At 33.3% G+C, this 48480-nt stretch carries 62 protein-coding genes, 2 tRNA genes and 2 pseudogenes (1 of these 66 running past the window's edge); 36 read left to right on the forward strand and 30 right to left on the reverse strand.

Annotated features, from left to right (window positions below; translation table 11 throughout):
- The 5 genes from ACFE3K_RS07305 to ACFE3K_RS07325 all read left to right on the forward strand — a co-directional run.
- Window positions 1-60 carry the final stretch of an Rrf2 family transcriptional regulator gene (locus tag ACFE3K_RS07305; protein WP_342271091.1) on the forward strand. The gene continues 357 nt to the left of window position 1, outside the view, so the window shows 60 of its 417 coding nt (coding positions 358-417); its start codon lies beyond the left edge, outside the window; it ends in the stop codon at window positions 58-60.
- 65 nt (window positions 61-125) lie between these two features.
- Window positions 126-1238: a cysteine desulfurase family protein gene (locus ACFE3K_RS07310; RefSeq protein WP_375358815.1), complete on the forward strand. Its 1113-nt coding sequence runs from the start codon at window positions 126-128 to the stop codon at window positions 1236-1238.
- The gene (locus ACFE3K_RS07315) at window positions 1231-2487 is read left to right on the forward strand and encodes an IscS subfamily cysteine desulfurase (protein WP_375358816.1); all 1257 of its coding nucleotides are present in this window, start codon (window positions 1231-1233) and stop codon (window positions 2485-2487) included. Before ACFE3K_RS07310 ends, ACFE3K_RS07315 begins: the two co-directional genes overlap by 8 nt.
- A 118-nt stretch (window positions 2488-2605) precedes the next feature.
- Window positions 2606-2986, forward strand: a complete 381-nt coding sequence (gene iscU, locus ACFE3K_RS07320; protein WP_341748354.1) for a Fe-S cluster assembly scaffold IscU — start codon at window positions 2606-2608, stop codon at window positions 2984-2986.
- A 9-nt stretch (window positions 2987-2995) separates the two neighbouring features.
- The gene (locus tag ACFE3K_RS07325; RefSeq protein WP_342259904.1) at window positions 2996-3328 is read left to right on the forward strand and encodes a HesB/IscA family protein; all 333 of its coding nucleotides are present in this window, start codon (window positions 2996-2998) and stop codon (window positions 3326-3328) included.
- A gap of 101 nt (window positions 3329-3429) precedes the next feature.
- Here the strand turns inward: ACFE3K_RS07325 and ACFE3K_RS07650 are convergent.
- Together ACFE3K_RS07650 and ACFE3K_RS07340 are read right to left on the reverse strand one after the other, a co-directional pair.
- Window positions 3430-3882, reverse strand: a pseudogene (locus ACFE3K_RS07650) (transposase); the annotation flags it as partial.
- Between the two features lie 43 nt (window positions 3883-3925).
- Window positions 3926-4240 carry a helix-turn-helix domain-containing protein gene (locus ACFE3K_RS07340; protein ID WP_375358818.1) on the reverse strand — a complete coding sequence of 105 codons (315 nt, stop codon included), beginning with the start codon at window positions 4238-4240 and terminating at the stop codon, window positions 3926-3928.
- Window positions 4241-4694: 454 nt separating this feature from the next.
- Here ACFE3K_RS07340 and ACFE3K_RS07345 point away from each other — a divergent pair.
- Window positions 4695-4771: transfer RNA gene (locus tag ACFE3K_RS07345), tRNA-Arg, on the forward strand.
- On the opposite strand, the gene ACFE3K_RS07350 is transcribed toward ACFE3K_RS07345, so the two are convergent.
- Genes ACFE3K_RS07350 through ACFE3K_RS07375 form a run of 6 tightly spaced genes read right to left on the reverse strand, consistent with a single transcriptional unit; the run spans window position 4742 to window position 6580 of the window.
- Window positions 4742-5275, reverse strand: a complete 534-nt coding sequence (locus ACFE3K_RS07350; RefSeq protein ID WP_375358819.1) for a hypothetical protein — start codon at window positions 5273-5275, stop codon at window positions 4742-4744. The genes ACFE3K_RS07345 and ACFE3K_RS07350 overlap by 30 nt on opposite strands.
- Window positions 5276-5313: 38 nt before the next feature.
- Entirely contained in the window at window positions 5314-5535 is a 222-nt protein-coding gene (locus ACFE3K_RS07355; protein ID WP_375358820.1) for a hypothetical protein, read from the reverse strand.
- Window positions 5520-5702 carry a hypothetical protein gene (locus ACFE3K_RS07360; RefSeq protein WP_375359541.1) on the reverse strand — a complete coding sequence of 61 codons (183 nt, stop codon included), beginning with the start codon at window positions 5700-5702 and terminating at the stop codon, window positions 5520-5522. The genes ACFE3K_RS07355 and ACFE3K_RS07360 overlap by 16 nt, the downstream gene beginning before the upstream one ends.
- A complete protein-coding gene (locus ACFE3K_RS07365; protein WP_375358821.1) occupies window positions 5632-6090 on the reverse strand; it encodes an IS630 family transposase in 459 nt (152 codons plus the stop codon). The genes ACFE3K_RS07360 and ACFE3K_RS07365 overlap by 71 nt, the downstream gene beginning before the upstream one ends.
- Window positions 6084-6239, reverse strand: coding sequence for a helix-turn-helix domain-containing protein (locus ACFE3K_RS07370; protein WP_375358822.1), 156 nt, complete (start codon window positions 6237-6239; stop codon window positions 6084-6086). Before ACFE3K_RS07370 ends, ACFE3K_RS07365 begins: the two co-directional genes overlap by 7 nt.
- Before the next feature lie 20 nt (window positions 6240-6259).
- The gene (locus ACFE3K_RS07375) at window positions 6260-6580 is read right to left on the reverse strand and encodes a helix-turn-helix domain-containing protein (RefSeq protein ID WP_375358823.1); all 321 of its coding nucleotides are present in this window, start codon (window positions 6578-6580) and stop codon (window positions 6260-6262) included.
- Window positions 6581-6657: 77 nt separating this feature from the next.
- Between ACFE3K_RS07375 and ACFE3K_RS07380 the strand changes: the two genes are divergently transcribed.
- The 5 genes from ACFE3K_RS07380 to ACFE3K_RS07400 all read left to right on the forward strand — a co-directional run bounded on the left by ACFE3K_RS07380 (window position 6658) and on the right by ACFE3K_RS07400 (window position 8912).
- Window positions 6658-7056: a transposase gene (locus tag ACFE3K_RS07380; protein ID WP_375359522.1), complete on the forward strand. Its 399-nt coding sequence runs from the start codon at window positions 6658-6660 to the stop codon at window positions 7054-7056.
- 151 nt (window positions 7057-7207) lie between these two features.
- Entirely contained in the window at window positions 7208-8011 is an 804-nt protein-coding gene (locus tag ACFE3K_RS07385) for a reverse transcriptase domain-containing protein (RefSeq protein ID WP_375358824.1), read from the forward strand.
- Window positions 7962-8300, forward strand: a complete 339-nt coding sequence (locus ACFE3K_RS07390) for a hypothetical protein (protein WP_375358825.1) — start codon at window positions 7962-7964, stop codon at window positions 8298-8300. The genes ACFE3K_RS07385 and ACFE3K_RS07390 overlap by 50 nt, the downstream gene beginning before the upstream one ends.
- Before the next feature lie 22 nt (window positions 8301-8322).
- Window positions 8323-8628: a transposase gene (locus tag ACFE3K_RS07395; protein WP_375359523.1), complete on the forward strand. Its 306-nt coding sequence runs from the start codon at window positions 8323-8325 to the stop codon at window positions 8626-8628.
- Window positions 8629-8633: 5 nt separating this feature from the next.
- Entirely contained in the window at window positions 8634-8912 is a 279-nt protein-coding gene (locus tag ACFE3K_RS07400; RefSeq protein WP_375358826.1) for a hypothetical protein, read from the forward strand.
- A 53-nt stretch (window positions 8913-8965) separates the two neighbouring features.
- Here the strand turns inward: ACFE3K_RS07400 and ACFE3K_RS07405 are convergent, their stop codons facing one another.
- The 5 genes from ACFE3K_RS07405 to ACFE3K_RS07425 all read right to left on the reverse strand — a co-directional run bounded on the left by ACFE3K_RS07405 (window position 8966) and on the right by ACFE3K_RS07425 (window position 12219).
- Window positions 8966-9565, reverse strand: a complete 600-nt coding sequence (locus ACFE3K_RS07405; RefSeq protein WP_375358827.1) for a phosphatidylglycerophosphatase A — start codon at window positions 9563-9565, stop codon at window positions 8966-8968.
- An 8-nt stretch (window positions 9566-9573) separates the two neighbouring features.
- Window positions 9574-10794 (reverse strand): aspartate kinase, encoded by a 1221-nt coding sequence (locus ACFE3K_RS07410; protein ID WP_375358828.1) that lies wholly within the window; start codon window positions 10792-10794, stop codon window positions 9574-9576.
- Between the two features lie 158 nt (window positions 10795-10952).
- A complete protein-coding gene (rpmA, locus tag ACFE3K_RS07415; protein WP_341755317.1) occupies window positions 10953-11201 on the reverse strand; it encodes a 50S ribosomal protein L27 in 249 nt (82 codons plus the stop codon).
- 24 nt (window positions 11202-11225) lie between these two features.
- Window positions 11226-11543: a 50S ribosomal protein L21 gene (gene rplU, locus ACFE3K_RS07420; RefSeq protein ID WP_375358829.1), complete on the reverse strand. Its 318-nt coding sequence runs from the start codon at window positions 11541-11543 to the stop codon at window positions 11226-11228.
- A 328-nt stretch (window positions 11544-11871) separates the two neighbouring features.
- Window positions 11872-12219: a hypothetical protein gene (locus tag ACFE3K_RS07425; RefSeq protein ID WP_375358830.1), complete on the reverse strand. Its 348-nt coding sequence runs from the start codon at window positions 12217-12219 to the stop codon at window positions 11872-11874.
- Between the two features lie 530 nt (window positions 12220-12749).
- On the opposite strand from ACFE3K_RS07425, the gene ACFE3K_RS07430 reads away from it, so the two are divergent.
- The gene (locus tag ACFE3K_RS07430) at window positions 12750-13169 is read left to right on the forward strand and encodes a helix-turn-helix transcriptional regulator (protein ID WP_341755318.1); all 420 of its coding nucleotides are present in this window, start codon (window positions 12750-12752) and stop codon (window positions 13167-13169) included.
- Window positions 13170-13246: 77 nt separating this feature from the next.
- On the opposite strand, the gene ACFE3K_RS07435 is transcribed toward ACFE3K_RS07430, so the two are convergent.
- The 3 genes from ACFE3K_RS07435 to ACFE3K_RS07445 all read right to left on the reverse strand — a co-directional run bounded on the left by ACFE3K_RS07435 (window position 13247) and on the right by ACFE3K_RS07445 (window position 14540).
- Entirely contained in the window at window positions 13247-13657 is a 411-nt protein-coding gene (locus ACFE3K_RS07435; protein WP_375358831.1) for a hypothetical protein, read from the reverse strand.
- Between the two features lie 146 nt (window positions 13658-13803).
- The gene (locus ACFE3K_RS07440) at window positions 13804-14382 is read right to left on the reverse strand and encodes an IS630 family transposase (RefSeq protein ID WP_375358393.1); all 579 of its coding nucleotides are present in this window, start codon (window positions 14380-14382) and stop codon (window positions 13804-13806) included.
- Complete coding sequence (locus ACFE3K_RS07445) at window positions 14376-14540, reverse strand: winged helix-turn-helix domain-containing protein (RefSeq protein WP_375358832.1); 165 nt, start codon at window positions 14538-14540, stop codon at window positions 14376-14378. The genes ACFE3K_RS07440 and ACFE3K_RS07445 overlap by 7 nt, the downstream gene beginning before the upstream one ends.
- Window positions 14541-14643: 103 nt before the next feature.
- Here ACFE3K_RS07445 and ACFE3K_RS07450 point away from each other — a divergent pair, with 103 nt between their 5' ends.
- From ACFE3K_RS07450 to ACFE3K_RS07460, 3 genes are all read left to right on the forward strand, one after another.
- Window positions 14644-14817, forward strand: a complete 174-nt coding sequence (locus tag ACFE3K_RS07450; RefSeq protein WP_375358833.1) for a hypothetical protein — start codon at window positions 14644-14646, stop codon at window positions 14815-14817.
- Window positions 14818-14913: 96 nt separating this feature from the next.
- Complete coding sequence (locus ACFE3K_RS07455) at window positions 14914-15093, forward strand: helix-turn-helix domain-containing protein (RefSeq protein WP_375359472.1); 180 nt, start codon at window positions 14914-14916, stop codon at window positions 15091-15093.
- Window positions 15087-15647: an IS630 family transposase gene (locus ACFE3K_RS07460; RefSeq protein ID WP_375358342.1), complete on the forward strand. Its 561-nt coding sequence runs from the start codon at window positions 15087-15089 to the stop codon at window positions 15645-15647. The genes ACFE3K_RS07455 and ACFE3K_RS07460 overlap by 7 nt, the downstream gene beginning before the upstream one ends.
- Here the strand turns inward: ACFE3K_RS07460 and ACFE3K_RS07465 are convergent, their stop codons facing one another.
- Window positions 15648-15962 (reverse strand): helix-turn-helix domain-containing protein, encoded by a 315-nt coding sequence (locus ACFE3K_RS07465; RefSeq protein ID WP_375358834.1) that lies wholly within the window; start codon window positions 15960-15962, stop codon window positions 15648-15650. It lies immediately after the preceding gene.
- A 103-nt stretch (window positions 15963-16065) separates the two neighbouring features.
- On the opposite strand from ACFE3K_RS07465, the gene ACFE3K_RS07470 reads away from it, so the two are divergent.
- The 10 genes from ACFE3K_RS07470 to ACFE3K_RS07515 all read left to right on the forward strand — a co-directional run bounded on the left by ACFE3K_RS07470 (window position 16066) and on the right by ACFE3K_RS07515 (window position 23093).
- Window positions 16066-16230 carry a winged helix-turn-helix domain-containing protein gene (locus ACFE3K_RS07470; protein ID WP_375358835.1) on the forward strand — a complete coding sequence of 55 codons (165 nt, stop codon included), beginning with the start codon at window positions 16066-16068 and terminating at the stop codon, window positions 16228-16230.
- Entirely contained in the window at window positions 16224-16784 is a 561-nt protein-coding gene (locus ACFE3K_RS07475; RefSeq protein ID WP_375358342.1) for an IS630 family transposase, read from the forward strand. The genes ACFE3K_RS07470 and ACFE3K_RS07475 overlap by 7 nt, the downstream gene beginning before the upstream one ends.
- 362 nt (window positions 16785-17146) lie before the next feature.
- Window positions 17147-17275 (forward strand): DUF1674 domain-containing protein, encoded by a 129-nt coding sequence (locus ACFE3K_RS07480; RefSeq protein WP_375358836.1) that lies wholly within the window; start codon window positions 17147-17149, stop codon window positions 17273-17275.
- A gap of 7 nt (window positions 17276-17282) precedes the next feature.
- On the forward strand, window positions 17283-17750 hold the full coding sequence (locus ACFE3K_RS07485; RefSeq protein ID WP_375358837.1) for a type II toxin-antitoxin system RatA family toxin: 468 nt from the start codon (window positions 17283-17285) through the stop codon (window positions 17748-17750).
- A 174-nt stretch (window positions 17751-17924) separates the two neighbouring features.
- Window positions 17925-18644, forward strand: a complete 720-nt coding sequence (gene pyrH, locus ACFE3K_RS07490; protein ID WP_375358838.1) for a UMP kinase — start codon at window positions 17925-17927, stop codon at window positions 18642-18644.
- 3 nt (window positions 18645-18647) lie between these two features.
- On the forward strand, window positions 18648-19208 hold the full coding sequence (gene frr, locus ACFE3K_RS07495) for a ribosome recycling factor (RefSeq protein WP_375358839.1): 561 nt from the start codon (window positions 18648-18650) through the stop codon (window positions 19206-19208).
- A 132-nt stretch (window positions 19209-19340) separates the two neighbouring features.
- A complete protein-coding gene (gene gatC / locus ACFE3K_RS07500) occupies window positions 19341-19643 on the forward strand; it encodes an Asp-tRNA(Asn)/Glu-tRNA(Gln) amidotransferase subunit GatC (RefSeq protein WP_375358840.1) in 303 nt (100 codons plus the stop codon).
- A gap of 3 nt (window positions 19644-19646) precedes the next feature.
- Window positions 19647-21134, forward strand: coding sequence for an Asp-tRNA(Asn)/Glu-tRNA(Gln) amidotransferase subunit GatA (gatA, locus tag ACFE3K_RS07505; protein WP_375358841.1), 1488 nt, complete (start codon window positions 19647-19649; stop codon window positions 21132-21134).
- Window positions 21135-21169: 35 nt separating this feature from the next.
- Window positions 21170-22681 carry an NADH-quinone oxidoreductase subunit M gene (locus tag ACFE3K_RS07510; protein ID WP_375358842.1) on the forward strand — a complete coding sequence of 504 codons (1512 nt, stop codon included), beginning with the start codon at window positions 21170-21172 and terminating at the stop codon, window positions 22679-22681.
- Window positions 22682-22835: 154 nt separating this feature from the next.
- Complete coding sequence (locus ACFE3K_RS07515) at window positions 22836-23093, forward strand: hypothetical protein (RefSeq protein WP_375358843.1); 258 nt, start codon at window positions 22836-22838, stop codon at window positions 23091-23093.
- A gap of 451 nt (window positions 23094-23544) precedes the next feature.
- Here ACFE3K_RS07515 and ACFE3K_RS07520 read toward each other — a convergent pair whose 3' ends face one another.
- Window positions 23545-24105 carry an IS630 family transposase gene (locus ACFE3K_RS07520; RefSeq protein ID WP_375358342.1) on the reverse strand — a complete coding sequence of 187 codons (561 nt, stop codon included), beginning with the start codon at window positions 24103-24105 and terminating at the stop codon, window positions 23545-23547.
- Window positions 24099-24500 carry a helix-turn-helix domain-containing protein gene (locus ACFE3K_RS07525; protein WP_375358844.1) on the reverse strand — a complete coding sequence of 134 codons (402 nt, stop codon included), beginning with the start codon at window positions 24498-24500 and terminating at the stop codon, window positions 24099-24101. The genes ACFE3K_RS07520 and ACFE3K_RS07525 overlap by 7 nt, the downstream gene beginning before the upstream one ends.
- Before the next feature lie 761 nt (window positions 24501-25261).
- Between ACFE3K_RS07525 and ACFE3K_RS07530 the strand changes: the two genes are divergently transcribed.
- The 3 genes from ACFE3K_RS07530 to ACFE3K_RS07540 are packed head-to-tail and all read left to right on the forward strand — an operon-like array spanning window position 25262 to window position 27220.
- The gene (locus ACFE3K_RS07530; RefSeq protein WP_375358845.1) at window positions 25262-25711 is read left to right on the forward strand and encodes a helix-turn-helix domain-containing protein; all 450 of its coding nucleotides are present in this window, start codon (window positions 25262-25264) and stop codon (window positions 25709-25711) included.
- Window positions 25705-26283, forward strand: a complete 579-nt coding sequence (locus tag ACFE3K_RS07535; RefSeq protein ID WP_375358393.1) for an IS630 family transposase — start codon at window positions 25705-25707, stop codon at window positions 26281-26283. The genes ACFE3K_RS07530 and ACFE3K_RS07535 overlap by 7 nt, the downstream gene beginning before the upstream one ends.
- A 16-nt stretch (window positions 26284-26299) precedes the next feature.
- Complete coding sequence (locus ACFE3K_RS07540) at window positions 26300-27220, forward strand: hypothetical protein (protein ID WP_375358846.1); 921 nt, start codon at window positions 26300-26302, stop codon at window positions 27218-27220.
- A 72-nt stretch (window positions 27221-27292) separates the two neighbouring features.
- On the opposite strand, the gene ACFE3K_RS07545 is transcribed toward ACFE3K_RS07540, so the two are convergent.
- Together ACFE3K_RS07545 and rodA are read right to left on the reverse strand one after the other, a co-directional pair.
- Window positions 27293-27367: transfer RNA gene (locus ACFE3K_RS07545), tRNA-Asn, on the reverse strand.
- Window positions 27368-27611: 244 nt separating this feature from the next.
- Complete coding sequence (rodA, locus tag ACFE3K_RS07550) at window positions 27612-28712, reverse strand: rod shape-determining protein RodA (RefSeq protein WP_375359524.1); 1101 nt, start codon at window positions 28710-28712, stop codon at window positions 27612-27614.
- A gap of 53 nt (window positions 28713-28765) precedes the next feature.
- Between rodA and cysS the strand changes: the two genes are divergently transcribed.
- From cysS to ACFE3K_RS07585, 7 genes are all read left to right on the forward strand, one after another.
- Window positions 28766-30148, forward strand: a complete 1383-nt coding sequence (cysS, locus tag ACFE3K_RS07555; RefSeq protein ID WP_375358847.1) for a cysteine--tRNA ligase — start codon at window positions 28766-28768, stop codon at window positions 30146-30148.
- A gap of 192 nt (window positions 30149-30340) precedes the next feature.
- Window positions 30341-31228: a 30S ribosomal protein S2 gene (gene rpsB / locus ACFE3K_RS07560; RefSeq protein ID WP_375358848.1), complete on the forward strand. Its 888-nt coding sequence runs from the start codon at window positions 30341-30343 to the stop codon at window positions 31226-31228.
- Window positions 31229-31514: 286 nt separating this feature from the next.
- A complete protein-coding gene (tsf, locus tag ACFE3K_RS07565) occupies window positions 31515-32432 on the forward strand; it encodes a translation elongation factor Ts (protein ID WP_375358849.1) in 918 nt (305 codons plus the stop codon).
- A 27-nt stretch (window positions 32433-32459) separates the two neighbouring features.
- A complete protein-coding gene (locus ACFE3K_RS07570; RefSeq protein WP_375358850.1) occupies window positions 32460-33830 on the forward strand; it encodes a UDP-N-acetylmuramoyl-tripeptide--D-alanyl-D-alanine ligase in 1371 nt (456 codons plus the stop codon).
- On the forward strand, window positions 33827-34912 hold the full coding sequence (gene mraY / locus ACFE3K_RS07575) for a phospho-N-acetylmuramoyl-pentapeptide-transferase (RefSeq protein ID WP_375358851.1): 1086 nt from the start codon (window positions 33827-33829) through the stop codon (window positions 34910-34912). Before ACFE3K_RS07570 ends, mraY begins: the two co-directional genes overlap by 4 nt.
- A gap of 344 nt (window positions 34913-35256) precedes the next feature.
- Window positions 35257-36159: a HEPN domain-containing protein gene (locus ACFE3K_RS07580; RefSeq protein ID WP_375358852.1), complete on the forward strand. Its 903-nt coding sequence runs from the start codon at window positions 35257-35259 to the stop codon at window positions 36157-36159.
- A gap of 115 nt (window positions 36160-36274) precedes the next feature.
- Window positions 36275-39082: a 2-oxoglutarate dehydrogenase E1 component gene (locus tag ACFE3K_RS07585; RefSeq protein WP_375358853.1), complete on the forward strand. Its 2808-nt coding sequence runs from the start codon at window positions 36275-36277 to the stop codon at window positions 39080-39082.
- 24 nt (window positions 39083-39106) lie between these two features.
- On the opposite strand, the gene ubiA is transcribed toward ACFE3K_RS07585, so the two are convergent.
- Entirely contained in the window at window positions 39107-39964 is an 858-nt protein-coding gene (gene ubiA / locus ACFE3K_RS07590) for a 4-hydroxybenzoate octaprenyltransferase (protein WP_375359525.1), read from the reverse strand.
- Window positions 39965-40435: 471 nt separating this feature from the next.
- Between ubiA and ACFE3K_RS07595 the strand changes: the two genes are divergently transcribed.
- Window positions 40436-42925 carry a valine--tRNA ligase gene (locus ACFE3K_RS07595; protein ID WP_375358854.1) on the forward strand — a complete coding sequence of 830 codons (2490 nt, stop codon included), beginning with the start codon at window positions 40436-40438 and terminating at the stop codon, window positions 42923-42925.
- A 632-nt stretch (window positions 42926-43557) separates the two neighbouring features.
- Here the strand turns inward: ACFE3K_RS07595 and ACFE3K_RS07600 are convergent.
- The 8 genes and pseudogenes from ACFE3K_RS07600 to ACFE3K_RS07635 form a co-directional block, all read right to left on the reverse strand.
- A complete protein-coding gene (locus ACFE3K_RS07600; protein ID WP_375358855.1) occupies window positions 43558-43761 on the reverse strand; it encodes a hypothetical protein in 204 nt (67 codons plus the stop codon).
- Window positions 43755-44162, reverse strand: coding sequence for a helix-turn-helix domain-containing protein (locus tag ACFE3K_RS07605; protein ID WP_375358856.1), 408 nt, complete (start codon window positions 44160-44162; stop codon window positions 43755-43757). Before ACFE3K_RS07605 ends, ACFE3K_RS07600 begins: the two co-directional genes overlap by 7 nt.
- 385 nt (window positions 44163-44547) lie before the next feature.
- A pseudogene (locus ACFE3K_RS07610) lies at window positions 44548-46104 on the reverse strand (methyltransferase regulatory domain-containing protein); the annotation flags it as partial.
- Between the two features lie 145 nt (window positions 46105-46249).
- Entirely contained in the window at window positions 46250-46981 is a 732-nt protein-coding gene (locus ACFE3K_RS07615; protein WP_375358857.1) for an outer membrane beta-barrel protein, read from the reverse strand.
- Between the two features lie 152 nt (window positions 46982-47133).
- The gene (locus tag ACFE3K_RS07620; protein WP_375358858.1) at window positions 47134-47394 is read right to left on the reverse strand and encodes a transposase; all 261 of its coding nucleotides are present in this window, start codon (window positions 47392-47394) and stop codon (window positions 47134-47136) included.
- Between the two features lie 73 nt (window positions 47395-47467).
- Window positions 47468-47623: a hypothetical protein gene (locus tag ACFE3K_RS07625; protein WP_375358859.1), complete on the reverse strand. Its 156-nt coding sequence runs from the start codon at window positions 47621-47623 to the stop codon at window positions 47468-47470.
- Window positions 47553-48011 carry an IS630 family transposase gene (locus tag ACFE3K_RS07630; RefSeq protein WP_375358860.1) on the reverse strand — a complete coding sequence of 153 codons (459 nt, stop codon included), beginning with the start codon at window positions 48009-48011 and terminating at the stop codon, window positions 47553-47555. The genes ACFE3K_RS07625 and ACFE3K_RS07630 overlap by 71 nt, the downstream gene beginning before the upstream one ends.
- A complete protein-coding gene (locus ACFE3K_RS07635; protein ID WP_375358861.1) occupies window positions 48005-48454 on the reverse strand; it encodes a helix-turn-helix domain-containing protein in 450 nt (149 codons plus the stop codon). Before ACFE3K_RS07635 ends, ACFE3K_RS07630 begins: the two co-directional genes overlap by 7 nt.
- Window positions 48455-48480 lie beyond the last annotated feature (26 nt).

Raw genomic sequence — 48480 nt, forward strand, 5'->3', positions numbered from 1 at the left:
ATAAGGAACTATTTTGACACCATCTCTGTAGCTGACATGCTAGCTGATACACTAGATTAGCTCTAAAAGTTTTTGAAAATTATTTTAACTTATGTATTAGTGGACGAATAAATTATGTTATATATATGTTATATTTAGACCATAATTCTACTACTAACGTTCATCCTAAGGTTAAGGAACTTATGAAGAATTTGCTCGAAGAAGCATATAATCCGTCTTCTATTCATACCAAAGGGCGTTATGCTAGGAGTTTAGTAGAAATAGCTAGGGAGCAAGTTGCAAGATCTGTAGGCATTGACATAAATTCTAGAGAATATCAGGTTATTTTTACTTCCTCTGGCACAGAAAGTAATAATTTGTTGATGAATAGTTATTATGACGGAGAAATTTTTGTTTCTGGCATAGAGCATTTATCGATTTTTGATCACACTAAATATCGAGATAATATTAAAATTATCCGTGTTGATAGTGATGGCATTGTTGATATTGACCATTTAGAGCAATTATTATTGGCAAGTCTAGCTAGTAAAAAACTAGTTTCTGTGATGTTGGCTAATAATGAAAGTGGTGTTGTACAAAATATACAAGGACTGGTTAAAATTGCCCAAAAATATGGGGCAGTATTTCATAGTGATTGTGTTCAAGCAGTTGGCAAAATATCGGTCAATATTAAAGAATTAGCAGTTGATTTTGCTACTATATCAAGTCATAAATTAGGAGGAGTGCAGGGAAGTAGTGCGTTGATTGCTAAAGCAGAACATACGCTTAAAGCAATGATGATTGGTGGAGGGCAAGAGAGAAACATTCGCTCAGGTACAGAAAATGTACTAGCGATTGCTTCGTTCGGTCTTGTGTCATCAATAGCGACTGCAGAGATAGAAGATAGATACAAAAAAATGAAGAAATTACAGACATATTTGGAACAAAATTTGTGCAACTATAAAAATGTTAAAATAGTGTCGAAAGATGTTGAAAGATTACCAAATACCACGTTGATAATCGTACCTAACACTGATGCACAAACTAAATTGATAGCTTTCGATTTACGGGGTATAGAGGTTAGTTCCGGTTCTGCCTGTTCATCAGGGAAAGTTGGTAAGTCACATGTTTTATCGAGTATGGGGTTTAGTGAGGATGACACTAGGTCTTCGATTAGAGTCAGCTTTGATTATCAACAAACTATTGAAGATGTTGTGACATTTGTTAAAGCGTTTGAAGAAGTATACTCAAATGGATGAATTAGAAGAATTAAGACAAAAAGTAAAATTAAGTGATAAATCACTACCGATTTATATGGATTATCAATCGACAACTCCTATGGATTCAAGGGTCTTGGAATGTATGTTGCCATATTTTACCACTAAGTTTGGTAATCCACACTCTAGGAGTCATTCTTTTGGCTGGGAAGCCGAAGAGGCTGTGGAAAAGTCAAGAGAACAAATAGCAAAGCTTATTGGTACTGATCCTAAAGAAATTATTTTTACTTCTGGAGCTACGGAGTCTAATAATTTAGCAATAAAAGGTATTGCTAAATTCTATGGTAGTAAAAAAAATCACATAGTGACAGTGATAAGTGAACATAAATGCGTTTTAGATGCTTGTCGGCATTTAGAAAATGAAGGTTTTAAGGTAACATATTTGCCAATTCAGCCAAGTGGTTTGATTGATTTACAACAATTAAGAGATGCCATAACTGACCAAACTATGTTGGTATCAGTGATGGCAGTAAATAATGAAATAGGTGTCATCCAACCAATTAAAGAAATTGGTAAAATTTGTCGGGAATTAGGGGTATTTTTTCATTCAGATATCGCCCAAGGATATGGTAAAATTCCTATAGATGTTAATGATTGTAACATTGATCTGGCAAGTATTTCCGGGCATAAAATTTATGGTCCCAAAGGTATTGGAGCTTTATATGTAAGGAAAAAACCTAGAGTACGATTGATGCCAATTTTAAATGGTGGTGGGCAGGAAAGAGGCATGCGTTCTGGAACTCTACCAACCCCTTTAATTGTTGGACTAGGTAGTGCTAGCGAATTGGCTCTATCTGAAATGGCAAAAGATGCTAAACATGTAGAAGGGCTTTTTGATAGATTTTATAATAATATTACTAAACAAATTGCTGATGTCTATCTAAACGGTGATATCAATAGGAGATATAAGGGAAATCTAAATCTCAGTTTTGCTTATGTGGAAGGTGAGTCTATGATACTATCTATTAAAGATTTAGCCGTTTCATCTGGTTCGGCTTGTACCTCATCTTCGCTAGAACCGTCATACGTGTTAAGAGCTATGGGGGTTGATGAAGAAATGGCACATACATCGATTAGGTTTGGTATTGGTAGATTTACCACTAAAGAAGAAATAGATTATGCTGTAGAGTTAATAAAGTCAAAAATTAACAAGTTAAGAGAACTAAGCCCTCTTTGGGAGATGGTTCAAGAAGGAGTGAATTTAAAGCAGATTAAATGGGCGACACATTGATGTGTCATTGTTGTGCAGTGTTTCAACGAGAACGATGTCATTCCCGTGTAGGTGGAAATGACACTGATGTTGCTTAGATACTTATCACTTAATTATTATAATACAGATAGGAAATAAAATGGCATATAGTCTAAAAGTACTAGATCACTATGAAAATCCGCGTAACGTGGGGTCATTAGACAAAAATAACGCATATGTTGGTACAGGTCTCGTGGGAGCTCCTGCCTGTGGTGATGTAATGAAGCTACAAATTGAAGTTAGTGAGGATGGAATTATTACAGATGCAAAATTTAAAACATTTGGTTGTGGTTCTGCTATTGCTTCAAGCTCTTTAGTAACTGAATGGGTTAAGGGTAAATCTCTTGATGAGGCTGGTAGTATAAAAAATACTGAAATAGCTAAGGAATTATCTTTGCCACCAGTAAAACTCCATTGTTCTTTATTGGCAGAAGATGCCATAAAAGCGGCAATAGCTGATTATAGAACTAAAAAACCATAAGTAGCTATTATGAAAAATGTTATGTCATTGACTGATGCAGCAGCCCAGCAAATAAAGAGACTGATAGACAAACGTAATAGACCGTCTTTTGGTATTAGGATTGGCGTAAAGTCTGGTGGTTGTTCCGGTCTATCTTATTATGTAGAATATGCGGATGTCAAAAATAAGTTTGATGAGGTGATAGAAGATAAAGGTGTACGAATATTAATTGACCCAAAAGCTCTAATGTATCTTCTAGCCAGTGAAATGGATTATGTAGAAGATAAGTTTAAATCCGGGTTTACTTTTAATAACCCAAACGAAAAAGGTAGTTGTGGATGTGGAAAATCGTTTAATATATAAGAAAATATTTCTGTTTTTATAAAAAATGCCGTAAAACCCCATATGTCTTTAGCGTGTAGAATGTAAGACGTTACTCACCTTGAGTTTCATCTTTCGAAACTCTACTTCTGCTGGTGATTTGGACAATGATGCGGTACTCGAATCCGTAGCGGAATTAGAGTACGCTGCGGTTCGAGGTAAAGCGTCTCCTTCAAATCCCTCAGCATAAGCGAGTTTCGAAAGAGGTCTAATACCAATTGCAATAATGAACACGGTGTATTTATCCAATCTCTATACATAATTGATTTTACTAAATCTACATTATGAGCAAGTTGATTCCAAGCGTAACAAGCCATAGTAACGATATCTTCATATACACCATAACACTGGTTAGACAAGAAATGATTTTTAATCCATTCCCAAACTTGTTCCATTACATTAAGTTCCGGTGCATAGGGCGGAAGCGGTATCAAAGTGATATTGCTTGGCACAGTTAGTTTTTTGGCTGTGTGCCAACCTGCATTATCCGTTAGTAAAGCTATATGTCGGTTGCCTTGAATACTGCGAGAAAGCTCTTCTAAGAATTTATACTAATTGCAATAATTAACACGGTGTTAATTATTGCAATTGGTATAACATGATATGTAGCTCCTTTCCAGTTATATACCCACCAGTTTTACTTTCACTGAGCGTATTGATTTTATCAAAAATAGCAGACTCTTGTATACTGTTAATCTTCCTAGGGGCACCGCTTCTTTGTGATTCAAATAATCCTTCAAAACCATGATTCCTAAATCTTCTGAGCGATGATTGCACAGTTTTCCAGTGTGACTTCACTATTTCAGATATGGCTTTAAAAGATTTGCCTAATTGAAGGTGATACATCGCCAATAAACGTATACGATTTCGACCATGCGGCTCATGTTTCATCATTTTTATAAAATCATGACCTTCAAAACCTTGCGGTAATATTAACCTAGCTATTTGAGTACCTATTTATCAGTTAAAAACCCATTTTTTAACACCGTGTTCATTATTGCAATTAGTATTATCTCCTAGCTTGCAGTATCTTTTAGTTCTTTTATTCCTGTTCTAAACATTTGCACCTTTTTTCTATTTACAGTTGTGATCTTTAAACTGCTCTGTTCTAGGTTTGGAAACTTATTATCTTGACATAATAGGAGTTTAGGGATATAGTATACTCTTTGTAAAAATTTTCAATTTTAAGATGTGTTATAAAAATGAACACACTATGCTATCTAGGATTCAAGTATACTCGAATGGTCTTACGAATTGAAAATGAATTAGGAACGCACTCAGCGTACTTTGGTACGTGAATCCAATAATATCTCAAAAAGCAATTCTTTAAAACAGAAGAGTATATATAGCACCCGTAGCTCAATTGGATAGAGTATATGACTACGGATCATAAGGTTAGGGGTTCGACTCCTCTCGGGTGCGCCATTCTCCGATTTCAGTGCATTTTACGAATGCGTCAAACGGTGGACGTAGCATAAAGTCTAGCTTTCCGTCTTTTAATTCTAGGTTCGCAAATACTAAATTCATCAATTTACGTTTTCCTTCCGTAGTCGAACCTTTAAAGGTTTCTAACGCTCCGGAAGCCAGTTCTACTAGGTTAACCAAGCATTCTAAAAATTTATCATCAGCATAATTATGGTTTTCTATTTCTCTCACGATATCTTCACGTTTTTGTATTAATCTCTGACGCTTTTCTTCATGATATTCCTTGCTAATATCACCATCTAAAAATAAATCAGTTAACCTATCCATACGATTTTTGATCTTAGTATGCTCAGTATGTAGCTCTCCTATACGCATTTTATGAAAACCTTGCTCTATTTTTACTGAGCTTTTAATATAACTAATTACTTCAGAATGCAATTCAGGCTCTAAATGGAGTGTTGTTAATACTTTTTCTACTTTTTGTAGTATTATTTTTTCTTTCACTTATATCCTCCTATCAGGTTTATTTGAGTCGCAAGTTCTTAAATATATCCATATATCCATTCTTCAGTTTGACCATTAACATAGGTCTTCTTTTTGGTTTCAGCAGTAACAACTCGACCAGTGGCAGCACATTTTATCAATCCTCTAAATATATATTCTTTTTCTCCATATTTAAACGGTTTTTTATTCCAGTTAACACGTACCCTTTGGCAAGTATCAAATAGTTCTTTACTAATTATACCAATTATAATAATGAACACGGTGTATTTATCCAATCTCTATACATAATTGATTTTACTAAATCTACATTATGAGCAAGTTGATTCCAAGCGTAACAAGCCATAGTAACGATATCTTCATATACACCATAACAATTGGTTAGACAAGAAATGATTTTTAATCCATTCCCAAACTTGTTCCATTGCATTAAGTTCCGGTGCATAGGGTGGAAGCGGTATCAAAGTGATATTGCTTGGCACAGTGAGTTTTTTGGCTGTGTGCCAACCTGCATTATCCGTTAGTAAAGCTATATGTCGGTTGCCTTGAATACTGCGAGAAAGCTCTTCTAAGAATTTATTCATTGCCTGTGTGTTTGCATATGGTAAAATTAATGCACAAGCTTCTCCTGTCTCATGGCAAGCAGCTCCGTAAATATATGTTGAAATAAATTGCTGTTGCCGAACTTTACGGGGTCTAGTGCCACGCTTAGCCCATATACGAGTTAAGCTACCTTGTTGCCCAACTCTAGTTTCATCCTGAGACCATATATCAACTTTACATCTATCGATATTTTTTGCTAATAATTTTGTTAACATGTCTGGAAAGTTTTTTTATATCTATTTTGAGTCTCTTGATTTGATTTTGGATGCATTGAACGAGAAGTAATCCAGCTAAAACCAAGGCGGTGCATAGTATTGTAGACTGTTTTTAAAGCACATTTAGCACCATATTCCTCAAGTAACATGATATGTAGCTCTTTTCCAGTTATATACCCACCAGTTTTACTTTCACTGAGCGTATTGATTTTATCAAAAATAGCAGACTCTTGTTGTTAATCTTCCTAGGGGCACCGCTTCTTTGTGATTCAAATAATCCTTCAAAACCATGATGCCTAAATCTTCTGAGCGATGATTGCACAGTTTTCCAGTGTGACTTCACTATTTCAGATATGGCTTTAAAAGATTTGCCTAATTGAAGGTGATACATCGCCAATAAACGTATACGATTTCGACCATGCGGCTCATGTTTCATCATTTTTATAAAATCATGACCTTCAAAACCTTGTGGTAATATTAACCTAGCCATTTGAGTACCTTTTATCAGTTAAAAACCCATCTTAGACCACTGCGTTAATTATTGCAATTGGTATTATTTCAACATATATTTACGGAGCTGCTTGCCATGAGACAGGAGAAGCTTGTGCATTAATTTTACCATATGCAAACACACAGGCAATGAATAAATTCTTAGAAGAGCTTTCTCGCAGTATTCAAGGCAACCGACATATAGCTTTACTAACGGATAATGCAGGTTGGCACACAGCCAAAAAACTAACTGTGCCAAGCAATATCACTTTGATACCGCTTCCACCCTATGCACCGGAACTTAATGCAATGGAACAAGTTTGGGAATGGATTAAAAATCATTTCTTGTCTAACCAATGTTATGGTGTATATGAAGATATCGTTACTATGGCTTGTTACGCTTGGAATCAACTTGCTCATAATGTAGATTTAGTAAAATCAATTATGTATAGAGATTTGATAAATACACCGTGTTAATTATTGCAATTGGTATAAGGTATCTAGAAAGGGATAAAGATAGTAAGAAAGAGTTGTAATGAATAGTTGTAAAATGTAAAAGTTTGTATAAAATACTCCGTTAATAGATTTATAACTTAAAATAACAGAGCTATTTATAATCATAATTACATTGCAATTAGCAGTAAAGAAATTGTTAGAAGCAATATATGAGCAAGATTTTCTAAAATGCTCTTACGGATTTCGACCTAACTTAAGCTGTCATTCAGCAATAAAAGCCTTAAATGAAGTGGTAATGAAAAAGCCAATTAATTATGTTGTAGAAGTAGATATTAGGAAATTTTTCGATAACATAAATCATTATTGGTTGCAAAGGTGTTTAGAAGAAAGAATATTAGACAAGAATTTTATGTGGCTAATAAGAAGACTTTTAAAAGCTGGAGCAACTAAGGATGGTGTTGTTAGTAGCAGTGATCAAGGTATACTGCAAGGCTCAGTAGCAAGTCCAATACTTGCAAATATTTACTTACATTATGTCTTAGATCTATGGTTTGAGAAAGTCTTTAAGTCAAAAGCTAAAGGCTATGTTGAGTTAATAAGATACTGTGATGATTATGTGGTGTGTTGTGAAAGTGCTAAAGATGCAGAAGAATTTTTAAACTTACTACAAGATAGGCTAAAAGGTTTTGGATTAAGCATATCAGAAGAGAAAACAAGGAAGGTTAAGTTTGGTAGACGACCTTGGCAACTAGCAAGTAAAAGGAAAGAGAAAGTGGAGACATTTAACTTTCTTGGTTTTACTCACTATTGTGGAAAAAGTAGGCAAGGATACTTTGTAATGGGTCATAAGACAATGAAGAGTAGCTTTGCAAGAAAACTAAAAGAAACTCAAGAATGGTTAAAAGTCAATAAGATCGCAAATAGCTTTGAAAGAATGGTGGCCAACACTAAAATCAAAACTAACAGGACATTATAATTATGTTGGTATTAGCGGTAATTTTCAATCGATCTCTAAGTTTTACTATAGAACTGTACAAATGGTACATAAGTGGATAAACCGAAGAGGTAGTAGAAAAGTAAGCTATAAATGGTTTAAAAACTATTTGCAGTGGAATCCGCTACCAATGCCAAAAATAAAGTTTTCTTTATATGGTACTACTTCAAAGCAGAATAGCTATATTGAAGAGCCGTGTGTGGGAAAACCACAAGCACGGTTCTGTGAGGGCTATCATAGCAATGAAACTTTATTAATTAAAGGATGGTAAGAGCTATGATTTCTACTCGGCTATAACTCAAGCGGGAAATCTTACTCAAGATGTTCAGAATACGACTGTGATAGCCGATAAAGGATACGATAGTAGTGCATTTGTAGAAAGTTTAGAAAATAAGGGGTGTGAGATTGTTATACCACCAAAATCTAACCGTAAAGTACAACGTGAATATGATAAACATACTTATAAGGAACGATATTTAATTGAGTGCTTATTTGGTAAAATCAAACATTTTAGGCGTATATTTTCTAGATTTGATAAGGCTCCAGCCACTTTCTTAGCTTTTTTAAATTTTGTTGGAACTTTAATATGGTTACGTTAAAATTTTTGTCAACAGAACCTAGCTTAGAGAAAAAGTTTAGTCCAGAAGAATTGTTAAAATTTAACAGAAGTCATTGGTCATGCGAAAATAATTTAAACTGGATAAAAGATAAGGTTTTTGAAGAAGATAAGTCAAATATTAGTACTGGAAAGGCACCGTTAATAATGTCATTATTGAGGACAATAACTCTTGCTATAATAGCTATATTTTCAAATAAAATTACTGAAATTAGAGAAAATTTTAACAATTATAGACATAGGTTATTTAAATTATTCTCAACTTAAAGTTAGGTTTTTTAAACTGCCCTGAACCTAGAACAGCCTAATTAAAATATTATTTAGCCGAACCAATTTATTAAAGTAAAAGTGATAGCATAATGCATGACTGAAGCAAAGATTGCTGCTGCAATGTCATCTACCATAATACCAACACCCCCTTTGATATTAGCATCGAGCCAATTTATTGGCCATGGTTTTATTATATCAAAAAATCTAAATAACACTAAGGGCAAAGCAAATAAAAAGATAAAATTTATTAGTTGTGAACTTAAATATTTTGTAAGTCCTGAGTAGTTTACGAAAACCACAGAAAAACAACTTAGTATTATTGTTAGCATTTGACCAACTACCTCATCAATCACCACTTCTTTTGGATCGTCCTGTGTATCATACTGTATGTATATTGAAGAGAAGTACGTGCCTAATATACATAACAATAGGCAAATCAAAAGAGTAATAATAAAGAGAGTAATAAGTTGTGCTTGTAAAGTTGTGAAATTAGTAAATGAAAAAATTAGTTGATTAGTTATAGAAAGATATAAGATCAAGTAGCACAAAGGGAAAGCAGCTAAAGACCCAAATGTACCAGGACAATATTTTATTCTACCTATATAGAAAAAAGTTACAAAAAGTTCTACAAATTTTTTTCTTTTAGACATAATTCTGCTTAATTTTCTGATAATTCAAATAATTGATGCAAACAACGTATTGTTTTCTCGGTATCTAGGTCTTTTATTAGGATAGAAATTCTAATTTCTGAGATTTGTATCTTTTTCACTGATATATTTTCTTTTTCTAGTTCATTTAATACCATACCAAGTAGGGTCTGATCATTTTTAATACCATAACCAATAATTGATACTATAGAAATTTGACTATCAATGATAAAATTATTTATTTGATTAGTATTTTTTAGATCATCTAGTAAATGTTGTAATTTATTTTTATCGGATAGTTGGATAATGAAACTATATTGTATATTTGTCTTCATATTTTCCATTAATTCTAGGTGAATATTATGGTCAGCGATGAGTTTGCATATCTTAGAAAAACTCAATTGGGAGGATACCAGTAATTGTAATAACTTTTTGTTGGAAGTAATACCAGTAATTTGCCTATTTTCCATAATTTTATCTCTAGATGTTATTAGTGTACCATTTTTTTCGTGGTATAATGGGAATAAAAACGACGATAAAACGCGTATGGGTACATTATATCTAATAGCAACCTCTAAGGAACGTGGATGCAGCACTTTAGCTCCACAAGATGTAAATTCTAGCATTTCTTCAAAACTAATCTGTGATAATTTTGTTGCTCCCGGGACAATGCGAGGATCGGCAGTAAACACTCCTTCCACATCAGTGTATATATCACATCTATCAGCTTTCATAGCAGCTGCAATTAAAGAGGCGGTAGTATCTGATCCTCCTCGACCAAGCGTTGTCAACCTATTATTATTGGTAACACCTTGGAATCCAGCAACTATTGGAATGATGTTTTGCTTAATACATTCTATTAACAAACTAGTAGAGAGCTGTTCAACCAAAGCTTTGCTATAATTATCATTGGTTAGAATCGGTAATTGCCATGCCAGCACAGATCTTGCACTCATGCCTTGTTCTTGTAGTTTAAGGGCTAGTAAAGATGCTGTTACCATCTCCCCGCTACAAAGAGCGGCATCATATTCTGCAAGTTCTGAATTGGTCTTAAGACTAGAGACTTCATTACATAGAGTAACTAGTTGGTTGGTAACCCCGGTCATAGCTGAAACGACAATTATTACTTGATTGCCATGCTGCTTTTCAAGCTTAATTATTGGAATAATTTCTTTTATTCTTGCAATGTTAGCAACGGAAGTTCCACCAAATTTTTGAACTATTATTGACATAAATCTGCAAGCGTAATTTTCGATGTTATTCCTACGTAGGTAGCAGAACCTAAAACAATAGACCAAGAGGGTTTGTTAAACTTTTTTAGACCCCTGTCTACGCAGGGGTAACATTGTGTGGTGAATAGGGATGACATCTGCAGGCAGCAATAGCATCATCACTGTACAATATTGACTATTTTATAGTCTCTCTTACTAGAAAATTCTACTTTGCCTGCAATCAATGCAAATAACGTATGATCTCTACCAAGTCCAACATTTTTACCTGGGTAAAATTTAGTACCACGTTGTCTAACAATAATGTTACCTGGTATCACATATTGTCCATCATATTTTTTAACACCCAACCTACGACCGATCGAGTCTCTGCCGTTTCTAGAACTACCACCAGCTTTTTTAGTTGCCATTTATATATCCTTAAATAAATCCTATTATAGTTTAGTAATGTCTAATATTTTCAGTTCGGTCAATTCTTGCCTATGACCAGTCTTGCGACGATAATTCTGACGACGTTTTTTCTTAAAGACAATAACCTTACTATCTTTCAACTGGTTAGTAATTTCGGCAGTAACAAGAGCTCCTTTAACCATTGGCGTACCTATAAAAGATGGCTTTGAATCTTCACCAATCATCAATATTTGGTCAAATTGGATTTTTGCACCTCTTTCACCGTCAATTTTTTCTACTTTGATGACACTGTTTTTGCCGACTTTATACTGTTTCCCGCCTGATTTGACGATTGCGAACATGAAAAATATCCTAACTAAAATTTAAACACATTAAGTCGACATTATATTACCAGCAACGATTTTAGTCAATAGCAATTCGTAATTAAATAGATAATGCTATAAATAAAAGATAGCCCGTATTATTTATAATAATACAGTTTCTAATCATTATTATTGACCTTGTATTGTTGACATGATTAGTATACTCTTCTGCTCCTACGAATTGTTTTTTGAAAATACCATGGATTCGCATGTTCACCATTCATTTTCAAATCCAATTCTTCAAATCATTTGAGTATAACAACGATAGTTGCTTGCCTTATCACAACCACACATTCTGTCTTCTATACTATAATTTTATTTTGGTTTTACTATTACTTATTTTGGATTTATTTGTTGACTCTTCAGTTGTCTTACACTTTTCTTGTTGTTCAAGTATGCTCAAAATACTTTTGATATACAGTTCGATATCCTCTAAGTGATACACTACGCTTAAAATGTTATCAGCTCTTTTACTGGTTACAGCACTTAACTGTTGTAGTTCTTTAAATAAACGAGATGTATCTGCCTTAGCTTTGCCAAATATATTTGAGAAATCTTTACTAGTTATATTTATCTGATGCAAATATTTCAAAGATATTATGATTAATAAACCTTCAATAATAATTAATATTATTGCTAAGTATTGCTGCCACATTCTAATTTCTTATTGTTTTGTTATGATATCGCTTCAACATGTTTTTTTGTGAACTATCTTGTTCTTTTAATATTGGGATTAAAATATCTTGAGTTGCATCTTGCTTTCCATACATACTACCCCAATTCGTAATAAGAATTAGTTAATTCTTATTACGAATTGGCTTTAATATAAGGAAAAATGCATTCTTGAAGCAATTCTGCAAGTGCATTTTAACTTTTTTCACCATTCAATATGTGATTTTAATTATTAAAATCACATATTGAATGGAGTGTTATATTTTAATAATCAGGTGTAGAACCGCTTCAAACCTGACTGTATATAACCTGAATTCGATGTAACTTGTTACATCGAATTCAGGTTATTTAAATAAATACTTTGACAAACTACTTTACCTTGTACAAACTTTAGTATATCAATACAGTTAATACTTATAATATTATGCATAATGTTATATATTTATTTTCAGTATATATAAATACATAATATTGTCAACTGAAATGTCTAACTAAATTCATTTATTTATAAGAATGTCACACTTAATTATTAAGAAAAATATTGAAAGGCTATTAAAAGAAAAAAATTGGCGTGTTGCTGATCTTGAAAATAAGATTGGACAAGGTAGAAGCGTTACAAATATATTCAGGGGTACTTCCAAAAATCCTACTATAGAAGTATTGCAATCTATAGCAGGTGCTTTTAATATTGAAATTCAAGAATTATTATTAGATCACGATAACCAAGATTCTATACTTAATATTTCTTTGCTTCGTGATACTTGTGATAAAATCATTAATGAACTTGAGCTAATTCACTATCCTATTGCTGTAAGGTATAGTAACGTATTTGCTCTTATTAAAGAAGTATACGAATATTCTTCACAGTTGAGTTTAAATAAAGCTGATGAAAATTTTACTAAATGGCTTATTCAAAAACATTATAAAAAATAACTCTAATATTTAGATTAACACTGGGTTCTAGAGCATTATTCACTTCAGACAATATGCTTTTATGGGCATACTCCATATCATTTTTTACTCCTAGGGTGATCAGAACCAAAATATGTCAAAAGAAGTGAGTAAAAATAAGTGCATTGTATATGTCTGTCACTTTTATTGGTTAATTTCGTAGCAGTTTTTGCTGCCTGAGAGAAGGCATAACTTACATTATCCATATTGCCGATGTTTTTAATATTAAATATGTTCCAATAAATATTTTTAGCTAATCTATAATTAATCATAGCCTCTTCTGCTTTCCCTAAAGTACTGAATATATTTGCTTTTACTACTAAAGCATTAGCTAAAAATATATCTATGGAATTCTCTAACTCATTTTCCCTATTGTTTCTATCTTGGTCTTGTATCAGTATATCAACTGCTTTTACTATATGTTTCCAAGCATCATTCTGCCTCTTTATACCAATTGCAATAATTAACACGGTGTTATAAAATGGGTTTTTAACTGATAAATAGGTACTCAAATAGCTAGGTTAATATTACCGCAAGGTTTTGAAGGTCATGATTTTATAAAAATGATGAAACATGAGCCGCATGGTCGAAATCGTATACGTTTATTGGCGATGTATCATACCAATTGCAATAATGAACACGGTGTATTTATCCAATCTCTATACATAATTGATTTTACTAAATCTACATTATGAGCAAGTTGATTCCAAGCGTAACAAGCCATAGTAACGATATCTTCATATACACCATAACATTGGTTAGACAAGAAATGATTTTTAATCCATTCCCAAACTTGTTCCATTGCATTAAGTTCCGGTGCATAGGGCGGAAGCGGTATCAAAGTGATATTGCTTGGCACAGTTAGTTTTTTGGCTGTGTGCCAACCTGCATTATCCGTTAGTAAAGCTATATGTCGGTTGCCTTGAATACTGCGAGAAAGCTCTTCTAAGAATTTATTCATTGCCTGTGTGTTTGCATATGGTAAAATTAATGCACAAGCTTCTCCTGTCTCATGGCAAGCAGCTCCGTAAATATATGTTGAAATAAATTGCTGTTGCCGAACTTTACGGGGTCTAGTGCCACGCTTAGCCCATATACGAGTTAAGCTACCTTGTTGCCCAACTCTAGTTTCATCCTGAGACCATATATCAACTTTACATCTATCGATATTTTTTGCTAATAATTTTGTTAACATGTCTGGAAAGTTTTTTTATATCTATTTTGAGTCTCTTGATTTGATTTTGGATGCATTGAACGAGAAGTAATCCAGCTAAAACCAAGGTGGTGCATAGTATTGTAGACTGTTTTTAAAGCACATTTAGCACCATATTCCTCAACTAATACTAATTGCAATAATGAACACGGTGTTATAAAATGGGTTTTTAACTGATAAATAGGTACTCAAATAGCTAGGTTAATATTACCGCAAGGTTTTGAAGGTCATGATTTTATAAAAATGATGAAACATGAGCCGCATGGTCGAAATCGTATACGTTTATTGGCGATGTATCACCTTCAATTAGGCAAATCTTTTAAAGCCATATCTGAAATAGTGAAGTCACACTGGAAAACCATGCAATCATCGCTCAGAAGATTTAGGCATCATGGTTTTGAAGGATTATTTGAATAACAAAGAAGCGGTGCCCCTAGGAAGATTAACACTATACAAGAATCTGCTCTTTTTGATAAAATCAATACGCTCAGTAAAAGTAAAACTGGTGGGTATATAACTGGAAAAGAGCTACATATCATGTTACTTGAGGAATATGGTGCTAAATGTGCTTTCAAAACAGTCTACAATACTATGCACCGCCTTGGTTTTAGCTGGATTACTTCTCGTTCAATGCATCCAAAATCAAATCAAGAGACTCAAAATAGATATAAGAAAACTTTCCAGACATGTTAACAAAATTATTAGCAAAAAATATCGATAGATGTAAAGTTGATATATGGTCTCAGGATGAAACTAGAGTTGGGCAACAAGGTAGCTTAACTCGTATATGGGCTAAGCGTGGCACTAGACCCCGTAAAGTTCGGCAACAGCAATTTATTTCAACATATATTTACGGAGCTGCTTGCCATGAGACAGGAGAAGCTTGTGCATTAATTTTACCATATGCAAACACACAGGCAATGAATAAATTCTTAGAAGAGCTTTCTCGCAGTATTCAAGGCAACCGACATATAGCTTTACTAACGGATAATGCAGGTTGGCACACAGCCAAAAAACTAACTGTGCCAAGCAATATCACTTTGATACCGCTTCCGCCCTATGCACCGGAACTTAATGCAATGGAACAAGTTTGGGAATGGATTAAAAATCATTTCTTGTCTAACCAATGTTATGGTGTATATGAAGATATCGTTACTATGGCTTGTTACGCTTGGAATCAACTTGCTCATAATGTAGATTTAGTAAAATCAATTATGTATAGAGATTGGATAAATACACCGTGTTAATTATTGCAATTGGTATAACATGATATGTAGCTCCTTTCCAGTTATATACCCACCAGTTTTACTTTCACTGAGCGTATTGATTTTATCAAAAATAGTAGACTCTTGTATACTGTTAATCTTCCTAGGGGCACCGCTTCTTTGTGATTCAAATAATCCTTCAAAACCATGATTCCTAAAGCTTCTGAGCCATGATTGCATGGTTTTCCAGTGTGACTTCACTATTTCAGATATGGCTTTAAAAGATTTGCCTAATTGAAGGTGATACATCGCCAATAAACGTATACGATTTCGACCATGCGGCTCATGTTTCATCATTTTTATAAAATCATGACCTTCAAAACCTTGCGGTAATATTAACCTAGCTATTTGAGTACCTATTTATCAGTTAAAAACCCATTTTATAACACCGTGTTAATTATTGCAATTGGTATTACTTGAGGCATATGGTGCTAAATGTGCTGTAAAAACAGTCTACAATACTATGCACCGCCTTGGTTTTAGCTGGATTACTTCTCATTCAATGCATCCAAAGTCAAATCAAGAGACTCAAAATAGATATAAAAAAACTTTCCAGACATGTTAACAAAATTATTAGCAAAAAATATCGATAGATGTAAAGTTGATATATGGTCTCAGGATGAAACTAGAGTTGGGCAACAAGGTAGCTTAACTCGTATATGGGCTAAGCGTGGCACTAGACCCCGTAAAGTTCGGCAACAGCAATTTATTTCAACATATATTTACGGAGCTGCTTGCCATGAGACAGGAGAAGCTTGTGCATTAATTTTACCATATGCAAACACACAGGCAATGAATAAATTCTTAGAAGAGCTTTCTCGCAGTATTCAAGGCAACCGACATATAGCTTTACTAACGGATAATGCAGGTTGGCACACAGCCAAAAAACTAACTGTGCCAAGCAATATCACTTTGATACCGCTTCCGCCCTATGCACCGGAACTTAATGCAATGGAACAAGTTTGGGAATGGATTAAAAATCATTTCTTGTCTAACCAATGTTATGGTGTATATGAAGATATCGTTACTATGGCTTGTTACGCTTGGAATCAACTTGCTCATAATGTAGATTTAGTAAAATCAATTATGTATAGAGATTGGATAAATACACCGTGTTAATTATTGCAATTGGTATTAATCCGAAATTGAGGTTAAAAAGTATCCTAAACCAGTAAAAGAGTCAATCATTTATTATTAGAGGGAGTTGGTAAACTAAATGTCATATAATTTCACCTTATGCGGAATATAGAAGAGATTGAAAAAACTGCAATATAGAATATACTAAATACAAAAATTGATTACAATGATACAACACTATCATTACTCCGTCATTGCAAGGAGCCACTTTAGTGGCAACGAAGCAATCCAGAAAATTGACTAAAAATGGATTACTTCGTTGGTTCATATCACGTCTCCTCGCAATAACGCCAGTTTACTATGGTTAAATGCTAATAGGGCTAGCTATACAAATTAGTACATTTATGGATAACAAAAAAGACACTACCCTAAAAGATGAAAAAGAAAAGCCAAAGGAAATAGGTGGTTTTAAAGGTCAAGAACCCACTACCCACGGAGATTGGCAGCATAAAGGTAGAGTAACTGATTTTTAAAGAATTTATGCCAAGTTTTCATCAAGCCAAAATCCTACCATATAATGTACAAGAATTATTTCACTTAGTTCTTGACGTAAAGTCATATCCCGAATTCTTACCATGGTGTAGGGCGGCTAGAATCATCTCAGAGAGTGAGAATCAAATTATAGCTGAATTAGTAATTCATTTAAAAGGTTTTTCAGACAATTATCAATCAAGAATTATATACTCAAATGATTTGAATAAGCAAAGATATTCCATTGAAGTAGAGGCAATCTCCGGACCATTTAAATATTTAAAAAATTTATGGCAATTTTCTCAAGAAGATAATGGTAGTAAAATAGAGTTCTTTATTGATTTTAAGATGAAATTTGCAATATTTGACAAGTTAGTTAATATATTTTTTACTGATGCTACTGAAAAAATGGTTGATGCATTTGAAAAAAGGGCAGATACTATGTTAACTAAAATAAACTTAGCAAACTACTCTTGAAATAGGGATCAAAATAGCCTAAAAGGCTATTAGATACTATAGATTTCTGCCTTCGTGGGAATGACATCATGCCAATTCGGGATAAGAATTAACTAATTCTTATCCCGAATTGGGGTACATCGAGAGTGTATTTAGGGTTTACATAAAAAATTTATAAAACCAAGAGTTTAATTTATGTCCTCTTTGCAATATAAACGAGTCCTATTAAAAGTTTCTGGCGAAGCCTTAATGGGCAACAAACAATTTGGTCATGAGTACTCTATAATCTTAGGAATTGCTGAAGATATAAAGGAAGCAATTGATCTTGGAATAGAAGTATGTGTGGTCGTTGGCGGTGGCAATATTTATCGTGGCACTGATATCTTATTTGGCATGGAAAGAGCTGCTGGTGATTATATTGGCATGCTTGGCACGGTAATAAACGCACTTACTCTACAAAATATTATGGAAAGTTTGGGTGTTCATACTAGAGTCCTTTCTGCAATCCCTATGATGAGCGTTTGTGAGCCTTATATACGTCGTAAAGCAAAAAAACATATAGAAAAAGGTAGAGTAGTAATTTTTGCCGGCGGTACTGGTAATCCATTTTGCACTACTGATAGTGCAGCTGTTTTAAGAGCAATTGAAATGAGCTGTGATTTATTACTAAAAGGTACTAAGGTTAATGGTGTATATAATGCAGATCCGACAAAGAACCTTAATGCAGTGAAATATTCTACTATTAGCTATACTAATCTTTTACAAGATAATTTACAAGTTATGGATATTGCTGCTATTGCTGTGGCTAGAGAAAACAACTTGCCAATTAAGGTATTTTCTATTAAAGAGAAAGGTAATTTTGCAAAAGTACTGCAAGGAAAAGGTGAATATACAAAAATTCAAGAAGGTGAATAAAATATGGATAAAGCAACTATACATAAAGAATTGCAGTCAAAAATGGATAGTTCGATAAGAGTATTAGATCACGAACTCAAGGGACTCAGAACTAGTCGAGCTTCAGTTAACTTACTTGACCCTGTATTGGTTGAAGCATATGGCGATAAAGTATCATTGTCGCAAGTAGCAAGTCTCTCAACTCCAGATGCACGAACTATTACTGTACAAGTGTGGGATAAATCTATAGTAAAATTTGTAGAAAAAGCTATTATAGATACAAATTTGGGTCTAAACCCATCATCAGATGGACAGCTAATAAGAATCACAATACCGTTACTTACTGAAGAACGCCGCAAAGAACTTGTTAAATTTGCTCACAAATATGGAGAAAATACTAAAATTGCCTTGCGTAATATAAGAAGGGATGGTAATGAAGATTTAAAAAAGTTAGAAAAAAACAGTATCATAACTGAAGATGAACAACATAACCTATCAGAAGAAATCCAAAAATTAACTGATGAGTATAGTAATAAAGTGGACTTGCATGTTAAACAAAAAGAACAAGAAATACTGACTATTTAAGTCTAAAAATAGGTGTCATTCCTCAAAGAGATGTCACCTAAATGACTTAGGTATATTTTTTCATAAAATAGCCATAAACTATTAGTGCAAACATATTTCATGCTATAATGACTATATTATTTAAGGTATATAATGATTACAAATGAAGAAGTACAAAAAATAGCAAAACTTGCTAGGTTTAATTTTACCCAAAAAGAGATAAGCAGTTTTGCCCGTCAATTAACTGAGATGATGAATATGATCAACATTTTAAACGATGTAGACTGTAGTAACGTTGAACCACTTACTTCTGTTTGTGATATGCACCAAAGAATGCGAAAAGACCAAGTGTTGTATGGTGACATTTCTGATGAATTATTTGCTAATGTGCCTAATGATAAGGCAGAACTTGCCAAAGAAGTAAAATGTTTTGTTGTCCCAAAAGTAGTAGAGTAAAATATGTCGGAAATTATAAAATTAACCATCACACAAGCCCTTAAAGCCTTAAAGAATAAAGAATTTTCGTGTGTTGAGCTGACTAAAGCACATATTAAAGAAATGGACAAACATAAAGAGTTAAATGCTTATATTACTGAAACTACAGATATTGCTTTAGAGCAATCTAAAATTGCTGATCAAAATTATCATAATGGAATAGCAAGACCCTTAGAAGGAATTCCTATTGCTGTAAAAGATCTTTTTTGTACAAAAGGAGTACTAACTACTGCCGCCTCAAAAATACTCAGCAACTTTGTACCAACATATGAATCTACTGTAAGTAAAAATGTTCAAGATCACGGTACAATAATGCTTGGTAAGGCTAATATGGATGAATTTGCCATGGGATCGGCTAATATTACTAGCTATTTTGGTAACGTTATTAGTCCTTGGAAAGCGATAGATGCACCTACAACTCCGGTAGTCCCTGGTGGGTCTTCTGGAGGCTCGTCAGCTGCTGTCAGTAGCTTTTTAGCTATGGCAGCTCTTGGAAGTGATACAGGAGGTTCTGTTCGCCAACCTGCAAGTTATACTGGGATTGTCGGATTCAAACCAACATATGGTCGTTGTTCTAGATATGGTATGATTGCTTTTGCCAGTTCGCTTGACCAAGCTGGAGTACTTACAAGAACTGTTGAAGATACTGCTTTAATGCTACAAGCCATGATTGGTTTTGATGAAAAGGATTCTACTTCTATAAACTCTAAAATACTAGAGCTACGATCGGCATGTAATAGTAGTGCAAAAAACATGAAAATAGGTGTACCATTTGATATTATGAAACAAGATGGTATACAACCAGATATTATTAAGATGTGGCAGCATACTATTGATATTCTAAAAAACGATGGGGCAGAAATTATTGATATTTCATTACCCTATTCTAAATATGCTCTAGCTGCATATTACATTATAGCACCTGCTGAAACCTCATCTAATTTATCTAGATATGATGGTATAAGATATGGAATCAGGGTAGGAAATGAAGGAATATCCATTGAGGAAATGTATGAAAAAACAAGAACTGCTGGCTTTGGTGCTGAAGTTAAAAGACGTATTATGATTGGTACTTATTTACTTTCATCTGCTTTTATGGATGCTTATTACTTAAAAGCCCAAAAAATAAGACGCTTGATTTCAGATGATTTCAAGAAAGCTTTTGCACAAGTTGAAGCAATAATTTTGCCATCTGCACCATCCGAAGCTTTTAACTTAGGTGAGAAACAAGATAATCCTGTGACAATGTATTTAAACGATTTATTTACTATTCCAGCTAGTCTTGCCGGTCTTCCTTGTTGCTCTGTACCTGCTGCATTATCTTCTAGAGGTTTGCCTCTTGGCATGCAAGTAATAGGAAAAGCCCTTGATGAATATAATACTCTAAAGGTAGCAGCAGCAATTGAGCGTGGTTCAAGAGATATTAGTTTTGTATATTCTAATAAACGCTAAAGTTATCGGAGTTAATTTGATTATTAGAGCTTAAAATGTCCGGGTTACCGATCTTATCAATAAGTATTTTTTTGCCTTTAGTAAGTGCATTGTATATTCTGCTATTTATCAACCAAAGTAGGTCAGTAAATAAGCAAGCCCAAAATACACAAGTTTATGCGATGTATGTCGCAGTTTTAAGCTCTATCCTAACCCTAATATCTACTATTTATTTATTAGTTCAATTTGATAATACATCAAAACTTTATCAATTTGTAGAATGCTATAGTTGGATTCAATCTATAGGTCTTGAATTCCACATTGGAGTTGACGGAATTTCAATATTCTTTGTTGTTCTGACAAGCTTTTTAACCCTTATCTGTATTATAGCTAGCTTATTTACCGTCAAAAAATATATCAAAGAATTCTTATTTTGTTTTTTATTAATTGAGTCTTTTTGCATTGGGGCTTTCTGCTCAATGAATTTACTATTATTTTACTTATTTTTTGAAGTAATATTGATCCCTATGTATATAATTATAGGAATTTGGGGAGGCGAAAATAAAGTTTATGCTGCCGTAAAATTCTTCCTCTATACTTTTTTGGGGTCGGTATTTTTCTTATTATCACTCATATATATTTATAGCCAAGTTCATAGTTTTAATATGCTTGATCTAAATGAATTAGTCCCTTCATTAACATTACCGGTGCAGAGGGTTTTATGGTGGGCAATCTTTATAGCCTTCGCAGTGAAAGTTCCTATGCTGCCGTTCCATACGTGGCTTCCTGATGCACACGTACAAGCACCAACTGCTGGATCTGTCATTTTGGCTGGTATATTGTTAAAACTTGGAGCATATGGGTTTTTACGTGTATCATTACCAATGTTTCCAAATATATCAAAAGAATTTGCATTTTATGTATTAGTGCTGAGTATTTTTGCTGTAATATATGGTTCACTAGTAGCACTGGCTCAAAGAGACATGAAAAAGATGATAGCTTATTCATCGATAGCTCATATGGGCTATGTGACTGGAGGAATTTTTAGCGTAACAGAAGCTGGGATTAAGGGAGCCGTATATCAAATGATTAGTCATGGTACTGTGGCATCTGCTTTGTTTTTGATAATTGGTACTTTGTACGATAGATTGCATACTAAGGAGATAGACAAATATGGTGGAGTGGCAAATAAAATGCCAATACTTGCCACCTTTTTCATGATTGCCATGCTTGGCTCTATAGGTTTACCAGGCACTAGCGGTTTTATAGGAGAATTTTTAAGTTTGGTAGGTATTTATCAAGCTAATGTAGTAGCAGCTATTATAAGTAGTGTTGGCATTATTCTTGGAGCTGTTTATATGCTAAAACTTTATAAGGAAGTAATGCTAGGACAAATTACTAATAATCAGGTTATAAGTTTTAAAGATCTATATCTTTATGAGATACTTGCAATTATGCCGCTTTGTGTAGCAATAATTTATTTAGGTTTGTTACCAAATACAATTATGAACATACTGGATTTATCAACTCATAAAATCTTATCACAAATACCTTGTATTGTAAAATAATTACTTAAATTAACTTAATTATCATTATTTTAATAATTTAACGATTTTTTTAGATATTTATAAATTAATTTTATATTATTACTTGTAAGACTCAAACAACTATGCTAGGGTTTATTAAAAGCTTTCTTAACTATAGAATTAATAGGTTATACAAATGTTAAAAGACAATTTAAATTCAGAAATTATTACTAACGAATTAAATGTTGAAACAGAAAAGATTGAAGAAAGAGAAGAAGAAAGAGAAAACCGCTTAGATCGTGAAGAATCGGCTAGAAAATTAAAGGCAATTATATTTGTCGTTATCCCGCTTTTGGTTGGGTTTCTAACGTTTACTTATTTGTTTCTTAATTCAATAGAGGAAAAAAGTAAGCTTTTGAAACAAGAACAGTCAAATCAACAGTTAGATCAATAGATCTGATCAAAATACTCCAACAAAAACCAAGTAAACCCTAAGTTCAAATGCTTTGCTAAGTATAGGAGTATTATATCCTAGTTCAACATTCAATGTGGTGTAGGGGTGCCTCATAGTACCCTACATTTTTCTATAATCGTCATAGCAAGGCTCTTTAGATGCCGTGGCGATCTAGGTAAACAGCTAAGCTGTTTTTTTAGAGTAACGCTTCGCGTATCCTAGATTGCCGCGTTGCCGCTTTTTCGCGACTCCTCGCTAATAGACGATCAGTAGCCATTTTAATAGTGGTTATATAAAAAATGTAGGGTACTATGGGGCTGCCTTTGCAATCAAGGTTTTATTACGTGTATACTCGAATGATTTGGAGAAGTGTAACTTGTTACATCGAATTCAGGTGATTTGAACATGCGGGGCGAGTGAGTGGAACGTATATTTATACCAATTGCAATAATTAACACGGTGTATTTATCCAATCTCTATACATAATTGATTTTACTAAATCTACATTATGAGCAAGTTGATTCCAAGCGTAACAAGCCATAGTAACGATATCTTCATATACACCATAACATTGGTTAGACAAGAAATGATTTTTAATCCATTCCCAAACTTGTTCCATTGCATTAAGTTCCGGTGCATAGGGCGGAAGCGGTATCAAAGTGATATTGCTTGGCACAGTTAGTTTTTTGGCTGTGTGCCAACCTGCATTATCCGTTAGTAAAGCTATATGTCGGTTGCCTTGAATACTGCGAGAAAGCTCTTCTAAGAATTTATTCATTGCCTGTGTGTTTGCATATGGTAAAATTAATGCACAAGCTTCTCCTGTCTCATGGCAAGCAGCTCCGTAAATATATGTTGAAATAAATTGCTGTTGCCGAACTTTACGGGGTCTAGTGCCACGCTTAGCCCATATACGAGTTAAGCTACCTTGTTGCCCAACTCTAGTTTCATCCTGAGACCATATATCAACTTTACATCTATCGATATTTTTTGCTAATAATTTTGTTAACATGTCTGGAAAGTTTTTTTATATCTATTTTGAGTCTCTTGATTTGATTTTGGACGCATTGAATGAGAAGTAATCCAGCTAAAACCAAGGCGGTGCATAGTATTGTAGACTGTTTTTACAGCACATTTAGCACCATATTCCTCAACTAACATGATATGTAGCTCCTTTCCAGTTATATACCCACCAGTTTTACTTTCACTGAGCGTATTGATTTTATCAAAAATAGTAGACTCTTGTATACTGTTAATCTTCCTAGGGGCACCGCTTCTTTGCGATTCAAATAATCCTTCAAAACCATGATTCCTAAATCTTCTGAGCGATGATTGCACAGTTTTCCAGTGTGACTTCACTATTTCAGATATGGCTTTAAAAGATTTGCCTAATTGAAGGTGATACATCGCCAATAAACGTATACGATTTCAACCATGCGGCTCATGTTTCATCATTTTTATAAAATCATGACCTTCAAAACCTTGCGGTAATATTAACCTAGCTATTTGAGTACCTATTTATCAGTTAAAAACCCATTTTATAACACCGTGTTCATTATTGCAATTAGTATTAGTCACACTACTGGACAAAAAAGTTAGCTTGGTTACACAAAGTGTAACATATAAAATATGCAATATCATAAAATATTAAATTACTTTTAACTGTTTCTTAATTATATGAAGTGCGAAACTCCTGATATACTACATTCTCACTTTATGCAAGCAGTTATTTGAAAATTTTTATAAACATTCATAATGGCATCGTCAAGTTAAGCTAAAAAATAATTTGGATTGCATAATAGATAGTATATATTTATAGAATGGTTTCATAATAATCACGTAATCTATTACTTATATTTATGTACATCAATAAACCTCCAAAGAGACATCAGTTTTTTAGTTAGTATTATCAGTCATGCAGTATGGTTATATCATAGGTTCAATAACAGTTATCGTGATATTCAGGAACATATGGTCTATCATGGGATTATACTAAGTCATGAAACAGTGAGGTTTTAGTGTTATAAGTTTGTACCTAATTTCCAATATGTAATACTAATTGCAATAATGAACACGGTGTTAAAAAATGGGTTTTTAACTGATAAATAGGTACTCAAATAGCTAGGTTAATATTACCGCAAGGTTTTGAAGGTCATGATTTTATAAAAATGATGAAACATGAGCCGCATGGTCGAAATCGTATACGTTTATTGGCGATGTATCACCTTCAATTAGGCAAATCTTTTAAAGCCATATCTGAAATAGTGAAGTCACACTGGAAAACTGTGCAATCATCGCTCAGAAGATTTAGGAATCATGGTTTTGAAGGATTATTTGAATCACAAAGAAGCGGTGCCCCTAGGAAGATTAACAGTATACAAGAGTCTACTATTTTTGATAAAATCAATACGCTCAGTGAAAGTAAAACTGGTGGGTATATAACTGGAAAGGAGCTACATATCATGTTAGTTGAGGAATATGGTGCTAAATGTGCTGTAAAAACAGTCTACAATACTATGCACCGCCTTGGTTTTAGCTGGATTACTTCTCATTCAATGCGTCCAAAATCAAATCAAGAGACTCAAAATAGATATAAAAAAACTTTCCAGACATGTTAACAAAATTATTAGCAAAAAATATCGATAGATGTAAAGTTGATATATGGTCTCAGGATGAAACTAGAGTTGGGCAACAAGGTAGCTTAACTCGTATATGGGCTAAGCGTGGCACTAGACCCCGTAAAGTTCGGCAACAGCAATTTATTTCAACATATATTTACGGAGCTGCTTGCCATGAGACAGGAGAAGCTTGTGCATTAATTTTACCATATGCAAACACACAGGCAATGAATAAATTCTTAGAAGAGCTTTCTCGCAGTATTCAAGGCAACCGACATATAGCTTTACTAACGGATAATGCAGGTTGGCACACAGCCAAAAAACTAACTGTGCCAAGCAATATCACTTTGATACCGCTTCCGCCCTATGCACCGGAACTTAATGCAATGGAACAAGTTTGGGAATGGATTAAAAATCATTTCTTGTCTAACCAATGTTATGGTGTATATGAAGATATCGTTACTATGGCTTGTTACGCTTGGAATCAACTTGCTCATAATGTAGATTTAGTAAAATCAATTATGTATAGAGATTGGATAAATACACCGTGTTCATTATTGCAATTGGTATAATAAGAAAAAGAGGTTTATGCAACAAACAAATAAGTTAATCTTTAATTACAAAAAAACATCTCATATACCATGCATATTTAATAATCAGTCATTTATTGTAATTCGGTCATTTAAAAGGAGTAATGAGGAGTATTTTGTAATAGTTAATATTAATACTCTAGAAGTTAAGATAGTCGCTCAGAACTTATGTGCTTACCGTAAGAGTTATCAAGATGGCAGATATTTCTCATTAAAGGAACTTCAATCTTCTGTATATTATAGATCATTGTATTATTTTAATAATATAAAAGATAGTAGAGAGAATCAAGGGATCAAGAATATTCCAGGAGTCAAAGGATGTTTTTTATCCATAGATATGTGTCCATCAATAAAAATGTTAGAACATAATTTATTTGATGCAATTTTAAAAACTGCTAAAAGAAGTCAAGAAATAAACCTATTAATAGCTGTAAGTGGTTTATGGATAGCAACTCATCTAGAAGACTTTATGTGGTTACAAACTCTTCCAACCCACAATATAAAAATTACGTGGGTTAATCATAGTTTTAGTCATATTTTCTACCCTGATAAAGATTTTACAGACAATTTTTTATTACTACCAAATACTGATATAGAAAATGAAATATTACAAACCGAACACTTACTAATTGAAAGGGGCGAATTACCATCTCCATTTTTTAGATTTCCTGGGTTAGTAGCCAGTCAAGAAATATTAGATATATTAACTTCTTACGGGCTAATACAATTAGGTGCAAGTGTATGGATACATAAGATTCCTGAACATGAGACAGTTAAAGATGGTGATATAGTATTAATCCATGGAAATGGTAATGAAGATAGAGTATCCCTAGATAAATTGATTAAATTAGTTCAATCAGATCAGTTTTTATGGAAAAATTTACAAAAAGAACTAAGTTTGAGTAATACACTGCTATGATTTCAAGAGATAAAGTAGCTTACTAGAATACTCCCGTTTGATATATTTGAAAAAACTACTACTAGTCTTGAATGGCTCCCCGGGCCGGACTCGAACCAGCGACCGAACGGTTAACAGCCGTTTGCTCTACCACTGAGCTACCGAGGAACATTTGCCTTTGTATAGACTAGGTTGCTTATAACAAATCTTTTGACTATGGTCTAGTATTTTCTTGTTTTATCTATAAAAAATCAATAGACCTCTTACAGAATTCGTTTATGCTGAAGAATTTAAAGGCAACTTGAAACCTCGACCCGCAGAGTATGAGTATACTCAAATGTACGTGAGGAGCAGAATACCGGTAGCACGTACAAATTACCAATAGAAGTGGTATTATGCAAGAGAGGTCTATTTAAGAAACATTACTATGCTGGTGTACCTGAGCATTCATTATTAATCCAAAACCAATAAGCATTGATACCATCATTGTACCACCGTAAGATATAAAAGGTAAAGGCACACCTACCACTGGTAATAATCCCATTACCATAGCTATATTTATAAATACATGACTAAATAGGATTGATGTTATGCCTATTACCATCAGTTTACTAAATATAGCTCTACAATTCACAGCAATCATTAATGAAATTATTATAATTGCAGAATAAAGAATTAACAGAAACAAACTACCAACAAAACCAAATTCTTCAGCAAAAGTAGCAAAGATAAAATCGGTCTGATGCTCTGGTAAAAAATCTAGATGGCTTTGGCTACCTTTAGCTAGCCCCTTGCCCCACAACCCACCAGAACCAATAGCGATTTTTGATTGAATAATGTTATATCCAGCTCCAAGAGGATCTTTTTCAGGATCAAAAAAAACCATGATTCGTTTTCTTTGGTAATCATGCATCACTTGCCATATAACTGGTATGCAAGTAAGGACTATAATACCAATTATCACAAAATTTCTCACTCTAAAACCAGCAGCAAAAAAAATAATACTAGCAATAATGATATTAATCACTCCAGTACCTAGATCCGGTTCTTTTATTATCAGTATAACTGGTACTATCACACCTATTATAGGCAATAATATCCTGTAAAATCTAGCACAGTTCTCAATTTTTAGTTGATGAAAATACCTAGATAACATTAACACTAATGCTAGTTTTGTTGGTTCAGAAGGCTGCACACGGATAACTCCTAAATCTATCCAACGCTTTGCTCCCATAGAAATAGATCCAAAAAGCTCAACACTAACTAATAAGATAATAATAGTAATGTAAAATATATATGAAAACTTAAATATATATTTTATATCAATGGTTGTAATAATAATCGCAACTGGTAAAAACAGGAGGAAATGCATCATCTGCTTATACGCCCAAGGTTGAATATTACCATCCGAAGCAGAATATAGTACAACAAAACCAATACTGCAAATTACGCTAATAAGAATAATTAAAGTAATCGGCAGTTTTTTTAGCTTTTCAAAATAATTTTTTTGAATTGACATTTTAGGTAGATATCCATAAAAATTAACTATAAAACAAGACAAAGAACATGAAATTATTATTACATAACACACTTACTCACAAGAAAGAAGTTTTCGTACCGCTAGATAGTAATTTAATAAAAATGTATGTTTGCGGACCAACTGTCTACGATCATCCCCATATTGGTAACGCTAGGTCCGTAGTAGTATACGATATTTTATACCGCTCACTAAGCAAAATATTTGGTCAAAATCATATAAAATATGTGCGTAATATTACCGATGTTGATGATAAGATAATAAATAGAGCCAAAGAACTCAAAATAACGATTTCTGACTTAACAGTTAGAATCACCGAAGAATTTCATGCTAATATGCAATATCTAGGTTGCAAAACGCCAAATATTGAGCCAAAAGCCACCATGCATATTGATGACATGATTGTGATTATTCAAAAATTACTTGATCTAAATCATGCTTACATTGCAGATAACCATGTTTATTTTGATATTTCTACTGCCCCAAATTATACAAAATTATCAAATCGTAATCTTGATGAAATGCTAGAGGGAGTGCGTATTGAAAATAATCCATCAAAAAAGCAACCATATGATTTTGTATTATGGAAACCAGCCAGTAAAGATGAAGAAATATTGGCAAATTTTGATAGTCCTTGGGGAAGAGGTAGACCAGGCTGGCATATAGAATGTTCAGCGATGAGCTATAAATATCTCGGAGAAAATTTTGACATTCATGGTGGAGGGGCAGACTTAATTTTTCCTCATCATACTAATGAAATAGCACAAAGTACATGTGCTTTCCCGAACTCTCACTTTGCTAAATATTGGGTGCATAATGGATTTCTGACCTGCAATGGTGAGAAAATGAGTAAATCGCTCAATAATTTTATTACGGTAAAAGACTTAATAGACCAAAAAATCCCTGGTAGCGTAGTTAGATTACTGTTACTGAGTAGCCACTACCGTAAACCATTAGATTACAACAATAAAGCTCTAGAAGATGCTACAAAAACAATGAATTATTGGTATAGAGCGATAGAGAATTTGGACATTAACAAACTTAACGTACAGAACATTCCAAAAGAATTTTCATCTCATTTATTCGATGATATGAATACACCTCTAGCCATTAGAATAATAAACGATTATGCTAAACTGATCTTTGCAAGTAACAAAGAAGATGATAAGTACTTATATGCCTCTTACTTACTTTCATGCAGCAATTTTATAGGTCTAATGACCCAACCAGCGAGTAAGTGGTTTTACTGTGAAATAAATGATGAACCAATTCTCCAACATATTGAGCAACGTAGGCAAGCCAAATTACAAAAAAATTGGTTATTAGCAGACCAAATTCGTCAAAATTTATCAAAAGATGGCATAATTCTAGAAGACAAACTAGATGGATCAACTAGTTGGAGAAAAGTTTAATTAAGAATATTACGTTCAACATAACCCTTGCAAATATGTTGATCAAATATATAATAAGCTTTGCTTATTAATATTAAAGTAAAATTCACACGTAAGAGCCTAGTTGTTAGTCCAATTTCTTTGGTATCAACTCTTGCGGAGGAGTACCTATAATATGTAGGTACATAACTAACATTTTAAGGAGATTTAATAATGTCTAAACTAAAAGCTGTTAATGTCAGAGATTTACTGGATGCTGGGGTGCATTTTGGTCATAAAACCTCACGTTGGAATCCAAAAATGGCATCTTACATTTATGGTGTAAGAGATGATATTCACGTAATTGACTTACAACAAACTGCTGCTCTAATGCAGGTAGCTTTGGGTGTAATTTATGAAACTGTCAAGAAAAACGGTAAAATATTATTTGTCAGTACTAAAGTTCAAGCCAGTGATATAGTAGCTGAGTATGCAGAGAAATGTGGGCAATATTACGTTAACCACAGATGGCTTGGTGGTATGTTAACTAATTGGGGGACAATTTCTGGCTCAATAAAAAAGCTGGATAATCTTGAGAAAGTTTTAGGGAATGAAGAGGAATATTCCGGTTATACTAAGAAAGAAATACTGGAAATGACCCGTAAAAAGGATAAATTACTTAAATCCTTAGGGGGTATTAGACATATTGGGACAAGACCCAATTTGCTTGTGGTAATTGATACTAATAAGGAGCATTTAGCAATCCAAGAAGCAGTAAAGTTAGGTATTCCAATAATTGCTATTGTTGACACTAATTCCAATCCAGATAATATAGACCACCCTGTTCCTGGTAATGATGATGCAATAAGATCTATAAGACTCTATTGCACCTTGTTTGCTGATGCCGTACTTGCCGGTATAGAAGAGGCTTTAGCTGCATCTGGTGTTGATTTAGGAAGCATAGCTACTCATGAAGAAAAAGGTACAAATATAAAAGGTGTTACTAAGTTAAAATCAACCAAGAAATTTTCTAAAATTTTAAATCTAAATAATCAAGAAGCACTAGAGTCAGAGTTTGAGACAGCTTTAGAGCTTGCAGAAGTTGCTGCAACAACAAAATAACTAGTACTTATGGGAGTATTAACTTAATTAAGTAGCCTCGATGTTATTCCCGTTAGGGTTGATGCTATCTCTGATTCCCCTTCGATGTCATTCCTACTTCAGTGCGGAATCTAAAGAAACAGACAGGAATGGTGCTTTAGACATTTTATATCCCAGTCTAGGCTGGGATGACATTGAAGGTGTAGGGATGCTAGGTCGCAGGAACACCAATTCTTGAAGTTATACTTGAGTATACTACTCCTCAATCCAATAAAAATAACTATAAACCTTAAATAAGGAGAGTAAAATGATAAATGCTGGACTTGTAAAACAATTAAGAGAGAAAACTGCTGCAGGAATGATGGACTGCAAGAAGGCCTTGCTTGAAGCAAAGGGAGATTTTGAAGCAGCTATTGATTGGTTAAGAAAAAAAGGATTATCAGCTGCAGCAAAAAAAGCAGATAGAATTGCTGCTGAAGGACTAACAGCAATAAGCATTAAAGATAATGTTGGGGCTATTATAGAAGTAAATTCGGAAACAGATTTTGTTGCAAGAAACGATAAGTTTCAGCAATTGGTTAGGAATATTGCTGAACTAGCTTTGAAACAAGATAATTTACCATCACTAAAATTAGCGAAAACATCAACAGGTAGATCCGTTGAAGAAGAAATATTAGACAATATTGCTACAATTGGTGAAAATTTAAATCTACGTCGTATGGATGTTTTACGGGTATCAGAAGGTGTAGTTGCATCTTATGTACATAATACTGTTGCTGATGGTCTAGGTAAGATTTCTGTCATTGTTGGTTTACAATCAACTACTAAAGATAAAGCTAAGCTTCTAGAATTAGGACAGAAAATTGCTACCCATATAGCGGCAAGTAATCCTTATAGTCTTGATGCATCAAGTTTGGATCAAACATTAATTGAACGTGAAAGAAATATATTTTTTGAACAGTCAAAAGCTTCCGGTAAACCGGACAATATCATTGAAAAAATGGTTGAAGGTAGAATACGTAAGTTCCTAGCAGAAGTTGTTCTGCTTGAACAAAACTTTTTATTTGATGATAAATTAACAGTTTCTGAAGTTATGGATAACGCTGCAAAAGAATTAGGAACTTCGATTAAAATTACACAATTTATAAGATATGAACTAGGTGCAGGCATAAAGCAAGAAGATAAAAATCTTGCGGACGAAGTTGCAGCTGTCATGCAAAGTTAGGAAAAACTGATTATATTTGAAAAAATAATGATTTGGTCAGCAAAAGACTTAACTAGTGCGTTGAATATTGAAGTACATCCTGATATTCAGGGGAGGCAGATTCAGTTTAATTCCAATTCCGTTACAAACGGCGATCTGTTCATTGCTCTGCAAGGTAATAATGATGGACATAATTATGCCTTACATGCTCTGCAGCGAGGGGCAAATGCAGTAATTATTAGTAAGGAAATAAAAGGATTATCTGATAATAAAGTAATTATGGTCTCTGATACCTTAACTGCTCTACACCACATGGCTGAGTATAAACGTAAGAAATCTAAAGCAAGGTTTATTGGTGTTACCGGTAGTATTGGTAAAACGGGTACTAAGGAAGCAATCAAAACTATATTAAGTTATTTTGGACCTACTTTTGCTAGCAGAGGAAATTTTAACAACCACCTTGGCGTGCCTATAAATCTTGCTTCGATGCCTGATGATATAGAATATGCTGTTTTTGAAATGGGTATGAAGCATTCAGGAGAAATAAGAGAGCTGACAAAAATGGTACGACCTAACATATCAGTAATCACCACAATAGCGGAAGCCCATCTTGAATTTTTTGAATCTATGCTTAGTTTGGTTGATACCAAATGTGAAATTTTTGAAGGAATGCCAAAAAATGGCATAGCTATTGTAAATTCAGACCATCAATATTATGACAGAATTTTACAGCATCTTAAACAATTATCGATTAATAATATATATAGTTTTGGTAAATCTGAAGGCACAGATTCTAGATTAACATCATATGAGCATATTGGACAAGAAGTACGTCTACATTATTCTATCTGTAACACTAAAATAGATACTAAAATTCCTTTTGTACCGGAACATTATGCTAGAAATTATACTGCCGCTCTTCAGGTAGCAGCAATACTGAACTTAGATATTAATGCTACAATAACACAATTAAGCAAAATATCATTAACTGAAGGACGTGGTAAATTAGTCAACGCTAAATATAATGATCAGAACTATCAAATCATCTGTGATTATTATAATGCTAATCCAGCATCAGTAAAAGCTGCTTTATTATATCTAAAACAGCTTAGTGGACAGAAAAAAGTTGCTATACTAGGTGATATGCTAGAATTGGAAGAAAATTCCATAAAATTCCATAAAGACTTAATACCAGCAATTATTGACTCCGGTACTAAGAGGGTTTTTTTAGTAGGTAATCTTACCAAACATATATATGACTCTTTGCCAAATGACATAGAAAAAATGCATTTTGATAATGTTGATTTGTTGATAGAAAACTTAAATGAATTACTTAAAGGCGATGAATTACTCTTACTAAAAGGATCTAACAGTATCCAACTTAGTAAAATTATACAATCTTTTGAATTGCTACAATGATATACAACCTTCTTGCCCCCTATATACATAAATTACATATAGCAAATTTATTCCACTATGTTACTTTTCGTATTGGACTTGCCATATTATTTAGTTTGACCCTTGCTTTTTTAATAGGACCTAGATTAATTAGATTTTTACAAAATTTACAAAAATATGGTCAACCAATTCGTGACGACGGACCAGAAACGCACAAAGCAAAAGTAGGAACACCAACTATGGGGGGGATAATGATTCTCTTCACCGTTTGTCTTTCCACTCTATTATTCTCTGACCTTACTAATAAATATATATGGATAGTGTTATTTGTCTTTGTTAGTTTTGGTGTACTTGGTTTTATGGATGATTATGCTAAAGTAACAAAAAACCACCATAAAGGCGTTAGCGGAAAGAAGAAATTATTTTTTCAGTTCACTATTTGTCTAATTGTCTGTTTACTATTAAGAGACTCCAATAGTCAGGGAAACAATCTGCTCACTATTCCATTTTTTAAAAATTTATTGATTGATTTAGGTTTGTTTTATATACCATTTAGCATGTTTGTGATAGTTGGTGCATCAAATGCGGTGAATCTAACAGATGGTCTTGATGGTCTTGCCATAGTGCCTATTGCTATTACTGCAGGTTCTTTTACCTTAATTATTTACTTGGTCGGTAATAGTTTCTATGCAAATTATCTACAAATTATGTATATACCAAATATTTCTGAATTAACTATCTTCTGTGCTTCAATTGTTGGTGCTAGCCTAGGATTCTTATGGTTTAATGCACAGCCAGCAGAAATTTTTATGGGAGATACTGGAAGCCTAAGTCTAGGTGGCGTTCTTGGTGTTATTAGCGTTATAACTAAACATGAAATTGTACTAGCAATTATTGGCGGATTATTTGTTATTGAAACTTTATCAGTAATTATTCAAGTATATTATTTTAAAGCTACTAATGGTAAAAGAATTTTCAAAATGGCCCCGCTGCACCATCATTTTGAGAAACATGGCTGGCCGGAATCAAAAGTTGTGATACGTTTTTGGATTATAGCCATAATATTTGCTCTAATTGGTTTATCTTCACTAAAACTGCGGTAGAAAAGCTATAGTCAATTCAGGAAGATTGGGTAGCAGGAGCGATCGAAGACGGCACTATCTACTTCTCATCAATTGACTATATATATTATACCATTTCCGAAAACTAATCATCACGTCGTCGTACTTCATGATCTCCGCTCCTCACGTACTAGTATGTACGCTCCGGTGCTCGACACTCGTACTCCGAGTAGCAATTTAGTTTTGGGAAATGGTATTATTATTGCTGATTATGACATGCACAATTATTGATTGCAATTTTAAATTATTTTACAGTCTACGATTAAATTATTGTTGATTATTTAATTATTTGCTATATAGTTGATCTAAGAGAAAAAAATAGCTTTATGAAAACTACCTTACCTAGCCGATCACTAGTTATTAAAGAAAAACTAGACAATATTGTTAAAGAAATTCTAGACGTAGGCAAATCAAAAATAGCGATGATTATTTTATTTGGTTCTTATGCTAGAGGCGATTGGGTACAAGACATATATCAGCAAGAGCATATTACCTACAGCTATCAAAGTGATTTTGATCTTTTGTTGATTTTAAAGAAAGGCAAATATGCAGGTCATCAAGCTAGAGAATTACAATATACGATAGAAAAAAGGCTCGATAAAAAATTCCCAATTGCTATAGAGACCATGATAAAAAGGCAGTCAGTTACCCTGATATTTGAGCCTATTAAGCGGGTAAATAGCCAATTGGAAAAAGGTCAGTATTTCTTTTGTGATATCAAGAAAGAAGGAGTTCTTTTATATGATAGTGGTGAATTTATATTATCTGAAGCTCAAAAATTACCATGGTCGGAACGAAGACCACTAGCTAAGGAAGAATATGAATATTGGTTTGGAAGAGGTAAAGGATTTCTTATTGGTGTAAATGCTTATCTTGAAAATAATGAAAATGCTTTATCAGCCTTTTCACTTCATCAAGCTACCGAGAGCTTTTATAATGCTGTTCTGCTAGTTTCTACTGGTTATAAACCAAAGTTACATGATATACTGGAACTTAACAAGCAGGCTAGAATTTATCATTATGACCTCTACAAGATATTTCCACTTGAGACCCTTGAACAAGAAGAGTGCTTTAAGTTACTCCTAAATGCTTATGTTGGTGCAAGATATGATAAACACTATAAAATTAGTAAAGAACAATTACTTTATCTTATCAACCGGGTAGAAGAATTAAAGACAGTTACTGAAAGAATCTGTTTAGAAAGAATTAATAATACAGAAGTAACGTAATTGTATATACTCACATGATTTGGAAAATTGGAAATGATACTTACAAGACCAAGAACGATAACATTCCCCACGGGAAATGCTATCTAGGTTTTTTACTAATCAGGAATAGGAGTTTATGGATAAGAATTTAAAACAAACTAGTTTTTTATTTGGTAGTAATGCTGTTTTTATAGAAGAGCTATATCAGCTATATTTATCAGATCATAAAGCAGTTGATGAAAGCTGGCAAAACTATTTCCAAAATATTGAGAATAATAATAGTTACCAAGTTAATAAAACCATTGCTCATGTTATTACTTCACCTCAAGAAAAACCTCTGCCGTATGTTACGGAATTTTCTGCTGCAACTAACAAGCTCAGAGCAAAAGCAATGATTGCCAGCTACCGTAATTATGGACATTATTTAGTCAAGCTAGATCCATTGAATCTTGAAGTTCTTAAGACTAAAAATGAGTTGAGACTTAATATAGAAGATTTTGGTTTTACCACAGATCAGTTGAATAATATTATAGAAATTGATGATAAATTTTTTGGAATAAAAGCATGTTCACTTAAGGAATTAGTTAATTTACTTGATCAAACTTATACTAAAGATATTGCCGTAGAACTTGCTCATGTGATCAATGAAGATGAGAAAATTTGGTTTTTTGAGCAGATAGAAAATAACCAGAGTCTATTAGAATTAGCACAAGACAAGAAGAATATATTACAAGACTTAGTAGAAATTGAAGGATTTGAACAATATCTACATACCAAATTTCCTGGAGCAAAACGCTTCTCAGTGGAAGGTGGAGAGGCAAGTGTAGTGGCTATAGATAAAGCTATAGATATGTCTATTATCCATGGAATAGAAGATGTAGTAATAGGTATGGCTCACCGAGGAAGACTTAGCACACTAGCTAAGGTAATGACTAAACCTTATAAAGCTATTTTATCTGGATTTATAACAGGTAGTATATTGCCAACCGATTTAGGTGTTTCAGGTGATGTGAAGTATCATATTGGCTATTCATCAGATCAGATAAGAGAGGGGGTTAAGGTACATCTTTCTATGGCAGATAATCCATCGCATTTAGAAGCGGTGAATCCAGTAGTAGCTGGTAAAGTACGAGCAAAACAGGATAGCATCCAAGATACTAATCGTAAGAAAGTAATGGGTATTTTAGTTCATGGTGATAGTGCTTTTTGTGGTCAGGGTGTAGTAGCTGAGAGTTTATTTATGTCTGATCTAAAGCCTTATAATGTTGGCGGGATTATTCACTTTGTCATTAATAATCAGCTTGGATTTACAGCGAATAGTTATGACACTAGACCAGGTAGATATTCTACTGAATTTGCTAAGATAATTAATAGTCCAATACTACATGTAAATGGTGATGATATTGAATCAGTGATCAAGGCTACCAATATTGCAGTGAATTATCGGTATAAATTTGCTAGAGACATAGTAGTTGAGATCATTTGTTATCGTAAATATGGTCATAATGAAGGTGATGAACCTATGTATACTCAAGCTGTTATGTATAATGTAATAAAAAATAAGCAATCCCCGGCAACTATTTTTGCAAATAACCTAATAGCAGGCGGAATAATTGACCAAAATTATTTTCCTGCATTGAAAGAACAATTTAAACTGAAATTAGATCAAGAATATGAACAAGCCAAAAATTATCAACCGCAAGCTCAGTTTTTAGAAGGTTTATGGTCTAGTTATACTAGATCAAATGCTCAAATGCTCTCTACTGGTGTTAACAAAAATACCTTAAAAGAACTTGGTATAAAGCTTTGTCAGATACCAAAAGATTTTCCTTTAAATCCCAAACTTGCAAAATTATTTGAATTAAGAGAAAATACCTTAAAGCAAGATAGACCTATTGATTGGGCAACTGCAGAACAGTTAGCCTTTGCTAGTTTATTAAATTCAGGCACTAGAATACGTTTTACTGGTCAAGATTGTGGGCGTGGCACTTTCTCTCACCGTCATTCAGTGTTACATAGTCAGGTGGATGATAGAACTTATACACCATTAAATAATTTATCGCAAAACCAAGAAAATTTTGAAATTGCTGACAGTAATTTATCTGAATATGCAGTTTTAGGTTTTGAGTATGGTTATTCATTAGTTAATCCAAAAGATTTAGTAATTTGGGAAGCTCAATTTGGCGATTTTTCTAACGGAGCTCAAATAATTTTCGACCAATTCATTTCCAGTAGTGAAAGCAAATGGCTTAGGATGAGCGGTATAGTAGTACTACTACCACATGGACTTGAAGGACAAGGTCCAGAGCATAGCTCTGCAAGACTCGAGAGGTTCTTGCAGCTTGCTGCTGAAAATAATATGCAAGTCACATATCCTACGACGCCATCTTCATTTTTTCATTTATTACGTCGTCAAATATACAGTAATATTCGTAAACCACTAATAGTAATGTCACCGAAATCTTTATTAAGACATAAAATGGTTGTATCACCTCTCTCCCAACTTGATAAGAATACGAGCTTTATACCTGTACTAGACGAAATTAATGATGCTATAAATGCCAAGGAAGTGAAACGAATTATATTATGTAGTGGTAAAGTCTACTATGATTTATTAGAAAAAAGAGAAGAAAAGAATATTTTAGATATTGTAATTATTAGACTTGAACAGTTATATCCGTTTGAAACGGATTTTATCGTTAAAATATTAGGTAAATATAATAAAGCTAAAGAGTTTATTTGGTGTCAAGAAGAACCCAAAAATATGGGGGCATGGAATTTTGTTAAAGATCACTTAAATGATATCCTAAAAAATGCATCAATTAATAATCAATTTGTATATGTTGGTAGGAATGAGTCTGCTTCACCAGCAGTTGGCGCACCGATCATACATAATGAGCAACAGAAAAAATTGCTTGAAGAAGCCTTGATAATTAAGGGATAGAGTTAAGTTAGAAACGTTAATTATTTAGTTATACAAATCTAATGCACCTAAAGCCAAGATTAAACCAACGTAATTATTATTTTTAAACCTAGTAAGACAATTTTGTGGGTCTGAGATTTCTAGTGTTACTACCTGCCAAGTTAGCATTATATAAGCACAGAGAATAACTATATAGTTAGGTCGATGGGTTGCTATAATGTTAGCAAGTATGAATAGTAATATGAAGATGGTATAGTAAACATATAAATATAATTTATAATTTCTCTTTTCTAAAAAAAGTGGCATTGACTTGATCTTAATCTTCTTATCGTCCTTTATATCCATAAAACCATAAATAGTGTCATAACCAATAATCCAAAAACAGCAGGCAATATACATTATAATAGCTTCTAGTGATATTTTATCAATTACCGCACTATTACCAATTAAAACTCCATTAAATGTTAGTCCTAGAAATACTTGCGGGAAGTTTGTCATTCTTTTCATTAGCGGATATAAAACAATCATGATAAAGCTAAGAAACCCTAGGCAAATCGCTGTTTTATTTAATGATAATAAAATTATCAAGGAACAGACTGATAATATAGTTAGCAAAATCATCGCTTCATTTACATTTAATGATCCATTAGCTAATGGTCTATCCTTTGTTCTTAAAACATGCTTATCAAAATCTTTATCAAAAATATCGTTAAGAATGCAACCAGCTCCCCTAGTAATGATACTTCCAATAAAAAATAATGATAATAATTTTACTAAATTATAAATTGCAATATTGGTAAGAAGTAGCCCAAAGCATGTTGAGAAAAATAGTAACAGATAGCCAGTAGGATTGTACAGCCTCATTAAACTAAGACTTAGGAAAAATTTATTTGGCATCACTATTAATTATAATATATCTTGGTTAAAAAAATGAGCAATACCACAAAAATAATGATAATAGCTATTAGTGGAACATAAAAATCTGCTATATTCACAAATATAACCGAATTTGGCATAACTCGTTATAGCTAACCCGATTAGTATTAGACTTGCTGCATAAATCAAAGATAGTTGAGGGATTTTTAGGAGAAACGCAGCCGAGCACCGCAGCGTACACAGACGTACGTGAGGAGCGGAGGCGAGTTTCGACGACAAAATCACCAACTAGATTGACTTATGCAGTAAGTCTATTATACCAAACTCACAAACGTCTATTAGCGAGAAGCCACTTTAGTGGCAACGAAGCAATCAATGATAAGATATGGGTTGCTTCGTCGACCTTTGGTCTCCTCGTAATGACGGCGTAATACTAAGTTAGCTATATATCGAATTCAGGTTAGTTAGCAACACTCCCTATATAATTAGGATATTATTATGATAGCATTTCCAAAAGATTATAGCTTTAGTGAAAGCGAAAGAAAATGGCAAAAATTTTGGCAAGAACAAAAAATTTATCTTTGGGATAAAAATGAAACAAGAGAAAATAGTTTTGTAGTAGATACTCCGCCACCAACAGTCTCAGGACAACTGCATATAGGACATGTTTATAGTTATACCCAGGCGGATTTTATTGTCCGTTTTAAACGGATGTTAGGTAAAAATATTTTTTATCCAATCGGTTTTGATGATAATGGTTTGCCTACCGAACGTTTAGTTGAAAAACAAAAGCAGCTAAAAGCAGCTAGTATGGCAAGAGAGCAATTTATTGAAATATGTAAAGAAGTCGTTATTTCTGAGGAAGAAAAGTTTCGTTCATTATTTAATCAAATGGCTTTATCGGTTGATTGGACCTTAGAGTATCAAACAATTAATCCGTTATCACGAAAAATATCACAAATGTCATTTTTAGACTTAGTCGATAAAGGAGAAATTTACCGCAATAATCAACCAATATTGTGGGATACAGTTGATCAAACGGCTTTGGCTCAGGCTGATATCGAAGATCAAGAAAAAACCTCAATGATGAATGACATAATTTTTCAGACCAATAAGGGTGAGAAGATTATTATTGCTACCACTAGACCAGAATTGTTAGCAGCGTGCGTTGCGGTATTTTATAACCCAAATGATGATAGATACAAACATTTGCAAGGGCAATTTACCATAACACCGCTATTTGATGTTAAAGTACCTATTTTAGCAGATGATTTAGTGCAATTAGATAAAGGAACTGGGCTTGTTATGTGCTGTACTTTTGGTGACGTAACAGACATAACTTGGTGGAGAACACATAATTTACCTATGAAGATTATTATAGATAAAAAAGGTACGATAGATTTCCCAGCCGAATTATCAAATTCATCTTCTTATAATCAGATAAATGGCTTAACAATAAAAGATGCCAGAAGTAAAATTATTGAAATCTTAAAAGAGAAAAATTTATTAATTAAACAAGTAGAAATTACTCAAACAGTAAAATGTGCTGAACGTTCAGGGGCACCACTAGAAATACTTACAACACCTCAATGGTTTGTTCGTACGATAAAACATAAAGACATTTTAATGCAACGAGCAAATGAGATTAATTGGTATCCCCAAAATATGAAAATTAGGCTTGAGAATTGGATAAATAGCCTATCATGGGATTGGTGTATAAGTCGTCAACGCTATTTTGGCGTGCCATTCCCTGTTTGGTATTCTAAAAGAATGGGTGAAGTAGGCAAAGCTATATTTCCAGATATAACCCAACTACCGGTAGACCCAACCCAAGATTTACCAATTGGCTATTCGCGAGAAGAGGTAGAGCCAGATTATGACGTTATGGATACTTGGGCTACTAGTGCCATCTCGCCGCAATTAAGTAGTCACGGTATATCTGAAAAGTTTAATATAGATGCTGAGCGTCACCATAAATTATTTCCAGCTGATTTACGTCCGCAAGCTCATGAAATTATTAGGACATGGGCTTTTTACACAATACTTAAAGCTCAATTGCATGAAAATACCCTGCCTTGGAAAAATATCATGATTAGTGGATGGTGTCTTGCATTCGATCGTAGCAAAATGTCAAAATCTAAAGGGAATATTATTGTACCACAAAAATTGCTAGAGCAATATGGTGCTGATGTAATGCGTTATTGGACTTCTAAATCTAGACTTGGGGCAGACACTGTTTACTCTGAAGACATAATGAAAAATGGCAAGAGGCTTGTTAATAAATTATGGAACGCTGCTAAATTTGCTGCTATTCACTTCGATAAATTAGACTCACTAGATAAAAATGCTGAAATATCTGATATAGAAAGCAAGATTTGTCATAAGTTTGACCAGTGGTTAATAGTTAAACTAGTTGAGTTAGTAAGCAAAATTGAATCAGATATGCAAAGTTATGAGTATGCCAATGCTGTGGATTTGATAGAAAAGTTTTTTTGGTCAGTATTTTGTGATAATTACCTCGAGATAATTAAAACCCGAGCTTATAATATGGATGCTTCAGATAATAAAGGGCAGTATAGTGCCATAATAACCTTATATCATTCTATAAAAATCTTGCTTAAATTATTAGCTCCTTTCCTTCCACATATAACAGAAGAAATTTGGCAAATTTTGTATAGTACAAAATCTATACATACAAGGGGCAACTGGTCTCAAATCAAAAATTTATCTTTTCCGGTAGAACAAACTCAGCCTGATAGACTTGTTAGAATACTAGACTTGGTTAGAAAAGCTAAAGCAGAAAAGAATTTGTCAGTCAAAGCTGATATTAAGCTACTAGAAGTTATAGGAGAAAAACTTTCTGATGAATTAATAATAGATCTCAAAAACGTTACGTCTGCTCGCACCATAGAATTTGTTGAGCAATTTTCATCAAAAAATCAAGTATTAAAGAATGGCGATGTTGTAATTAATGTAATATATAATTAAATGCTTTGAAAAATTAATAAATCAATGTCTAAGTTTTTAGAGTTTAACATAAATAAAATTAGTATAGTTAGCTTTTAGTGAGATTAAACAAAATGACTATCGTTATCTACCTAATAGGTAAACCAGGGACTGGCAAGTATACTATAAGCAAAGGAAATAGCAAAAGCTGGCTACAGCATATGTGACAACCAGCATATCAATAATCCTATTTTCTCACTTCTAAATTATGATGGGTTGACTCCTATTCCAGAATTTACTTGGGATACAATTAAACATATACGAGATGGTATTTTTAATTTTCTAAGCCAAGAAACTTATAATAACTATGTTCTTACTAATTGTCTCTATGAGATTGATGGTGATCATAAGATTTTTAATCAAGTACAACAGCTAGCATCGAGCCGTAAATCAACATTTATTCCTGTAAAATTATTGATTTCAGAAGAAGAAAATATTATGAGAATTCAACAACTAGATAGGCTGCTTCGTTACAAATCAATCGATATACAAGATGTTTATCCAAAATATCCTTTGATTCAAATTTCTCATCCTAATTTATTTGAGCTTGATGTTACACTCCTTCCTGCTAGTGAGGCTGCAAAGAAAATTTTGCAGCATGTTAGGTTATATACTCATACCAATTGCAATAATGAACACGGTGTATTTATCCAATCTCTATACATAATTGATTTTACTAAATCTACATTATGAGCAAGTTGATTCCAAGCGTAACAAGCCATAGTAACGATATCTTCATATACACCATAACATTGGTTAGACAAGAAATGATTTTTAATCCATCTATCGATATTTTTTGCTAATAATTTTGTTAACATGTCTGGAAAGTTTTTTTATATCTATTTTGAGTCTCTTGATTTGATTTTGGATGCATTGAACGAGAAGTAATCCAGCTCAAACCAAGGCGGTGCATAGTATTGTAGACTGTTTTTAAAGCACATTTAGCACCATATTCCTCAACTAACATGATATGTAGCTCCTTTCCAGTTATATACCCACCAGTTTTACTTTCACTGAGCGTATTGATTTTATCAAAAATAGCAGACTCTTGTATACTGTTAATCTTCCTAGGGGCACCGCTTCTTTGTGATTCAAATAATCCTTCAAAACCATGATTCCTAAATCTTCTGAGCCATGATTGCACAGTTTTCCAGTGTGACTTCACTATTTCAGATATGGCTTTAAAAGATTTGCCTAATTGAAGGTGATACATCGCCAATAAACGTATACGATTTCAACCATGCGGCTCATGTTTCATCATTTTTATAAAATCATGACCTTCAAAACCTTGCGGTAATATTAACCTAGCTATTTGAGTACCTATTTATCAGTTAAAAACCCATTTTATAATACCGTGTTAATTATTGCAATTAGTATGAGACGACTCTGCATCTGATTGTTAAATTAATATTTTGCTAAAAACATTTTTAATCTTTTAAAATCATGTTTTTAGCTTTAGAAAGGTTTGAAATGCATTCGCGTTAGCCGCTTTAAGAATGCATTTTTCCTTATATTAAAGCCAATTCGGGATAAGAATTAACTAATTCTTATCCCGAATGATACAACGCAATTCTTGATTTTCTATTCTAGAGTATATCTTATCTTTAAATCAGTAGAGCATTAGTCACAAATCTAGTTAGTGTAGGTTGCAAGAATGTTTCTAATTCTTTACTGACTTCATCAATATTATCTATTTTTTTACCGTCACGGCTTAATGTCATCTCACCAGAATTAACATGCTGCATGACAGATTCAATTATTTGCTTATTATCATGCTTACCGTCCATATATTGCAGAGCAAATTTTTCAAAAAGGTTAATAGCTACCACCTCATGTCTTTGGTTTGTTACCCACATATTGGGTGTATGAGCTACCTGATATGCGATCAGCTTTGATGCTTTAGGTTTATTCAGATCTACTTCTTTTCGAGTTACCTGTAACGTTATATTAATATATCCTTGCAATACTAATTTCATGGCATTAGCTAAGAACTCAGCCTTTATTTCATTCAATTTTGTTCCATGTAATTTTTTATTGCTACTCACGGCAATTTTATCAAAACTCATTGGGTTATTGATATTCTCAGAGAAAGTATAGAGTATTGCTTTCATATAAGGAGAAGATGTTGATAAACTACTATCCTTATTACCATTATAAAAAAACTTCTCTGTTTCAAGTGAATTACGATCTATATCAACAAGAGGCTTTTCTGGTACTATATTAAATGTCATATTAAATTTATTAATATCCTCATTATTGATAGATCTATTTAATTTAACACTATTATGGCAAAGTAAGGTTGATCTAAATCGACGATTGGTAATGAAATCCATATATTGTTCGGTTCTAACAATATCATTTATCGCTTGTAATTTTTCCACCACTTTTGTCGGCATATTTCCTAAATACATGCTAGCTATACTACAATCAGACAGATATTGTAGATTATTTTTTTTAGCCTCATCCATAAATTCATGAAAATAATATTGTACATTATCTTCTTCTAGATGCTCATGACGCAAATAATGGTCATTTTGTTTGGCAAGCAAACTGGCTTCAGATTTTAACACTTGAGCATAAGGAGAGTCGGAAGTTTCCAAGCTATCCTTAACAAATTCAAGTAACAATCTAGATTGAGCAATTTTATCTTGAATATTATTAAATGTATTTGAGTGATAAAGCATCATATCTCTTATGGTACGAACCATATTCCAACCAGGTAGTGTATTATAACTAATATACGCGATTCCATTCTCTGATAAATTTTTACTACTTACTTCAAAAATCTTATCCTGAACAAATTTTGGTACCCAAGAGATTACTCCATGAGTAATTATGTAATCAAATTTACCAAATGATTCATCAATATCTGTAATAGAACAATGTCGGAATTCTATATTTTTAAGAGCTAATCCTTCTTTATGTTTATTAGCCTCATCTATTTGCACTTTAGATAGATCAACTCCAACAAAATGTGCTTTAGGATAATTAACAGCATGAGGTATTAAATTCCCGCCTGCAGCACATCCTAGCTCTAGAATTCGTGCAGTTTCAATTGCTGTTGGTTTCATCCCAAATAAAACAGCAAGTGTCCGTAGGTGATATGGATTGGTTAAGGCGTACGGATAACTTTCGTAAGGCACTTCATCGTATGTATTATGAGGTGCTGAGGTGAGTTCTAAATTAGTGGTCATATATTCTCCATAACGTAAAACAAAACAAGGATAACACCGTATTTTGTTGTCAATTCTTTAAATTTTTACTAGTATACACTAAAAAATTCAATACACTAATAGTCTTCTTGCATTAAATTGGCAACTTATAAGTAAACCCTATACCAAATTCTTCAACCCCTATGGTCTTTTTAATAGGAGGGGCTGGTATAAATTGCTGGGTTTTCATATCCAAAGTAGCATAGTTAATCTTTATTGAATGAGCAGCTTGTAATTTTACTGCTGCATCAATGCTAAAATTGCTAGATAACTCCTTAGAAAATCCAAGACCCACTTGCCAAGCAAAACAATTACTACGAGTTGTTTTAATTCTAAAATACTCTACATTCATTAAATCCCAACGAGAAGAAGCAGAGTTAACTTTTACCCGTGCCACCCCAGCACCTAATATAACAAAAGGAGTTATTTCCTGCACTTTATCGAGATCATATACTAAATTAATCATATATATATTGGAAATTACCTTAGTGTTCCCTGGAGTTTGTGGTATAATTAGAGAGGGAGCTAGTTCTTTTTGTGGTAAAACATAATGTAGTCGGTATTTTGGTTGGTGTGTTACCGAAAGCTCAATTGCCATTTGCGGATAGAAGCTGTAACCAACCTTACCGCTATACATCTGAGACCTTTTTAAAGTAAAACCACTACCTGAACTATGACGGAACTTTTTCACTAATGGTTCTACTATACCAGCTTCAGTACCAATATAAAAAAATCTTTGATCAGCTGTAATCTCATCTGCCTGAGCATTCACAAAAACTACGAAACATATATAAGTTGTAAATAATATTTTTTGTAATTTAATCATTATAATTTTATACTTATTGAAAGCGTGGATTATATAATTATCTATAGGCAGGTCAATATAAAAAATTTTTATTATTGATTTTGGGAATTGGTATAAATATTTATCTTTTTCAAAAAAATATAATAAATTCCTAGGTTCTGTTGACAAAAATTTTAACGTAACCATATTAAAGTTCCAACGAAATTTAGAAAAGCTAAGAAAGTGGCTGGAGCCTTATCAAATCTAGAAAATATACGCCTAAAATGTTTGATTTTACCAAATAAGCACTCAAGTAAATATCGTTCCTTATAAGTATGTTTATCATATTCACGTTGTACTTTACGGTTAGATTTTGGTGGTATAACAATCTCACACCCCTTATTTTCTAAACTTTCTACAAATGCACTACTATCGTATCCTTTATCGGCTATCACAGTCGTATTCTGAACATCTTGAGTAATATTTCCCGCTTGATACTAATTGCAATAATTAACACGGTGTATTTATCTAATCTCTATACATAATTGATTTTACTAAATCTACATTATGAGCAAGTTGATTCCAAGCGTAACAAGCCATAGTAACGATATCTTCATATACACCATAACATTTGGTTAGACAAGAAATGATTTTTAATCCATTCCCAAACTTGTTCCATTGCATTAAGTTCCGGTGCATAGGGCGGAAGCGGTATCAAAGTGATATTGCTTGGCACAGTTAGTTTTTTGGCTGTGTGCCAACCTGCATTATCCGTTAGTAAAGCTATATGTCGGTTGCCTTGAATACTGCGAGAAAGCTCTTCTAAGAATTTATTCATTGCCTGTGTGTTTGCATATGGTAAAATTAATGCACAAGCTTCTCCTGTCTCATGGCAAGCAGCTCCGTAAATATATGTTGAAATAAATTGCTGTTGCCGAACTTTACGGGGTCTAGTGCCACGCTTAGCCCATATACGAGTTAAGCTACCTTGTTGCCCAACTCTAGTTTCATCCTGAGACCATATATCAACTTTACATCTATCGATATTTTTTGCTAATAATTTTGTTAACATGTCTGGAAAGTTTTTTTATATGTATTTTGAGTCTCTTGATTTGACTTTGGATGCATTGAACGAGAAGTAATCCAGCTAAAACCAAGGCGGTGCATAGTATTGTAGACTGTTTTTAAAGCACATTTAGCACCATATTCCTCAAGTAACATGATATGTAGCTCTTTTCCAGTTATATACCCACCAGTTTTACTTTTACTGAGCGTATTGATTTTATCAAAAAGAGCAGATTCTTGTATAGTGTTAATCTTCCTAGGGGCACCGCTTCTTTGTGATTCAAATAATCCTTCAAAACCATGATTCCTAAATCTTCTGAGCCATGATTGCACGGTTTTCCAGTGTGACTTCACTATTTCAGATATGGCTTTAAAAGATTTGCCTAATTGAAGGTGATACATCGCCAATAAACGTATACGATTTCGACCATGCGGCTCATGTTTCATCATTTTTATAAAATCATGACCTTCAAAAC

Source organism: Candidatus Tisiphia endosymbiont of Neophilaenus lineatus (assembly GCF_964264975.1).
Classification (GTDB): domain Bacteria; phylum Pseudomonadota; class Alphaproteobacteria; order Rickettsiales; family Rickettsiaceae; genus Tisiphia.

Excerpts from the sequence above, each read along its gene's own strand:
- ACFE3K_RS07310 (WP_375358815.1), top strand. The coding sequence starts at position 126 with ATGTTATATTTAGACCATAATTCTACTACTAACGTTCATCCTAAGGTT.
- ACFE3K_RS07315 (WP_375358816.1), top strand. The coding sequence starts at position 1,231 with ATGGATGAATTAGAAGAATTAAGACAAAAAGTAAAATTAAGTGATAAA.
- iscU (WP_341748354.1), top strand. The coding sequence starts at position 2,606 with ATGGCATATAGTCTAAAAGTACTAGATCACTATGAAAATCCGCGTAAC.
- ACFE3K_RS07325 (WP_342259904.1), top strand. The coding sequence starts at position 2,996 with ATGAAAAATGTTATGTCATTGACTGATGCAGCAGCCCAGCAAATAAAG.
- ACFE3K_RS07340 (WP_375358818.1), bottom strand. The coding sequence starts at position 4,240 with ATGATGAAACATGAGCCGCATGGTCGAAATCGTATACGTTTATTGGCG.
- ACFE3K_RS07360 (WP_375359541.1), bottom strand. The coding sequence starts at position 5,702 with ATGCAATGGAACAAGTTTGGGAATGGATTAAAAATCATTTCTTGTCTA.
- ACFE3K_RS07365 (WP_375358821.1), bottom strand. The coding sequence starts at position 6,090 with ATGTTAACAAAATTATTAGCAAAAAATATCGATAGATGTAAAGTTGAT.
- ACFE3K_RS07370 (WP_375358822.1), bottom strand. The coding sequence starts at position 6,239 with ATGTTACTTGAGGAATATGGTGCTAAATGTGCTTTAAAAACAGTCTAC.
- ACFE3K_RS07375 (WP_375358823.1), bottom strand. The coding sequence starts at position 6,580 with ATGGCTAGGTTAATATTACCACAAGGTTTTGAAGGTCATGATTTTATA.
- ACFE3K_RS07405 (WP_375358827.1), bottom strand. The coding sequence starts at position 9,565 with ATGTCTAAAAGAAAAAAATTTGTAGAACTTTTTGTAACTTTTTTCTAT.
- ACFE3K_RS07410 (WP_375358828.1), bottom strand. The coding sequence starts at position 10,794 with ATGTCAATAATAGTTCAAAAATTTGGTGGAACTTCCGTTGCTAACATT.
- rpmA (WP_341755317.1), bottom strand. The coding sequence starts at position 11,201 with ATGGCAACTAAAAAAGCTGGTGGTAGTTCTAGAAACGGCAGAGACTCG.
- rplU (WP_375358829.1), bottom strand. The coding sequence starts at position 11,543 with ATGTTCGCAATCGTCAAATCAGGCGGGAAACAGTATAAAGTCGGCAAA.
- ACFE3K_RS07425 (WP_375358830.1), bottom strand. The coding sequence starts at position 12,219 with ATGTGGCAGCAATACTTAGCAATAATATTAATTATTATTGAAGGTTTA.
- ACFE3K_RS07430 (WP_341755318.1), top strand. The coding sequence starts at position 12,750 with ATGTCACACTTAATTATTAAGAAAAATATTGAAAGGCTATTAAAAGAA.
- ACFE3K_RS07440 (WP_375358393.1), bottom strand. The coding sequence starts at position 14,382 with ATGTTAACAAAATTATTAGCAAAAAATATCGATAGATGTAAAGTTGAT.
- ACFE3K_RS07450 (WP_375358833.1), top strand. The coding sequence starts at position 14,644 with ATGATGAAACATGAGCCGCATGGTCGAAATCGTATACGTTTATTGGCG.
- ACFE3K_RS07460 (WP_375358342.1), top strand. The coding sequence starts at position 15,087 with ATGTTAACAAAATTATTAGCAAAAAATATCGATAGATGTAAAGTTGAT.
- ACFE3K_RS07465 (WP_375358834.1), bottom strand. The coding sequence starts at position 15,962 with ATGATGAAACATGAGCCGCATGGTCGAAATCGTATACGTTTATTGGCG.
- ACFE3K_RS07475 (WP_375358342.1), top strand. The coding sequence starts at position 16,224 with ATGTTAACAAAATTATTAGCAAAAAATATCGATAGATGTAAAGTTGAT.
- ACFE3K_RS07480 (WP_375358836.1), top strand. The coding sequence starts at position 17,147 with ATGGATAACAAAAAAGACACTACCCTAAAAGATGAAAAAGAAAAGCCA.
- ACFE3K_RS07485 (WP_375358837.1), top strand. The coding sequence starts at position 17,283 with ATGCCAAGTTTTCATCAAGCCAAAATCCTACCATATAATGTACAAGAA.
- pyrH (WP_375358838.1), top strand. The coding sequence starts at position 17,925 with ATGTCCTCTTTGCAATATAAACGAGTCCTATTAAAAGTTTCTGGCGAA.
- frr (WP_375358839.1), top strand. The coding sequence starts at position 18,648 with ATGGATAAAGCAACTATACATAAAGAATTGCAGTCAAAAATGGATAGT.
- gatC (WP_375358840.1), top strand. The coding sequence starts at position 19,341 with ATGATTACAAATGAAGAAGTACAAAAAATAGCAAAACTTGCTAGGTTT.
- gatA (WP_375358841.1), top strand. The coding sequence starts at position 19,647 with ATGTCGGAAATTATAAAATTAACCATCACACAAGCCCTTAAAGCCTTA.
- ACFE3K_RS07510 (WP_375358842.1), top strand. The coding sequence starts at position 21,170 with ATGTCCGGGTTACCGATCTTATCAATAAGTATTTTTTTGCCTTTAGTA.
- ACFE3K_RS07515 (WP_375358843.1), top strand. The coding sequence starts at position 22,836 with ATGTTAAAAGACAATTTAAATTCAGAAATTATTACTAACGAATTAAAT.
- ACFE3K_RS07520 (WP_375358342.1), bottom strand. The coding sequence starts at position 24,105 with ATGTTAACAAAATTATTAGCAAAAAATATCGATAGATGTAAAGTTGAT.
- ACFE3K_RS07525 (WP_375358844.1), bottom strand. The coding sequence starts at position 24,500 with ATGTATCACCTTCAATTAGGCAAATCTTTTAAAGCCATATCTGAAATA.
- ACFE3K_RS07530 (WP_375358845.1), top strand. The coding sequence starts at position 25,262 with ATGATGAAACATGAGCCGCATGGTCGAAATCGTATACGTTTATTGGCG.
- ACFE3K_RS07535 (WP_375358393.1), top strand. The coding sequence starts at position 25,705 with ATGTTAACAAAATTATTAGCAAAAAATATCGATAGATGTAAAGTTGAT.
- ACFE3K_RS07540 (WP_375358846.1), top strand. The coding sequence starts at position 26,300 with ATGCAACAAACAAATAAGTTAATCTTTAATTACAAAAAAACATCTCAT.
- cysS (WP_375358847.1), top strand. The coding sequence starts at position 28,766 with ATGAAATTATTATTACATAACACACTTACTCACAAGAAAGAAGTTTTC.
- rpsB (WP_375358848.1), top strand. The coding sequence starts at position 30,341 with ATGTCTAAACTAAAAGCTGTTAATGTCAGAGATTTACTGGATGCTGGG.
- tsf (WP_375358849.1), top strand. The coding sequence starts at position 31,515 with ATGATAAATGCTGGACTTGTAAAACAATTAAGAGAGAAAACTGCTGCA.
- ACFE3K_RS07570 (WP_375358850.1), top strand. The coding sequence starts at position 32,460 with ATGATTTGGTCAGCAAAAGACTTAACTAGTGCGTTGAATATTGAAGTA.
- mraY (WP_375358851.1), top strand. The coding sequence starts at position 33,827 with ATGATATACAACCTTCTTGCCCCCTATATACATAAATTACATATAGCA.
- ACFE3K_RS07580 (WP_375358852.1), top strand. The coding sequence starts at position 35,257 with ATGAAAACTACCTTACCTAGCCGATCACTAGTTATTAAAGAAAAACTA.
- ACFE3K_RS07585 (WP_375358853.1), top strand. The coding sequence starts at position 36,275 with ATGGATAAGAATTTAAAACAAACTAGTTTTTTATTTGGTAGTAATGCT.
- ACFE3K_RS07595 (WP_375358854.1), top strand. The coding sequence starts at position 40,436 with ATGATAGCATTTCCAAAAGATTATAGCTTTAGTGAAAGCGAAAGAAAA.
- ACFE3K_RS07600 (WP_375358855.1), bottom strand. The coding sequence starts at position 43,761 with ATGTTAACAAAATTATTAGCAAAAAATATCGATAGATGGATTAAAAAT.
- ACFE3K_RS07615 (WP_375358857.1), bottom strand. The coding sequence starts at position 46,981 with ATGATTAAATTACAAAAAATATTATTTACAACTTATATATGTTTCGTA.
- ACFE3K_RS07625 (WP_375358859.1), bottom strand. The coding sequence starts at position 47,623 with ATGCAATGGAACAAGTTTGGGAATGGATTAAAAATCATTTCTTGTCTA.
- ACFE3K_RS07630 (WP_375358860.1), bottom strand. The coding sequence starts at position 48,011 with ATGTTAACAAAATTATTAGCAAAAAATATCGATAGATGTAAAGTTGAT.
- ACFE3K_RS07635 (WP_375358861.1), bottom strand. The coding sequence starts at position 48,454 with ATGATGAAACATGAGCCGCATGGTCGAAATCGTATACGTTTATTGGCG.